We start from the raw sequence: 57671 nt of genomic DNA on the forward strand, positions 1-57671 counted from the left end.
AGGTCTTCCGCAGTGTGGCAATGGGTGACTCGATGGATGTCCTGCTCGATGATGGGGCCGGCATCCAGCTCCTCGGTCACGTAGTGACAGGTAGCGCCGATCAGCTTCACGCCGCGGCCGAAGGCCTGATGGTACGGCTTGGCACCGATGAAGGACGGCAGGAAGCTGTGGTGGATGTTGATTAGGCGGCCGGCATAGCGCTCGCAGAGGCTCGGCGGGATGATCTGCATGTAACGCGCCAGCACGATGCTGTCGGCCTCGGCCTCTTCCACCAGTCGTTCGACCTCGGCAAATGCCGGCGCCTTGTCATTCTTGTCCACCGGCACATGGTGGAACGGAATGCCGTGCCATTCGACCAGTGAGCGCATGTCTTCGTGATTGGAGATGACACAGGGGATATCGCATTCCAGATCCCCCGACTGCCAGCGGTGCAACAGGTCCACCAGGCAATGGGAATCCTTGGACACCATCAGCACGACACGCTTGCGAGCGGCCGTGTCATGCACCCGCCACTCCATCCCGAACTCTTCCCCGATCGGCGCGAAGCGCTTGCTGAGTTCAGCGGCGCTGAGGCCGATGGACTCGGGGTTGATCTCATAGCGCATGAAGAATCGACCCGCACCCAGATCGGAATGCTGATTGGCTTCGGTGATCCAACCGCCTTGCTCGGCGATGAAGGTAGAGACTCGGGCAACAATTCCCACCTGATCAGGGCAGGACACCACCAGGCGATAGGCGTGTGACATCGTATGTTCAACCATTGTGAAAGCGGGGAATGATATTCAGCCGGTAACGACTACCGACACGCTCGGGAGTCCGGCCATCGACGCCATGGCTCCCGGCAAAAGGTGCGCCATTGTAGCCGATCACACGCGACGAAGCAGCGCCCTTCAACGAGAGTGAATGAATTGTCAATTCGACCTCGGTTTCGCCCCTCGGGGTGGCCGGCGAGAAGTGCCGTCATTTGTGGCGCTTTGCGGGATTCCCGTATAGTTGAGTGACATTTTACTGATGGCATGACATCCATGTTGAAACCCCGCGTTCAAGTCCGTCAGAGACAACGTCCACCGCTGCATCTTCTGCCGCTGGGCGGCTGTGGCGAGATCGGCATGAATCTGACGCTATATGGTTACCAGGATCACTGGATCGCCGTGGATTGCGGCATGATGATTCGCCAGGATCTTCCTGAAGGCCCCTTGCAGGTACCCGACACCGAATCGCTGGCAAGCCTGGGCATCTGCCCGGAGATGCTGGTGATTACCCATGGTCACGAAGACCATATCGGCGCCGTTGCCTGGCTGTGGCCGAAATGGCGCTGTCCTATCATCGCCACACCACTGGCCGCGGGCCTGCTGCGGGCCAAGTTCGCGGAACGCGAACTCGAGACGTCCAGCCTGCAGATCATCGAGGTCGATGAAGGCTTCGAGTCCGGGCCCTTCGCCTTGCGCCTGCTGCCGTTGACCCACTCGATACCCGAGAGCTGCTCGCTGCTGATCGTCACGCCGGAATATCGCGTGATGCACACCGGTGACTGGAAGCTGGACCCGGAGCCGCTGATCGGTGAGCCCACTGACCCGGAGCGCTATCAGGCGTTGGCACCGGTCGATCTCGTGGTCGGCGACTCCACCAATGCCCCTCTGCCCGGCCACTCACGCAGTGAGGGCGAGGTGGCGCGTGCACTGGAGAAGACGCTGGCCGGCTGCCGTGGGCGGGTCGTGGTGACCTGCTTCGCGAGCAACCTGGCGCGCATCCTGGCACTGGGTCGTGCGGCGGCTCGCAATGGCCGTCGGGTCACGCTGCTGGGCCGCTCGATGGAACGCATGGTGCGGGTGGCGCGCGGACTGGGCTATCTGGAAGATTTCCCGCCGCTGGTGCCGGTAAAGGACCTGGGCTATCTGCCGCCGGAAGAGGTGATGGTGATCGCGACCGGCAGCCAGGGCGAGCCACGCGCGGCACTCTCACGCCTGGCCAACTCGCGCCACCCTGATTTCGAGCTGGCGGCGGGCGACACGGTCATCTTCTCCTCCAAGGCCATTCCCGGCAATGAACTGGCGATCGGCAAGCTGCACAATGCCCTGACTCGCCTGGGCGTCGGCATCATGGAAGAGAAGCAGTTCCCGGATCTGCATGCCTCAGGCCATCCCGCCCAAGAGGAGCTGCGCACCTTCTACGGCTGGCTGAAACCCACGCGGTTGCTGCCGGTGCACGGCGAATACCGTCACCAGCTGGCGCACACCCAGGTAGCACAGTCCCTGGGCATCGAGGCACCGCTGATTCCCGTCAATGGTGACGTGATTCGTCTCGATGCTCAGGGGCTGTCCGTGGAAAAGCGTCTGACGTTGCAGGAGCGGATCATCGAGCACGACAAGGTGCGGCCACTTGACTCGATGGACCGTCGTGCACGAGCGCGTCTCGGACGCCATGGCAGCGTATCGCTCGCCTTGCCCCTGACGCTGCAGGAAGCCGGTTGGGTGCGTATCGGCCGCCTGATGCTGGACGTCAGTGGTACGGCCAGACTGGATGAAGACAGCTTCGCCGAGTGGCTCGATGACACCCTGGCCGGACTCGAGACCACCGACATCGACACCGTGAAACAGCAATTGAACAGCAGAATCAATCGCTGGCTACGCAATCATCTGCGTCACGAGCCGGTGCTCTTTCTGCATGTGATGACCATGGGTGACAGCTGAAGACGCCATGACAGGCAAGCCTGTCAGGCTACTGCGATTCCCTCGGCCTTTCACCTGCCTTGAAGCATGAAAAAGCCCGATCGGAAAAATACCGATCGGGCTTTTTCATGCCTGAATGCACGCTGGAACATCCATCAGCAGAGATGTCCCACTCTACCGTCATGACCGCCAGTGCGATCCACCTCATCCACTGGGGCCCCGTGCCGGGCAACGCTTACTGTGCTGACTTGTTCTTCGGCGGACGACCGCGACGCTTCGGCTGGTCACTGACCAGATCATCGACGGAAAGACCCGCTTCGATCATCGCATCACGAATCTCGGCAAGCTTGCGCTCCTTGGCGATTTCTTCTTCGCGACGCTGTTCATCTTCCTCGGCTTTCTGCTCAATGACTTCATTGATGACTTCAGAAAGCTTGTGCAGTTGTTCCATGGACAACTGACGTGCCGCTGCACGTGCGACATTCTTGTTGCGAGCGATCTTTTCCAGGGATTCTGCGGTCATCTTGCTACCTCCACCATGCGGGCGAAACTGGAATCCAATGAGGGACACGATAGTTGATTGGATGTTGCAGCAAAGTATAAGCCTTAATTGAAAGCTGACAAGCCTTGTCAAAAGCAAGGCAGTGTTGCCACAGCACCGCCCAACAAGAACCCTGCTCGAAGGCAGGGTTCTGGTGAAGGTTCATCGTGTTGTCGAGTGGATATCCCAAGCCAGCCAAGAGATTCAGATGGCGATTTCGTCAGCCACCGGTCATGTTCATGAAGCGGACGATCTGGACATCACCATCGGTCGTGAAGTGGTGACGCTCCGGCTTGAGATGCATCGCCTCGATGATGGCCGCCTTGAGAGGTTCGATATTGCCGGGGTCGCGGCGCATGATGGCACGCAGATCCAGCGAGTGCTCATTGCCCAGACATAGCAGCAGACGCCCTTCTACCGTCACTCGAACACGATTGCAGGTCGAGCAGAAGTTGTGACTGTGCGGCGAGATGAAGCCTACGCGCGTTTCACTGTCTGCCATGCGGAAATACCGGGCCGGTCCCAGACTGTCTTCCAGCGTCGGTATGAGCGCGTGATGCTCCTCTATCCGCGCCTGCACTTCATCGCTGGAACAGAACGTCTCCTCACGTCCGTGATCGGACACCTGCCCAAGCGGCATTTCCTCGATGAAGCTGATATCCAGCCCTTCCTGGCGCGCGAAGTCGACCAGAGAAACGACCTCATGATCATTGCGCCCCTTGAGCACGACAGCATTGAGCTTGATGCGAAAGCCTTCTGCCCGTGCGGCCCGAATACCAGCGATCACCTTGTCGAGATCCCCCGTACGCGTCAGGGCCTTGAAGCGCTCAGAATCCAGAGAATCAAGACTGATGTTGAGGCGCTGCATGCCGGCGGCCTTGAGACGAGCGGCATGCTTGACCAGGCCCGCCCCATTGGTGGTCATGGAGAAATCCTTCAGCCCGTCAAGCGCGCCGATATCTTCCACCAGAGTACCGATATCGCGTCTGACCAATGGCTCACCACCGGTCAGGCGAATCTTTTCGACCCCAAGCTCCACGAAGGCGCGTGCCAGCAGGGCGATTTCCTCGAGACTCAATACCTCGTCCCGCGGTAGAAATGTCATCTCCTCGCTCATGCAATAGACACAGCGAAAGTCACAGCGATCCGTCACGGAGAGACGCACATAGCGAATGCGACGCCCGAAATCATCGACCAGGGTTTCCATCAACCATCTCCCAGGGTCTGAGGTGTCACAGGAGTCAGGGAATCCTGCTTGGCAGAGTGTGTCCGAGCGCCTTCTGCCGAAGAGTGCCAGCGCTCCAGAGCATCGCGGTCACTGGAGCGCTCCTGCACCCAGTAATCGCCAGAGGCGGTATGCTCCTTTTTCCAGAAAGGCGCACGCGACTTGAGGTTGTCCATCAGAAAGTCACAACCGGCAAAGGCGGCCTGACGATGCGCGCTCGCCACCAGCACCAGCACGATATTGTCCATGGGCGCCAGGCGCCCGATGCGATGGATGATACGCGCCCCTGTCAGCGCGAAACGTTCCTGCGCTTCCACCAGCAACGCCTGCAAGCTGCGTTCCGTCATGCCGGGATAATGCTCCAGTGTCAGTGCCTGGACATCGGGGCGTTCATTGAAATCACGCACCAGCCCGGTAAAGGTCACCACCGCACCGATATCCCCCCGAGCATGGGTCAGGGCCGCCTGCTCGGCGCGAATATCGAAATCCGCTGACTGGATGCTGACCGAAAAGGCCCGATCGGCAGTCGCAAGGGGTGTCGTCATCTCAGCCTCCCGTGACGGGCGGGAAGAAAGCGACTTCATCACCGGCCTTCAGAGGATGATCATCACGCACCATGTCCTGGTTCACGGCGCACAGCACGCGCGAATCATTGAGCGCTTCCAGCTGCGGATCACGCAGTGCCAGGGTGCGCTTGAGCCCACCGACCGTGGCATCGGCCAGGGTGGCAGGGTTGAGCGAGAGTGACTCAAGGTCGAGACGCTCACGCAGCTCGGCCAGAAACAGGATGCGCAGATTGCCGTTCACCGCCGTGACAGGCGACACGTCCTCGGATGCGACTGCCAGGGCAGCCGGCACTCCCGTCGGGGCTGGCGCCTCCTCCTGCATGGCCTCACGCTGCCAGTCACCGCTCTTGCCACCCGTCTTGGTTTCCAGCTGGATGTCGCCGATCACGATGCCCTTGTCCACCGCCTTGCACATGTCATACAGGGTCAGTGCTGCCACGGAGGCAGCCGTCAGCGCTTCCATCTCGACACCTGTGCGGCCGTTGAGGCGACAGAACACCTGTATCTCGACACAGCTGTTCACTTCATCCAGCGTGAAATCGACCGTGACCTTGGAGAGCATCAAGGCATGGCAGAGCGGGATCAGCTCATGGGTGCGCTTGGCTGCCTGGATGCCGGCGATACGCGCCGTGGCCAGCACATCTCCCTTGGGCAGGCCGCCCTCCGCCAACAAGGCCAGCGTGGCAGGCAGCATGCTGACCCGCGCACTGGCACGGGCCTCGCGCCGGGTTTCCTGCTTGTCCGCGACATCGACCATATGGGCTTCGCCGCGGGCGTTGAGATGGGTAAGGCTCATTAGCTGTCTCGTATCCGTATCAGGTCCGCCGGGGGTGGCGGTTACCTCTGTAAGCATGGGCGGTCGTCACGACAGCCCGGTAGATCCTGTTTCGTGGTCTGTCGGCGGCCCGAGGATGTCGGACGACGCGCCGAACTCCGCGTTCGATCGCTCGGCCTGGCAGGCCATCATGACAGGCCACGCGTCCCCAGCCATTGCACCATGACCGGGTCGCCGGCCTGAAGGGAGGCGCAGCCTGCCGGGATCTCGATCAGACACTGCGCGGCCAGCATCGAAGTCAGAATCCCCGATCCCTGACGGCCAGTGGTAGTCACGACCTGACGCCCCTGGTCATCGAGCGTCACCCGGCCGCGATGATAATCGACTCGTTCAGGGCGTGAGCGCAGCGTCTCGCCTGCCACCATCTGCAGACGCGGTGACTGCCAGCATGCCAGGGTCCCCGGATGGTCTGCCGGTGCCGGGCTCAGCGGCCCCAGCCCCCCCAGCATGCGCAACGCCGGCAGCACGAACTGCAGATAGGTCACCATGGTGGCGACCGGATTGCCGGGCAGACCGAAGAACGGCACCTGCCGGCCTTCCTCTGCCGCCAGTACGCCAAAGGCCAGAGGGCGCCCGGGACGCATGGCAATCCGCCACAGCGCCAGCTGGCCACAGGCCTCCAGCGCGCTGCGCACATGATCTGCCTCGCCGACCGACACGCCGCCGGAAGTGATCACCAGATCCGCCCGCGCCGCGGCATCTCGCAGGGCAATGCTCAACGCCTCGCGCTGGTCACGCAGAATGCCGAGATCCAGCACCTCGACTCCCTCGGCATGCAAGGCAGCCGTGAGGCTGAAACGGTTGGCATCATAGATGCCGCCGGCCGGCAAGGGCTCTCCCGGAGCCGTCACTTCATCACCGGTCGAGAAGATCGCCACACGCAGCGGACGATGAACGGTGAGTTCGGCCAGTCCCAGCGATGCAAGTACCCCGATGGCCGCCGGCGACAGCCATTGCCCCGCCGACATCACGTCACTGCCACGGGCGATATCCTCGCCTGCCTGACGCACATTCTGCCCTGCGCGAACGCTGCTGGCGCCGTCAATCACGACCTGCTCGGCAGTCTCGGCGCCACCCGCCTGGCTATCGGCATCAAGCATTGAATCAGGCGAGGCGTCGGGCGTGAAATAGTCGAGCTGCTCCTGCATGACCACACTGTCAGCCCCCGCCGGCAAGGCCGCACCGGTCGTGATGCGCAATGCCTCCCCCGGAGCCAGGGCGCGCCCTGCCCAGGGGTGCCCTGCCAGCGAGCTGCCGATGACTCGGAGCTGGCATCGATCCCCCTCATCCAGCGCGCCGGCAGCCAGCGACGCGTGGGCCAGCGCGATACCGTCCATCGCGGCATTTGTCTGGGCAGGCACATCCAATGGCGATATCACCGGCTCAGCCAGAACATGTCCGACGGCCTGGGCGAGTGGCACGCGCTGGGTGGGCCGTGTCGCCGCGAGCTTCGCCAGACTGCCTCCCAGCACCGCAAGCGCCTCGTCGACACTCAGCATCCGCTCACCGAATCTTGGGTCAAAGCACGACAGACTCAAGAGGCCACCTCCTGACGGGGCTGACCGCCATTCAATCGCCATTGCACCGGCCAGGCCGCCACCCAGGCCGCCAAGGCATCGATATCATCGAGGTCCAGCCGCGTCAGATCCGCGGGAAGCGCCACCGGGAATTCGCCATCTAGCTCATCATCTGGCTCATCCATTGAACCTGGCACGGCAAGTGCCCGTATCCAGGGATCATGCAAGGCCCGCAGCGGCTTGCCGACGGCCGCGCGATGCAGCTCAAGCTTGGGCAATGGCCACTGCTTGAACCCCTCGACGAGAATCAGATCCACCGCCAGCCCATCGAGCTGCGCGACAAGCTGCTCCAGATCCGCCTCCTCTTGATCAGGCGTCTCCATCATCAGCGCAAAGCGCCGGGCAGAGGCAACCAGCATGGGAGTTGCCCCCGCCGAGCGCAGGCGATGACTGTCCTTGCCCGGCGTATCCACATCAAAGGCATGATGAGCGTGCTTGATGACGGCGACTCGCAGACCACGCTCACGCAAGGCCGGCAGCAACTGTTCCAGCAAGGTGGTCTTGCCCGTGCCGCTCCAGGCGGCGATGCCCAACAGCGGACAGGCCGAGGCGGCAAGTCTCGCCGCCCAACCGGGTGACATCGCCCCGCCGCCGGTATCAGCGGAAGAGCAAGAATGAGAGACAGTGGACGCTTCGCGCCCCATGGCATCAGTGGGCAACTCGGGCATGACGATTCTCTTGAGGTTTCCGGCGTGCTCACGACGTGATGGCCGATACGATTCGATGATTCTGATGGCATCGACCCACATGTCGGGCCCTTTTCTCTCAGCGCCGCTCATGAGGAGCGCTGGCGACATGATGAAAAAAGGGTGGCCTGCCGCAACAGGCTTGCCTGTAAATCTGCAAGTCCAAGGCCAGGCATGCCTGCCGCGGCAGGACAATACGCCGCTGAATTCCAACATGTACGGCAGGTGAGCACTGACCGTGGATCATTATGACTCGCCTGGCCAGCGGAGTGGGGTCGGATGACACGCCTTGAATGTCCTGCGGCTCAGGCTCGGCAGCGGCCGCGCCGCAATGGCAATCGATGCGGGCAGTCTCAGCGGGGGCCGGATTCCATCGCTCTGCACTCATCCAGCGTATTGAGATTGGCGAAGTCTTCGGCCTTGCCCGCTTGCACCGTCAGCCAGACATGTTGCGCGAACCAGCGGTCGATCTTGCGCTCACCTGCCGCCAGAGCGGCTTCCAGTGATGGCAAAAGGCCACGGTGCAGGAGGCAGATGACGGGGTGATAGCGCTCGGCATCGGCGGCCACTGCCAGCAGCGCCGGCTCAGCCGAGGTGTCATCTCCCTGCACACGGTAGCCGGCCAGCCTGTCACCGTTGGCGTGATCTATCAGCGCCACGCTCAGGGTATCCACGAGGTCATTGGGCAGATGCGGCACGTCGCAGGCCACCACCATCACCCACTCGGTATGCGCGGCGGCCAGCGCACTGGCCATGCCCATCAGAGGGCCGTGATAGCCCGCCTCACGGTCTTCCACCAGCGGATGACCATAGGCGGCATATTCCTGATGCGAGCGATTGGCATTGATCAGCAGCTCACCGACCTGGGGCGTGAGGCGTGCCAGCACATGCGCGATCAAGGGCACCTCATTGAGCATGACCAGCCCCTTGTCGACACCGCCCATGCGCCGAGCCTGGCCGCCGGCCAGGATCACACCGGTGATGTTGGCCGGCGTCAGCGAGGCCACCAGCTGTTCACCACTGGCCGGCAGAGGTGTCACGCCAGGATTGGTTTGGCCATCGCGAGAGGGGCCGGAGTTGGCATCAGAGTGGGGTCTGGACATGCGAGAGGGTCTCGATGCAGGCGCGGCGGACGCGCGAGAAAATTCCTCTGATCACGCAAGACACGGGAACCGACGATAACTTTCCCGTGTCGGGCTCAACCAGGCATGCGCTCAGTGTGCAGGCTAGCTTCCGCCAACGTCCAGCGTGCCGTACAGCCATGACTCAGCGCGTTGTCCTGATGCGAGGACAGAATCACCGCGCAACCCGCCTGGGACATCTGCTCGAGACGGATGGCCAGCTGCTCCACGGCGGCCTGGTCGAGATTGGCCGCTGGCTCATCCAGCAGCAGGACGGGAGGACGCGACAGCCAGGCGCGCGCCAGTGCCAGACGTGCACGCTCGCCACCGGACAGCGAGCGTGCCGGCTGACGGGCATGCTCGCTCAGACCGCTCCACTCCAGCATGGCCTCGACCTGATCGCGCTGCTCGCCGGCAGAGCGCCGTTGCGGCTGCCAGCGCGCCGCCAGCACCAGGTTGCCGGCCACGCTGGTATCAAAGAGATAGGGTTGCTGGTGCAGATAGCGTATCTGGCCGGCGGCCCCCTTCTGCCAGCGAAGCTCTCCACCGCTGGCAGGCTGCATGCCGGCCAGCACTCTGAGCAAGGTGGTCTTGCCACTGCCATTGTCTCCGCTCAGATGTACCCAGCCGCGCCTCGGGTCTGGCGTCCACTCCAGAGAGGGTATCTGCCACAGCAAGCGGCCAGGGCTCGTGGGAGCGTCAGGCAGACGATACTGCAGGTCACGCACCCACAGCAGACTTTCCTCGGCGAGGGTTCGGGGCTCTGGCACAGACTCTGCCACGGGTTCTGGCATAGCGTCTGGCACGGGTTCTGACGACGAGGTCAGCATGGCCTCATGGGGAGATTCGCCCGGCGAGGAGGATGAGGGCGAAGAGTTGAGGGGGGACATCGAAACTCCAGACGACAATTCAGACTTGCGCGATGCGGTGATCCACGGCACGCCACTCAGACCTGTACGGCCAGCTGACCACGGCCACGCAGCAGCCCCAGCAGCAGATTGAGCACCAGGGCCAATACCAGCAGCACCATGCCCAGGGCGACCCCCTGAGCGTATTCTCCCTTGAGGGTCTCCAGGGCGATCGCGGTCGTGATGTTGCGGGTAAAGCCGGCAATGTTACCACCCACCATCATGGCGCAACCCACTTCCGCGATGATTCTACCAAACGCCGCCACCAACGCGGCCATCACCCCGAAGCGCGCCTCCATCACCAGCCGCCACAACGCCGCAGGCCGGGATGCCCCCAGTTGCAATGCGGTTTCCCAGGCACGTCTGTCCACGCCAGCCAGTGCCGCATGCAGCATCACCACCAATATCGGCAGCGCCAGCAGAATCTGGCCCAGAATCATCGCTGGCTGGGTGAACAGAAGATGCCAATCCCCCAGAGGGCCTGCCCGTGACAGCAGAATGAACAGCAGCAGCCCCACCACCACGGTGGGCACGGCCATCAGGGTATTCACCAGCGAGATCAACAGCCAGCGCCCCGGGAAGGCGCAACGCACCAGCACGAAGGCGATCAGCAGAGCCGGCGGTACAGCCACCAACATGGCCATCAGCGAGACCCGGAAAGAGACGCCGATGATTTCCCAGAGTGCGGCGTCCATGCTCAGCAGGAGGCCCATGGCCTCCTGCGTGGTATGCCAGAGCGTCACGAACGCGGCGCCGCCTGCTGGGTGGCAGTCTCACCGCCGGCTGCCTGACCTGCACCACTGCCATCCGCAGTCTTCTGGGCATCGAAACCGGTTTCACCGTGGCTGGCATGGAACAGCGCCTGCCCCTTGAGACGGAAGTCATCGATCGCCTGCTGACCCTCACGGGAAATCAGCCACTGAGCCAGCGCACGGGCGCCTTCGGTGTTCAGACCTTCATGATTGGCCGGGTTGACCAGAATCACCTGGTAGGGATTGAACAGGCGCGCATCTCCCTCCACCAGCACGGAAAGGTCGAGCTTGTCCTGCATGGCAAGCCAGGTGCCGCGGTCACTCAGGGTGTAATCCTGCAGCTCGCTGGCCATGCTCAGCACCTTGCCCATCCCCTGCCCCACGGCCTTGTATGCCGAGAAATCGGGGACGACATCGGCGCTCGCCCACAGCGACAGCTCCTTCTTGTGAGTCCCGGAGTCATCACCGCGTGACACGAAGCCGGCATTGCTCTCGGCAATTCTGGCCAGGGCCGCGTCCACGTCGGACATGCCCTCGACATTGGCCGGATCCGCCTTGGGCCCCAGCAGCACGAAGTCGTTGTACATCACGCCATGTGGCTCGATGCCATACCCGGCATCGACGAACTTGCGCTCCGCGCCCGGCGCATGCGTCATCACCAGATCCACATCGCCATCCTGCCCCATGCGCAATGCCTTGCCGGTCCCCACGGCGATCACCTGGACAGTGACATCGTTGGCCCGTTCGTATGCCGGCAACAGATTGTCCAGCAGGCCGGAATTGTAGGTACTGGTGGTGGTCGCGAGGCGGATGATGTCATCCGCGGCCTGAGCGGGTTGCAGGCTCAGCGCGCCGAGAGACAGACCGGCGATGGCACCCAGCAGATGGCGGGCGGAGAGGATGTGACGATGCGGCATGAGGTAGCTCCCTGGCGTGTCATTATCGGGGTGATTCACGAAGGAGATGTGCCTCCAGCGATGGCTGGCCATCTCCCCGCGGCAAGACATTGCAAGCAGCGTGCCCGCAAGGCCACGCTCTCGCCATTCACCTGGTTGCTTGTCCTGCACATGGCCCGCTGGCAATGCCTGGATGTCCGGGTGAGCGCCGGCGAGAATACTGACAGGATATCGCCGTCCTGCCACAAGCGGGTCATCTTGACCCACCCGTGAGCCTGCGCGGGACGACACGATACACTGTTCCTTCGCGCTGGCCACCCGCTCGCGGCCCTGACTCTCGCTGCCGCGATGGCGCCATGCGCGAGCCTCTGGACCTCGCTTCACCCGGCTCCGTGGTGACTGTGGCCGCGCCGGGCGGAAGCGAATGCCGAGAGAATGGCAAGATCGAGAGAATGGCTAGATAAAGTACCGTGCGCCGCGCGACAATGAGCGAACGAACGCCACCCTGACACGCCATACCCGAATGACCATCGCCCCGATGCACGCCACGCATGATAGAGGAACGCCATGACCGTCCACGCCACCTCTCCCGCACGGGAGGCGCGTCGCGCCACGCACGACCAGGCTTTGCCGACCGCATCGGTCCTGATCGTCGATGACGAGCCGGGCATGCGGCGTTACCTGGAAAAGGCGCTGGCATCCCGCTTCGCGATGATCGAAGCCGTCGAAAGCGTCGAGCAGGCCGAATCGCTGCGCTCGCGCCTGCATTTTGATCTCATCCTGCTCGACATCCGCCTGCCGGGACGTGATGGCCTTGAGTGGGAGGAAGCCCTGTCACCGTCATCGGTCAGCGACGTCATCTTCATGACGGCCTATGCCGATCTCGATACCGCCGTACGTGCCCTGCGCGCAGGTGCCAGTGATTTCATCATCAAGCCGTTCCGCCTCGAACAGCTGCACGCCGCGATAGACCGCTGCCTCGAACGCCGCCAGCTGGCACGCGAGAACTTCCTGCTGCGTCGCGACAATGCACGCCACCAGGGTGAGGAGGCCAGTCTGCAGGGCGAGACCCCCGGCATGCAGGAACTCGCGCAGATCATCGCGCGCGTCGCGCCGGCCCCCTCTCCCGTGCTGATACTCGGGGAATCCGGCACCGGCAAGGAGCTGGCGGCACGCGACCTGCACCGTCTCTCCGGACGGCGCGGTGCCTTCGTACCGGTCAACTGTGGCGCCATCAGTCCGGAACTTCTGGAGAGCGAGCTTTTCGGTCACCTCAAGGGGGCCTTCACCGGCGCCCACCGCGGACGTGATGGGCTGTTCAGCTTCGCCGATGGCGGCACCCTGTTCCTGGATGAAATCGGCGAGATGCCGCTGACCATGCAGTCCAGGCTGTTGCGGGTACTGGAAACCCGACGCGTGCGCCCAGTGGGCGGTGAGCAGGAGCAGGCCGTCGATGTGCGCATCGTGGCCGCCACCCATCGCACGCTCGAGACGGAGGTCGCGGCGGGTCGCTTCCGGGAAGACCTCTACTACCGCTTGAACGTGCTCAGCTTGCGGCTGCCGGCACTGCGGGATCGCCCCGCGGACATTCCTGCCCTGGCCCTGCATTTCTCTCGACAGCTGTCGCGCGAACTGGGACTGCCCGAGGTCCCCTGGGATCACACCGACCTTGCGCGCCTGTGTCGCTATGCCTGGCCCGGCAACGTGCGTGAATTGAAGAATGTCATCGAGCGCGCGCTGCTGCTGGGACGCCTGCCCGGCGATGCCCTCCCGGCCTCCGGCACCTCTCTCACGTCTGGCCATGCCGCGATGCCCGACGCCTCGGATGCACCAGGTAACGCTGCCGCCCCCCATGCGGGGGGGGAGGCCGACAGCGAGGCTTCACACGGCTATCCGCTGGAGTGGTCGCTGGATCGTGTGGAGCAAGCGCACCTGCGTGCAGTACTGGAGCATCACGCCAACAACAAGTCCGCTGCCGCGCGTCAGCTGGGCATCTCGCGCAAGACGCTGGATCGCAAGCTGACCCACTGGCGCGCCGAGGCCGAGAGCGCCATGCCTGACCGCGACTCGTCTCACCGCTCGGCTGATGACCCTGCATGATCCAGCGCCTGCGCCATTACCTTGCCGGCTCGCTGCGCCGCCGCTTGCTGGTGCTGACGCTGGCCCCGCTGCTGCTGTTGCTGCTGGCGCTGGTCGGCCTGACCGCCTATTGGACCACCGCCTACACCGACCGCCAGCTGTACATGAACGTGCGCAGCGATCTCGATGTGGCAAGCCGCACGCTGCAACGTCAGCACCAGCGACTTCGTGACGGCCTGGAAACCCTGCGCCGCAACCTGCGCCAGTCCACCACGCTGCCAGGCTCGTCCTCACCATCGACCGAGACACTGGCGCCTCGTCTGAAGGCGTTGCGTGAGACCCTCAACGCCGATTGGCTCCGCTGGCTGCCAGCGGAGCAGCTCGGACAGACGCCCGGTGTCGCCGCCCTGGTTCCGCGTCTGCGCCAGGGCGAGAGTCTGGATGGCCTCGACATGCTCAGCGGCGATTCGCTGGCATCTCTCGACCCCTTGCTGGCAGAGCGAGCCCGCCTGGCCCTGCGCCGGACCCCCCATGCACAACCCAGCGCGCGGCGTGAGGAAACGCGCGGCATGCTGCTGCGTGCACTGGTGCCGATCATGGATTCACGCGGGACGCTCGTGGGCGTGCTTGATGCCGGGCGGCTGCTCAATCGTGACCCGAACCTGGTGGATGAGATCCGCGATCTCCTCTACGGCCCGGGGACGCTGCCGCTGGATGGCACAGGCACCATCACCCTGTTTCTGGACGATGTCCGAATTGCCACCAACGTGACTGACAGCACCGGTGAACGCGCACTCGGCACGCAGGCCTCGCTCGAAGTGACCCGTCAGGTCATCGGTGAGGGGCAGCGCTACGTCAATCGCGCCTTCGTGGTACGCGACTGGTTCGTTGCCGCCTATGCGCCTCTGGATTCTCTGGACGGCCAGCGGATCGGCATGATCTACGCGGGCTACCCCCAGGCACCCTACGTGCGACTCTACCGGGAGACATTGGTCCACATCAGCCTGGTACTGCTGGCGGTCAGCCTGTTGGGAGTTCTACTGGTCTGGGGCGGGGTCGAGCGCCTGATGCGCCCCATTCGCCAGATACGCCATGTGGTGCATGCCGTTCGCGATGCACCCTCCAGTGATGGGCTGCGCATCGGGCCACTTGCCTCGCTTGGCCCCGAACAGCGTCGCGGTGATGAGCTGGATGAGCTGGCGCAGGAATTCGATACCATGCTGGCGCGGCTGGAGGCGCACCGCAGCGAGATTCAGGCGGCCGCCAATACCCTGGAAGCCCAGGTCGAGGACCGCACGCGTGACTTGAGCGCACAGACGAACACGCTGCGCGAGCGCAGCCAGGCACTGGAGGAGCATGTCCGCCTGTTGCGCGAAGCACGCGCGAAGCTGTTGACCCGCGAGAAGCTGGCAGCACTCGGCGAACTCACGGCAGGCATCGGGCATGAGATCAACAATCCCGCCGCCGTCATCCTCGGGCATGTCGAGTTGATCGAGGTCATTCTCGGCGACCAGGCAGACCCCGTACGCGAGGAAATCGCGACCATCATCCATCAGGTGGAACGGATTCGCGCGCTGGTCGACAACCTGCGCCAATATGCACGTGACCCACATCAGGCGAGCCACCACGGCGCACAGGCAGAGCTGCCTGACCTGCCGGGCGAGACGCTCCCCACCACGCTGAGCCCCCCGAACCTCAGCCAGATTCATCCAGATGAGGCCATCCATAGCGTCGAAGTACTGGTACGCCATGCGCTGGATCATCACGGACACAGATTGACGCATGAGCTCTCGGCGACACGTCAGATCGAGGCCGACCGCGCCCAGCTGACACAGGTGCTGGTCAACCTGCTCATCAATGCCATCGAGATGGCACCCGGACCGGATACGCTATGCATCACCAGCGCCGATCGCGACGCGACGCTCGCCTGTGTGGAGGAGGATCACTCGCCGGTGATGACAGGAGACCCCGGCGGTGAGGTCGTGGCCGGCATCGAGATCCGGATCATCGATCACGGCAATGGCGTCCCGGAACACCTCAGGGAGCGCATCTTCATCCCTTTCTTCACCACGCGCGCCAACGGCTCCGGTATCGGTCTGTCGGTCTCGTCCGGGTTGATCACGCAACTGGGCGGACGACTGTGGCTGGAAGAGACGCCCGGGGGCGGCGCGACCTTCTGCCTGTGGCTGCCTTGCATCGCGCGGCGTCACCACGAAGACAACCAGGGCCGACACCTGCTCGAGACCCTGAGCGCCGGTGGCAGCAGCCGTGCCAGTTGATCCCCCTGCCCTGCCATCCACTGACCGGAGCCTTTGCCATATGCCATCGGCCAATTCGACTCCCTCTCCAGCCCGCCAGACCTCGACGGCATCCACCGATGAGCCACAAGCCCGTCACGCGAACACCTCGCCGACGCTTGGCCAGCGCCTGCGCATCCTGCGCACCCGCCACGGCCTGTCTCAACGCGAACTCGCCAAGCGCGCCAACGTGACCAACTCGACCATTTCCCAGGTCGAGCAGGATGCCGTCAGCCCCTCTGTCAGCTCGCTCAACAAGATACTCGATGTCTTCCCCGTCTCGCTCAGTCACTTCTTCAGCGACGAGATCCCCGAGGCACCTGCGCGAGTGCTGCGCCGTGAGGAGCATGCGCCATGCGAGGAAAGCCCCGCTGACACGCGACTGCGCAAGATTCCCGACTGGCCTGATGCCTCAGGACAGCGTCGTCAGAAACCGCAGGTCACGCTGGGGAGGCTTGAAGACCAGGACAGCATCAGCCTGCAGGCAAGCCATGACAGCCTCTTGCTCGTCACCCGCGGGCGACTGCGCATCGAGCTGCCGGCGGAAGCGCTCGATATCCACCTCAGATCCGGAGATGCCGTGCGGCTGCAGGCCGGAGAGCGCTACCGACTCCACCATGCCCAGGCGCAAGATGCTGATGGGCCTGTACCACTGGACGAGGAAAGCCTGACAGCCTGTCACTGGTCATGCATCGCGAGCGCGGGATAAACCGAAGGAGCCCCCTTTCTTCCCAGCGAGCCACGCATCAATCAAGAATGCCCCTCTTTCCTGCCAGTACCGCGACACGAAAGAGGGGCATTCATCAGAACCGCGATTTACCTGGGCATCCGCTCACTCGACAGGCCGAGAGGGTTCACTCCCCCTCTTTCGCCGGGGGCAGCACCAGATTGAGCACGATCCCCAGAATGGCCGCCAGGCTGACGCCCTGCAGCGTGAACTGGCCACCACCAACCTGCATGCCGCCAATCCCGAAGACCAGAATCAAGGACGCGATCACCAGATTGCGCGGCGCGGTAAGCGAGTCACCGGCACGCACCAGGGTGTTCATCCCCACCACGGCGATCGACCCGAACAGCAGGCACATGATGCCACCCATGACAGGGGTGGGAATCGTCTGCAGTACCGCCCCCACCTTGCCGATGAAGGCAAGCGAGATGGCCACGCAGGCCGCGACGGTCATGACACGCGGATTGAAATTGCGCGTCAGCATGACGGCGCCCGTCACTTCCGAGTATGTCGTGTTGGGCGGTCCACCGAACAATGAGGCCGCGCTGGTGGCCAGGCCATCTCCCAGCAGTGTCCGATGCAGTCCCGGCTTTTTCAGATAGTTCTGACGCGTCACGGAGCCGATGGCCACCATGTCACCGATATGCTCCACGGCCGGCGCGATGGCGACCGGAATCATGAACAGGATGGCGGAGAACTCGAAGGTAGGAGCGGTGAAGCTTGGCAAGGCCAGCCACGCCGCCTCCGCCACAGGCGACAGGTCGATCACCCCCATGGCCAGTCCCAGCAGATAGCCGGTGATGATCCCGCCGAGAATCGGGATGAGGCGCCACAGTCCGCGACCGAAGATCGACAGTATCAGGGTGACGGCAAGACTCACCAGCGAGAGGGTCAGTGCCTGTCCATGAGAAATGGTGTCACTGAATTCCCCCGTGGCCATCTGGACGGCGGTCGGTGCCAGCGCCAGTCCGATCACCATGATGACAGGCCCCACCACCACGGCAGGCAACAGGCGATGCACGATACCGACGCCCTTGAGACGAATGCACTGCGCCAGCAGCACATAGACCAGTCCGGCAACGAACAATCCCCCCATGGTGGCGGGAATGCCGAAGTTGGCGACCGAACTCTGGATGGGAGCGATGAAGGCGAATGACGAGGCGAGAAAGACCGGCACGCTCGCCTTGGTGACGCTCTGGAAGACCAGCGTCCCGACCCCTGCCGTGAACAGCGCGACGTTGGGATCAAGGCCAGTCAGCAACGGCACCAGCACCAGCGCACCGAAGGCCACGAAGAGCATCTGTGCTCCCGTGATCAGCGTCGCCAGCGTGAAAGGCTCCTTCTCAGGAATCTGGTGAGCATCGTGAGAGGCAGAGGAAGCGGAGTCCGAGGCTTGAGAAGACGACATGGCGGAAGATTCTATTCAATGAACTGACGAAGGAAGACCTCATCCTGACTGCTCAGACAGGTAAGGCAGATACAAAAACGCCCCACGCAAGGCGTAGGGCGTCGAGAGCTCAGGCGAGGCGCTTAGCGCGTGCCGAAGATCTTGTCTCCGGCGTCACCAAGACCCGGAACGATGTAGCCATTCTCATCAAGACGATCATCGACGGAAGCCGTGAAGATCTCGATGTCAGGATAGGACTCCTGCACCTTGGCGATGCCTTCCGGTGCCGCGACCAGCACGATCACCTTGATCTGCTGGCAGCCCTTGGCCTTCAGCATGTCCAGCGTGGCGATCATGGAACCGCCGGTCGCCAGCATCGGGTCGATGACGATCGCCAGACGCTCATCGAGATCCGAGACGAACTTCTCGAAGTACGGTACCGGCTCGAGGGTTTCCTCATCACGGTACAGTCCCACCACGCTGATGCGCGCGCTGGGAATCAGGTCCGTCACCCCTTCCAGCATGCCGAGACCGGCACGCAGGATCGGCACGATGGTCACTTTCTTGCCCTTGATGCTCTGGACGTCCAGCTCGTTGCCGCTCCAGGCGTCAATGGTGGTAGTTTCCAGCTCAAGGTCCTGGGTTGCCTCATAGGTCAACAGCTTGGCGACCTCACTGGCCAGCTCACGGAAGCTCTTGGTGCTGATGCCTGCTGCACGCATCAGGCCGAGCTTGTGCTGGACCAGTGGATGATTGATGGCATGGACGCTCATGGAAATACCTCTTGGGACAGAAGATGGTGCTCATGATTGCGCAGCACTACCCCGCCAGCGAGGGACGATGGCAGGCAGAGAGGCTGGCAAATTGGGCGTATTCTAGCCGAGCAGGACTTTGATGTTAAGCGCACCCGACATCGTCACGGGCGAGGCGGTCAAGAAAATCGCCGACGGCTGAACAGTAATCAGGGTAATCGAAGCGCTCAGCCAGAATCTGACGCGCACGTCGGCCCATTTCACACCGAAGCTCAGGACTGGCGATCCATTTATCAAGCACTTCTGCTGCTGCCACTGGCGATATCACCCTGGCCGCAACGATGGCATCCTCGTCAGGCGAATAGACCCTGACCTCTGGCCCGACGAAAGCGAGATCATGCTCTGCAAGTTCACCTATGGATCTGATGGTGGGAAGCACGGCGCCATTCTCTCCCGCGATGACCTGCTCCGGCAGCCCATCGACATTGCCGACGATGGTCGGCACGCCATGCGCCAAGGCTTCCTGCACCACGTTACCGAATGGCTCACGCCAGGAAGGGCAGATGAAAGCATCCAGCGTGCAATAGAATTCCGACATCTCCTTGACCGCGCCATGAAACGTCACGACATCGGCCAGCCCCCACCTTGTCACCAGTGCTTGCAAGGGGGGTCGCAAAGGCCCGTCTCCCGCGATATGCAGCTCCACATTCGCATGGGTTTCCCGCAGCAATCTGATGGTCTCGAGCGCCACGACAGGCGCCTTGAGTGCCGTCAGTCGACCGGCAAACCCCAACCGGAAGACGTCGCCGTCATGGGTTGCCGTCACCTGCGGTAGCGACATGGCATTGCGTGCCACAAGCGCCGGGCACTCCTCTGATAGACCAAGCTTCAGCTGGAGCATGCGCAGTGATGCATGGGAATTGCAGATGACGCCGGACCAGCGTTCCACGTAGCGCTGGATATCGGGAGCCGGCTCGATGAACCAGGCGCTGCCTCTCTCGAAATGCACGATGGGTACGTCATTTGGGAGAGCAATGGGGAAGTTGCGATATTTATTCCAGATGACCAACTGCTCAAGCGTCAATGATTTCAGCAATTTCCGCTGATACGTAGAACGCAACCATGGAATCTGCCTGGGAAGATTGATGCCACGAGGTCCCTTGACGGAATGAATTCGCCAGAAATGATCACTCAATTCTTCTTGTACGATAGGGTGGATTCGATCGGTCATCGGAAGGACATGATAATCATTTCCGGCTTCCAGCATGGTAGTGAAGAAGCGTGAAAAGTGACGTTCCACTCCGCCCAGATTTCTCAGGCTGACGAGATGACCTATCTTCGGCTGACTTCCCATGGCGCTCCTTCTATGTGAATGCGTCCCTATCGGAAGCCAACATTATCACAACGGAAACATCAGCACCGCGCCATGCCTGACATCCCCGATGACTCACCTGCCCTCTCATGAGAGGATGAGTCCACACCCAACCTCCGACAATCATTGCTCAAGAAGGATACCCAAAATTGGCAAAGTCCTGTGCATATAGGATGGCCAACTTCTCTCGCGTGGCAGACGCCATACTTTCCTGAGCCACACGACAGCGGACATCCCCCTTGTTGCGATGAGCAATGGAGGAATCGATACCCAGCTTCTCAGCGACAATCTTGAAGTCCTGATCCAGCGTCTCGAAATGTCCCAGGAAATCCACCATCAACCTGTCATCTGCCGACATGATGAAAGAAGATTGAGAGTGGAATAACAGATGACTGCGAAAAGCACCTTGCCAGAGCCCGTTTTCCACAAAGTCATCAAAGCCACGATACTTTGCGAGTGAGGCTGCCACGCGACTGTCCTCAGGCCCCTGATTCCCACCCTTCAATATATAATGGTATGCGGAAAAAGCGCGATCATAGGGATTTCGCACAAAGGAGAACTTGAAGTAATTATTGAATTTCTTGCTATCTGCTTTTTTATAAGTTTGCCAGGAAACATGATCTCGGCCTTTTTCACTCTTCTTTCCCAATGCGGCTAGAACCGAGGTCCCGGCGGCCTTGGGAATATGTATGAAAATACATTTGTTGCGATCAAAGTGTTTACGATAAGGGAATTCGTGCTTCAACCACATGACAAGCCTCATACATAGATTGCGAATGATCCATCACCTTGCCGCAAGAGTAGGCAAACAATACGCATTTTTCGTGTACATACCGTCAAAAAAAGGAAGAAGTAGATCATGCGCCAGCGCAATGTTACAGTACATGGAAATAGACTTACGGTGTGACCATCAGCCATGCTCCATATTTTTATATCGTGCGATGAAAACTATGCGCCTCATCTAGCCACGACTATCATGTCCATACTTGATAACTGTCAAAAGCCAGAAGCGCTGAGCTTCATCATTGGTGATGGAGGACTGTCGTCCGACACCATTTCCAGATTGCACGCAATGATCGCGCCCTACCAGTCACAGATCACCTTTACTTACCTGCACGAGAGCAAGTTTGAAGGACTGGAGGTCAAACGTTACGGGCTTTCCATCTATTTCAGATTATATCTGAGTGAGGTCATCGACCCTTCCATTCAACATATCGTATGCATTGATTGCGATACTATCGTCGTGGACGATATCACGACGATCATGGATGACCTGCCGACCCAGGACTTCACGCTGGCCGCTGTGGAGAATATTGGCCGATCTCCTTATAAATCATTGGGCCTGGAGAAAGGCAAATACTTCAACTGCGGCTTGATGTTGATCAACATGCCTCGCTGGAAGGAATATAATATTGGCGAGAGGGCATTATATTTCTTGAGAAAACACCCCGAACTCTGTCTATACCCTGAACAATCCGCACTGAATAAAATTCTCGACGGCCAATGGACACAATTACCGTTGGTCTGGAATGCTCAACGTCCTGCTTACAAGATTCTTGAGAAAAGAATGGATGAACAGCATAGAGCAGAACATGAGTTCCTGGAGTCCATCAAGAAACCCAAGATGATTCACTACATGGGAAAAGGCAGCAAGCCTTGGGAATATGGCTCACTGCATCCATTGAAGGATGTTTACTTTTATTATAGAGCCAAGACGCCATGGGCCTCTGGCAATATCGTCAACAACAAGACACTCAAGAAATCCATTCTGTCTTATATTGAATTGCAGAAGTTATACAAGTACCACAAGAGAAGATCCATGAGTCAGGAGTTGCTTGACGCTCATCGATAACGATTTCCTTGAATGGCATCTCTCGGAGATGCCATTCAATTCATCATCATGGCCGCCTCTTGATTACCGCTTGTCCACTACCTCGGCAATGAAGTCACCAATCCCCTGGCAGTACCGTTGCTGACAGAAATCTCGTGCGATGATCTCGCGGGCGACCGTCCCCATCTCTCTCCGCTGCTCCGGGCTTTCCGCCCAACGCTGCAGGACATCGGCAATGGCGGCCGAGTCCAGGACATGCGCCTGCACGATGGCATCGCGCTCGGGTGAATAGACTCTGTCCGGCCCCTGGACGAAGTCTTCTCCATAACGGGCGAGCTCACCCTTCGGGCGTCCGGGTGTCAGCACCTCACCATTGAGGCCGGAGGTGATCTGCTCCGGCAATCCATCGACATTGCCGACGATCGCAGGCACTCCATGCGCCAAGGCTTCCTGCACCACATTGCCGAACGGCTCGCGCCAGGAAGGACAGATGAAGGCATCGAGGGAAGAATAGAATTCACTCATGTCACTGAGCAGGCCACAGAAGCGGACACTGTCTTCAAGCCCCCACTCGATGACCAATGACTTGAGAGCCGCCTCCAGCGTCCCCGTACCAGCGATCCAAAGCTCAGCATGGGGCACACTGACCTTGAGATCTCGCAGCGCCTCGATGGCAATCACTGGCGCCTTGAGGCCGGTCAGGCGTCCTGCAAAACCGATTCTGAATCGCGATGCCGGATGCGTGGAGGCCTTGTCGGGCAACACGATGGAATTGCGCACCACCTTGCAGGGCAAGGAGTCACGGATGCCGAGCGACAATTGCAACATGCGACTGGCGGCATGGGAGTTGCAGATGATGCCATCGAGCCTCGAGAGGTAATCCTCGACCTCAGGGGTAGGCTCCACGAACCAGGCAGCGCCATGCTCGTAATGGATGAGGCTGATGTGCTCAGGAAAATGCAGAGGATGGTGACGCAGCTTGTTCCACACCACGATTGCCTGCATCTCTTCATCATCGAGCAATCGCGCCTGGCAGTTATCCCGCAGCCAGGGGAGCTGACGCGGGATCTTGATACCGAGATAGCGCTTTATATCGTGCACGCGACCTGGAAAGTCCGCATAGACGGACTGCAGCATCGGATGAATCTCGGGGGTCTGCAACAGCACATGATGATCACGCTCATTGGCGGCCATGCGATAGAAATTGGTGAAGGTGCGCTCGGCCCCTCCCAGGTTCTTGAGACTGATCAGATGACCCGCGCGAGGTCCTTGCAATGTCGGATGCGTCAATGTGGTTTCTCGTCTTCACTCTCAGGTATCAAGCAGTGGCAGCTGCCAATCTATCGGCACATCGCCACGTGCCTCCAGCCAGGCATTGGCCTGTGAGAAGTGACGAGAACCGAAGAATCCGCGGTGCGCTGCGAGAGGCGACGGATGCGGAGCGTGGAGTACCAGATGCTTCTGGCGATCCACGGCCCCCGCCTTCTTCTGGGCATGACTGCCCCAGAGCAGGAAGACGACACCCTCGCAGTGCTGGTTGATCACGTCGATGGCGCGGTCGGTGAACTGCTCCCAACCTTGCTTCTGATGCGAGGCGGCCTTGCCCTGCTCGACCGTCAGCACGCTATTGAGCAGCAACACCCCTTGCTCCGCCCAGCTCTCGAGGAAGCCGTGATCCACGGGTTCGACCCCGACATCGACAGCCAGTTCCTTGTAGATGTTCTTCAGTGAGGGCGGCGGGCGCACGCCGGGGCGTACCGAGAAGCACAGACCATGTGCCTGGTCCGGCCCGTGATAGGGGTCCTGCCCCAGGATCACGACCTTGACGTTGCTCAGCGGGGTCAGCCAGAAGGCGCGAAACCAGTCCTGCGAGTGCGGGTAGATCACCTTGCCGGCATCTTTCTCGGCGCGCAGGAAGGCCTTGAGCCGCTGCATGTACTCGGCATGGAATTCCAGCCCGAGATGCGCCTGCCAGTCGGCAGGCAGCACCTGGGAGCTACCAGAGGTGGCAGTCTCCAACGGCATGTCAGCTGTCGCTCTCTTGCTTCTTGAGCTGCTCGGAGATCGGTTCGACGTAGGCGATTCCCATGTCCCACGGGAACTGGATCCAGCAGTTCTGCGGCACTTCGGTGATGAAGTCATCGACCAGCGGACGGCCTTCCGGCTTGGCATAGACGGTCACGAAATGGGCCTTGGGCAACATGTCGCGCACGGCACGTGCGGTATTGCCGGTGTCGACGAGGTCATCGACCAGCAGCCAGCCGTCACCGTCGTGATCGACGCCCTTGACCACTTCCAGCCCCCCCTGCTCCATGTGATCGTGGTAGCTCTTGATGCACACGGTGTCGATATGGCGGATGCCCAGCTCACGGGCGATCAGGCCAGCCGGGATCAACCCACCACGGGTGATGGCGATGATGCCCTTGTAGTCACGACCGATCAGGTCATGACAGAGCGCGCGCACGTCGCGGTGCAGCTGGTCCCAGGAGACGATGAAATGGTCGTGATAGCGTTCGGAAGACATGTGGGTCACTCGCAATGACGGAACAGGAACAAAGCATGGTGGCTGGCGTGCCACCCTACAAGGGACAGATCGCGCCGGTGTGAAACGACACTGCCGGCGACGACGATATCGGATGTTGTCTGCAACGACGATGGCCCTGCCAGAAGACAGGGCCATCGTCGTTGCGCAGGCTTACTCGGCTTCGGTAAAGCTGCAGGCGGCGAAGACGCTGTGGCCTTCCTCGCGGATCTTGGCGGAACCTCCCAGCTCCGGCAGGTCGATGATCGCGGCGGTCTCCACCACGATACCGCCGGTGCGCTCGATCAGCTTGCAGGCCGCCAGCATGGTGCCACCGGTGGCGATCAGGTCATCCATCACCAGGATGCGATCGCCTTCACGGAAGGCATCGGAATGCAGTTCGACGGTGGACTCACCGTATTCCAGCGTGTAGGTCTCGCTGATGGTCTTGAACGGCAGCTTGCCCTTCTTGCGCACCGGCACGAAGCTGCAGCCCAGCTCATAGGCCAGCGGTGCACCGATGATGAAGCCGCGTGCATCGATGGCGGCGATGGCGTCGATCTCCATCTCCTGATAGCGGTGCACGAAGGAGTCGATCAGCTTGCGGAACGCGGCGGAATTCTGCAGCACCGGCGTGATGTCACGGAAGTTGACACCCGGCTGGGGCCAATCCGGCACGGTGCGGATGACAGACTTGATGTAGTCGCTGTAGATGCTCATTAAAGGGCTCCGTCGAGGAACAGGTATTTGCAGGCAAACAGGACGGCGAGAATCACCAGCCCCGGGCTCAGATCACGATAGCGGCCAGAGAACAGCTTGATCACGGCGTAGCTGATGAAGCCCAGTGCGATCCCGTTGGCAATCGAGTAGGTCAGTGGCATCACCAGGGTGGCGATCACCACTGGCGCGGCTTCGGTAATGTCATTCCAGTCGATGCGCGCCAGGCCACCTGTCATCAGGCAGGCGACATAGAGCAGCGCACCCGCGGTGGCAAAGGCGGGGATGGAGGTGGCCAGCGGTGACAGGAACAGGCTGACGAGAAACAGTCCCGCCACGACCACCGCGGTCAGTCCTGTGCGTCCGCCTGCCGCCACACCGGTGGCAGATTCGATATAGCTGGTGACATTCGAGGTCCCCATCACCGAACCGGCCATGGTCGCGCTGGAGTCTGCCATCAGGGCACGACCGAGACGCGGCAGGTGGCCACGCTCGTTGGTGAGTCCCGCCTGCTGGGATACGGCGATCAACGTGCCCGAGGTATCGAACAGATCGACGAACAGGAACGCGAAGATGATCGACACCATGCCCAGGTTGAAGGCACCGGCGATGTCGAGCTGTGCGAATGTCGGCAGCATGCTCGGCGGCATCGAGGCAAGGCCATGGAAGTCATTGTTGCCGGTCAGGGTCGCCAGCAGCGTCACCACCAGGATGCCGATCATCACGGCGCCGATCACCTTGCGGTAGGACAGCGCGACGATCAGGAAGAATGACAGCAGCGCATACAGGGCTGCCGGCGAGGACAGATCACCCAACGTGACCAGGGTGCCCGGTGCATCAACGACGATGCCGCTGCCCTGCAGCGCGATGATCGCCATGAAAAGGCCGATGCCCGCGGCGATGCCCGTCTTCAGTGAGGCCGGAATGGCGTTGATGATCCACTCCCGGATCTTGAAGGCGGAGAGCAGGAAGAAACTCACCCCGGACAGGAAGACCGCGCCCAGCGCGATCTGCCAGGGAACGCCCATCTGCCAGGGAACGCCCATCTGCCCCGCCACCGTATAGGTGAAGAAGGCCGTCAGGCCCATGCCGGGTGCCAGCGCGATCGGGTAGTTGGCGTAGAGCCCCATGATCAGGCAGCCAAGGGCAGCTGCCAGACAGGTCGCCACGAAGACGGCGCCGTGATCCATGCCGGTGGAGGCCAGCATCGAGGGGGCAACGAAGATGATATAGGCCATCGCCAGGAAGGAAGTGAATCCGGCGATGACTTCGGTACGCACATTGGTACCGTGCTCCGAGAGCTTGAAGAGACGTTCCAGCATGAGGGAAACCCTTATCCTTGAGCAGTGCCTGTCCGGCAAGCCGCAGTGGTCGATGACGTTCGGGAACAGCGGATCAACACGAACTCACTCGGACAGGTATGCTGCACAGGGGGCAACCATGGCTTCCCCCTCGTTCAGCCTGCCTGAACCACGATGCCCTGCCGGTGGCAGGGCATCGAAAGGCGCAACATGGTACCCAAAGGTCTGCAGCGAATCGAGCATTGCAGGCATATTTCCTGACCGGTCAGACGGGTTCTGGCGTCCTGCCAGCGAATTGACCCCGCAGGAAGCCTGCAAGCCTCATGCCAGCCGTGAGGCCATGACGCGCTCCACCGTCTCGACGATGGCCTGGGTCTGGGGGTCCACCTCGAGATTGACCCGATCCCCCACCGCGCGCTCACCCATCAGGGTGCGCTCCAGAGTTTCCGGTATCAGATTGACGCAGAAACGCGTGCCCTGGACCTCCCCGATGGTCAGACTGACACCGTCAAGTCCCACATAGCCCTTGTCGAACAGGAAACGCATCAGCTCAGCGGGAGCCTGGAACCAGATCCGGCGATTGTCAGCCGTGGCTTCAATGGCATCGAGGGTGACCATCGCCATGACGTGACCGGACATGGAGTGGCCACCGATTTCATCCCCGAAGCGCGCTGCCCGCTCGATGTTGACCCGACTGCCCACCTTGAGCTCGCCGAGGTTGGTCAGTCGCAGTGTCTCACGCATCAGATCGAAACTGGCCAGCTGACCCTCGAGTGCCGTCACGGTCAGGCAGCAACCGTTGTGCGCCACTGACGCCCCGGTTTCCAGCCCCTGCTCCAACCCCTGCGGCAACCGGACCTGATGGGTACGAAACTCCGGACGCTCTTCAATGGCGACCACTTCCGCCATGCCTTGCACGATACCGGTGAACATGCGCTTCCTTATCCTTGCACTGCTTCCCGCAGAGCGGGAACCCATGAATATGATGACAGGCCATGACACCCGGGCACTGATGACACCACGAGATCCGACATGCCGATGGGAAATCCTAGCATGCCGGACTCGATGCCGGCAGCCATCACGCCTCCTTCACGCCATCGAGCGAAGCGAAGATGAGCAGGCCTGCTGTCAAGGGTTGGCCTTGCGCCACGGGGCTGGCAAGGCGCCCTGCGTGTAAGACATCTCTGACAGCGAGTATCGGCAAATTGCCATATCGAACGCCAGTTCGAATAAACCGTCAACGCCAGACCAAAGTCGTTGACACCCCGAGGGTGACTGATAGAATGCGCCTCAAATCTGTTTGGCGCCGATTTGTACCCGGATTGCGGGCGCCCACTTCGAGAGTCTGTCTCCCGGGGTGCAAGTTCTGCTAAAAGGGTGTGTCCAGCGTTGATGGCCACCCATCTTGGGTGGTCTTTTTTTCCTCTCTGGATCACTCTCCTCTTGCCAGGCGTGCCTTGCCCTTCTCGGCGCAGTGCACGACACACGCAGAACAGGCGGCTTGCCGCAGACCTTCGCCCGCATTCCGGTTGGTGCCTTAACCATTCGGACCCCCATGATCACACTCAAGAACGTCTCCAAGACTTACGGCAGTGGTGACAAGGCCGTGGTCGCGCTCAAGGATGCCTGTCTCACGGTTCCCCAGGGCGCCATTACCGGTGTCATCGGCCTGTCCGGTGCCGGAAAATCGACCCTGATTCGCTGCGTCAATCTGCTCGAACGCCCCACCGAGGGCAGTGTCGTGGTCGATGGTCAGGAGCTGACCGCACTCGACGACAGCGCCCTGCGTCGTGCTCGCCACCAGATCGGCATGATCTTCCAGCACTTCAACCTGCTGTCCTCGCGCACCGTCTTCGCCAACGTGGCCTTGCCGCTGGAACTGGCCGGAATCTCCAAGGCCGAGATCAGCCAGCGCGTCGAGCCACTGCTGGAACTGACCGGCCTGAGCGACAAGGCAAGCCAATATCCTGCCCAGCTGTCCGGCGGACAGAAGCAGCGCGTCGCCATCGCTCGCGCACTCGCCAGCCGCCCCAAGGTGCTGCTGTGCGATGAAGCCACCTCGGCGCTCGACCCCCAGACCACTGCCTCCATTCTCGAGCTGCTCAAGGACATCAATGCCAAGCTGGGCCTGACCATCCTGCTGATCACCCATGAAATGGAAGTGGTCAAGAGCATCTGTGATCAGGTCGCATTGATCAGCGGCGGCGAGCTGGTGGAAGTGGCAGCGGTCGGCGACTTCTTCACTGCCCCGCAGACCCGCCTGGGCCGCGAATTCCTCAATGAATTCCTGGAACTCGAACCACCGCGCGCACTGGTCGAGCGCCTGGAGGCGACTCCCGGCCCGCACACCCATCCAGTGGTCCGTCTGGCCTTCAGTGGCGACGCCGTCTCCACGCCGCTGATCTCGCGCCTTGCGCGTGAGTGTCAGGTGGACGTCAGCATCCTGCAGGCCAAGGTGGAATCCATTCAGGACCGCACTCTGGGCCTGATGATCGCCGAACTGATGGGCGACAGCGCCCAGACCCAGCAGGCGCTGGACTATCTCGAATCCCACGACCTGAAAGTGGAGGTGCTCGGCCATGTCACCCGCACTGCTTGAACTCGTCCTGTCTTCCACCCTCGAGACCCTCTACATGGTCGCGGTGGCAGGCCTGATCTCCGCGGCACTCGGCATTCCGCTGGGCGTGGCACTCTACACCTCGCGCCCGGGCCAGATTCTCGCGCGCCCGGTGCTCAACAGCGTGCTGAGCATCATCACCAACATCGGCCGCTCGGTGCCCTTCATCATTTTGATGGTGGCGATCATCCCGCTGACGCGCCTGATCGCCGGCAGCTCGATCGGCACCAACGCCGCCATCGTGCCGCTGACCATCGCCTCGATCCCCTTCGTCGCCCGTCTGATCGAAGGCGCCTTGAATGAAGTCGGCCCGGGGCTGGTCGAAGCCGCTCAGGCCATGGGTGCCACGCCGATGCAGATCATCACCAAGGTCCTGTTGCCGGAAGCACGCGGCGGCATCATCAATGGTCTGACCATCACCGTGGTCACCTTGATCAGCTATTCCGCCATGGCCGGTACCGTCGGTGGCGGCGGCCTGGGGGATCTCGGCATCCGCTACGGCTACAACCGCTTCGACCCGATGGTGATGCTGGTGACCGTGGTCATCCTCGTCGTCATGGTGCAGGGCTTCCAGAGCCTGGGCGACCATCTGGTGCGCAAGTCGAACCACAAGTAAGCCTCGCTTCATGAGCGGTGACTGATCCACCAGTGGCGATCGATCTACAAATCACATGGCTTTCGGTATCGTGACGGCTCATCACAATGAGCCGTCACTCATAACATCCCGCGGACCCCGCCGGTCACGTCGGATCACAAGGAGAACATCGATGCGCAACATGCTGACCACGCTTTCTTCCCCGCTGCGCCTTGCCGGTGCTGCCACCCTGCTCGGCGCCACCCTGCTGGCAGGCTGCGGCAACGACGCGTCCGACGAGAACACCCTCAAGATGGGTACCGTCGCAGGTCCGGAAACCGAGGTGATGAAGGTCGCAGCCGAGATCGCCAAGGAAAAGTACGACCTGAACGTCGAGATCACCGAGTTCACCGACTACGTGTCTCCCAACGCCGCTCTGGCCGATGGCTCGCTGGATGCCAACGCCTACCAGCACCAGCCGTACATGGAATCCATGGTGCGTGAGCGCGGCTACAAGTTCGCCAGCGCCGGCAAGACCTTCGTGTACCCGATCGGTGCCTATTCCGAGAAGTACGAAGACATCAGCGAACTGCCGGACGGCGCGACCATCGCACTGCCGAACGACCCGTCCAACGAAGGCCGCTCCCTGATCCTGATGCACGACCTGGGCATGATCGAGCTGACCGACAAGGACAACCTCGAAGCGACCCCGATCGACGTCGCCAAGAACCCGCATGACTACCAGTTCAAGGAAATCGAGGCTGCCCAGCTGCCGCGCATCCTGCCGGACGTCGACCTGGCCTTCATCAACAACACCTTCGCTCAGCCGGCTGGCCTGAAACCGGAAGACGCGCTGATCCGTGAAGGCGCCGAGTCCCCGTACGTCAACCTGATCGTCGTGCGCCAGGGCGATGAAGACAGCGAGAAGGTGCAGAAGCTGGTCAAGGCCTACCAGACACCGGAAGTCGAAGCCAAGGCCGAAGAGCTGTTCAAGGGCGCTGCGGTACCGGGCTGGAAATAAGCCTTCGAGCGCAAGCTGACAGCCGCATGACGCAAAGCGCCGACCCTGAGGTCGGCGCTTTTGCATCTGATTGATGAATCCCCCCATCACGTCCAGATGCCGACGCGGCGCAAGAGCGCGCGCGCAGGGCGTGCTTGAAACAGGCGACCCGCGACCGCATCCCTGCGTCACCGGCATCAACCCGCCATCCACTCAGGAGCCAACATGGCCACTCGTCCCGACTACTCACTGCTGGCCCGCCAGCTGGACGCCACGCTCGACACTCGCGACTGGCTGACCAACGCCTCCCAGACGGCTGCCTTCATCAACATGACGGTGGCGGACCTCAACTGGGCTGGCTTCTATGTGCAACGTCAGCCGCAGATCCTGCACCTGGGACCGTTCCAGGGTCAGCCGGCCTGCCACCCGATCCCCTTCACCAAGGGCGTGTGTGGCGCTGCCGCGACCCAGCGCACCACTCAGCGCATCGCGGATGTGCATGCCTTCCCGGGCCATATCGCCTGTGACGCCGCGTCGCGCAGCGAGCTGGTCATCCCCGTTCTCATCGAGCAGAACGGCCAGCAAGTGCTGTGGGGCGTGCTGGACCTGGATAGCCCCAGCCCCGAGCGCTTCGATGAAGAGGATCAAGCCGGCATCGAACGCCTGGTCGAGATCTTCATCGCCTCCAGCGATTTCGACAGCGTGCCCGCCTGATACGCCCATCAGGTGCTGACATCATGTCCTGCCGCCCGCCATGCCTCCTGCATGGCGGGCGGTCTGCGTTGCGGCGGGTCAGGCCTTTCTTGCATAGCCCTCGCACAGCCCCTTGCAAAGCCCCTTGCACAGCCCCTGGCGAGATGACACGTTAAGAGCTCTCTGACCCGACAGGAGCAGAACATGTCATCCCAGTCAACATCACATGACGCGTCTTCCTCAGCGCCTTCCTCATCTTCATCGACCGCTCATCCTGCCCCGCATGCCGAAGGCTCTCTCCAGAATCACGATGACGCCCACGCAGGGCTCGAGCAGGTCATCGCGCATCTCGAGCGCCTCAAGGCCTTCACGGCACGTACCGGCAATGACCTGGGCGCCAAGCGCACCCTGCTGGAAGGCTACTTCGCCGCCGATGCCAGCATTCTCGACACCGGCGTGACGCCACGCCTCGAGATGCTGCCGGGAGGAAACGGCGAGCGCCTCTGCGAGGTATTGCCCGCACCAGACGGCGCACCGACACCTGCACGTCGCCTGCTGTACGTGCATGGGGGTAGCTGGATCGCCGGCTCCCCCGCCGGCCATCGCCCGCTGGCCAGCCGTCTGGGCCGCACGGCGCGCGCCGAGACCTACACGCTGGATTATCGCCTCGCCCCTGAGGCGCCCTTCCCGGCAGGCCTGGAAGACGTACTGGCCGCATGGCACTGGCTGTGCCGCGAGTTTCCGGATGACCACCTGCTGCTGGCCGGAGACAGTGCGGGCGGCAACCTCACGCTCTCGGCCCTCAACGCGCTCAAGAGCGCAGGCGAGCGACTGCCGGACGCGGTGATCGCCTTCTCGCCCGCCACTGACCTCAGCTGGGGCAGCGCCTCGCTGTCGCGCAAGGCCGAGGTAGACCCGATCCTCGACCCCAATCTGCTGCCCTTCGTGAGCATGGCCTATGTGCAGGACGGTACCGACATGAGCGATCCACGCATCTCGCCGCTGGAGGGGAATCTGTTCGACCTGCCACCGACGCTGATCCAATGCGGCGAGGCGGAAATCCTGCTCGATGACAGTCGTCGCTACGCCGCGCAGGCACAGGATTGCGGCTCACCTGTCACGCTCAGCCTGTGGCCGGACATGCCGCATGTGTTCGTCGGCTTCGCACCGCTGCTCAGCGCTGCCAACGCCGCCCTCAAGGAAGCCGGTGACTTCCTCGACACCACGCTTGCCTGACAGCACGGCCAGCGCCAGCGCTTCTCGACAGGCGTGTCTGACGCGCACACGAAAACGCCCGACTCGATGAGCCGGGCGTTTTCTGGAATCTGGTAGGACCAGGCGGATTTGAACCGCCGACCTCCACGATGTCAACGTGGCGCTCTAACCAACTGAGCTATGGTCCTGGATGAGGCTGATGGATCACTGTCACTTGAAGTTTCTGCTTGGTAGGACCAGGCGGATTTGAACCGCCGACCTCCACGATGTCAACGTGGCGCTCTAACCAACTGAGCTATGGTCCTGTATCAAGTGGCGCGATGTTGCCATCGATGCCGATGCTGGTAGGACCAGGCGGATTTGAACCGCCGACCTCCACGATGTCAACGTGGCGCTCTAACCAACTGAGCTATGGTCCTGTGTCAGCAGCTGAATGAGGGAAGCGTTTGTGGTGCGAAGCGCTTTGCCCTGTCAGCGAGGACGTATTCTACTTATCTTCCGTTTTGATGCAACCCCCTGATGATAAAAAAATTTCTCGCCTGAGTAGCATCGCGATACTCGCCGTATGCGCCTTCTTTCAGGCGTCTCACCGGAGTCACCGATCCTCCCCCGAGAACGCGCGAGGCGGTGCCAGCCCATGCCGGCACCGCCTCACTTCTTTACGCCCTCAGCGCCGCGCAAGCGACATCACAAGGCAACGGGGCGTCAAAACAATACCCATCGCAGTCCCGCGGCCACAGCCGCCCCCAGCAAGGGGCCGGCGATCGGCACCCAGGCATACCCCCAGTCAGAACTGCCCTTGCCCGGAATCGGCAGAAGCCAATGCGCGACACGTGGCGCAAGATCGCGCGCCGGGTTCATCGCATTGCCGGTCGGGCCACCCAGTGACAGACCGATGGCCCATACCAGCGCCCCGATGAGATACGGCAATACCCGGTCAGTGATCAGCTCGCTGTTGACCATGCTGCCGATCGCGAAGACGAGAACCACCGTCGCGATCGCCTCACTGACGACATTCGCCAATCGGGAATCGACTGCCGGATCGGTACAGAAGACCGCACGCTTGCGCAGCGGGTCACGGGTCACCTTCCAGTGGGGGTAATACGCCGCCCACACCAGCACGGCCCCGGTGAAGCATCCCAGCATCTCCGCCAGCATCATCCTGGCCACCTCGAGCACGCTTGCATGCACGCCCAGCAGATACTTGGCGAGGGTGACCGCTGGATTGAGATCTCCGTAGGGAGAGCCTGTCGAGGTCGACACCAGCACCCCGACCATCACCGCAAAGCCCCAGCCGGCATTGATCATCAACCAGCTGGAACCGGTTCCCTTGGTCTTGCGCAGCATCGCATTGGCGACGACTCCGCCGCCCAGCAGGATCATGAGCGTGGTACCCAGAAATTCGCCCGTCATGACGTCAGTCCACATGCCAGATGACCTCCGTCACTTGTCCCCATCCACCACCCACTGTGTCTTCCAGCCCCGAGAGAGGTCGCGGCATCGCTCCCCCAGACAGGAATGTCGGCACACGGGCACAAAGACTTCGCCCCGTCGAGTGACGGGGCGAAGGAGGCGTTACATTGCCACAGCTGACGAGGTGGCTCCAGCCACTCGCGACAGAAGGGCTTACAGCAGTAGATTCCACATGCTGGCCGCGATCAATGCCCCCGCCAGCGGGCCGGCGATGGGCACCCAGGCATATCCCCACCCGGAGGCACCCTTGCCATGGATCGGCAGCAGCGAGTGCGCGATGCGAGGACCAAGATCACGCGCCGGATTGATGGCATAGCCCGTGGCGCCACCCAGCGACAGCCCGATGGCCCACACCAGCATGCCGACCAGATACGGCAGCAGGCCGGCACTGATCTTGCCGGAACCGACGATGGCGCCGATGCCGAAGATCAGCACCACGGTGCCGATCACCTCACTGAGCATGTTGCCCAACCGGCACTCGACCGCGGGGTCAGTACAGAACACCGCACGCTTGAGGCCAGCGTCGCCGGTACGCTTCCAATGCGGCAGATAGGCCAGCCACACCATCACCGCACCGGCGAAGCAGCCCAGCATCTGGGCGATGACATGACGCGCCACATCGATGAGGGTGGCATGCACCCCGAGCAGGTACTTGGCGAGGGTCACCGCCGGATTGAGGTCCGCCTGGGGCGAGCCGGTGGAAACGGCCACGAACACCCCGATCATCACCGCAAATCCCCAGCCGGTGGTGATCACGATCCACCCGGAGCCGTTGCCCTTGGTATCCGCGAGTACCACGTTGGCGACCACACCGCCGCCGAAGAGGATCAGGAACAGGCAACCGAGAAACTCGCCCGTCATGACGTCAGTCCACATGTCAGTGACCTCCGTCGCTCTTCACCCGTTCGACGGCTTCCAGCCAACCGGCATAGAGGCGCTCACGTTGCTCTTCCGCCATCTCCGGCGCGAAGGTGCGCTCGCAGTGCCACAGCTCGCTGATCTCCTCCAGACTTTCATACCAACCGATATGCAGGCCGGCCAGATACGCCACACCCAGCGCCGTGGTTTCCAGCACGCGCGGGCGATCCACCTTCACGCCCAGCATGTCGGAGAGGAACTGCATCACCCAGTTGTTGCTGACCATGCCGCCATCCACGCGCAGATTCGCGCAATTGATGGTGACGTCATCCAGCATGCACTCCTGCAGATCTCGGGTCTGATAGCACACCGATTGCAGGCCGGCCGCGACGATGTCGGTGATGCCGGTACCTCGGGTCAGCCCCAGGATCGCGCCGCGAGCCTGCGGGTCCCAGTGTGGCGCTCCCAGGCCGGTGAAGGCCGGCACCATGTAGACGCCGTGATCTGCGCTGGCCGCACGTGCCAGCGGCTCGGTCTCGGAGGCGTCGGAGAACAGCTTCAGGCCATCACGCAGCCACTGCACGGTGGCGCCGGCCACGAAGATGCTGCCTTCCATGGCGAAGGTCGGCTTGCCGTTGAGGCGATAACCGACGGTGGTGAGCAGACGGTTCCTGGACAGCTCCATCTTCTCGCCGGTGTTCATGATCATGAAGCAGCCCGTGCCATAGGTGCTCTTGCTCATGCCCGGCGTGAAACAGGCCTGCCCGACCAGCGCCGCCTGCTGATCGCCCGCCACGCCACGGATCGGCATTGCCGCCCCGAACAGCTGCGGATCGGTGGTGCCGAAATCATCACTGGAATCCAGCACTTCCGGCAGCAGGCATTCCGGGATGCCGAACAGCGCCAGCAGCTCGCTGTCCCAGCACTGATCAACGATGTTGAACAGGCAGGTGCGCGAGGCATTGGTGGCATCGGTCACGTGACGGGCCCCACCGGTCAGCTTCCAGATCAGATAGCTGTCGACGGTTCCGAAGGCCAGTTCGCCCTTCTCGGCGCGCGCACGCACGCCTTCGACGTTCTCGAGAATCCAGCGCAGCTTGGTCGCGGAGAAGTACGGGTCGATCAGCAGGCCGGTCTTGCGCTGAATCATCTCGCCATGGCCGGCATCGAAAAGCTCACGGCAGTACTCGTGGGTCCGGCGGTCCTGCCAGACGATGGCGTTGTAGACCGGTACGCCGGTCTTGCGGTCCCAGACGATCGTGGTCTCACGCTGGTTGGTGATCCCGATGGCCGCGACCTGCTCAGCGCCGATATTGGTATTGATCAGCGCCTGATGCACGGTGCGCTTCACCGATCCCCAGATATCATCGACGTGATGCTCGACCCAGCCGCTGTTCGGAAAGTGTTGCGCAAATTCTTCTTGTGCCAGTCCGGTCACCGCGCCTTCACGATCGAAGAGGATGGCGCGCGAGCTGGTGGTTCCCTGGTCAATGGACAGAATGTGGTTGGTCATCGTCAATATCTCCCGGTAGTCCGTTACAAGATGGCCCGCCCATGCCACGTTCAGCGGGCCATTTGAATGATCATGTTTCCGCTGGGAATCAGCTGGCGGTGCGTGCCGACATGCGAGCGCTCTCGAAGATCGTCAACGACAACAGGACGACCGCCATCACGCACGAGCCAATCAACAACATGAAACCACCATCCCATCCATAGGCATCTACCGTATAGCCTACCAAGGCACTGGCAGCGACAGAGCCGCCCAGGTAACCGAACAGGCCGGTGAAGCCAGCCGCGGTCCCTGCCGCCTTCTTGGGTACCAGCTCAAGCGCCTGCAGACCGATCAGCATGACCGGGCCATAGATCAGGAAGCCGATAGCGACCAGACACAGCATGTCGATTCCCGGATTACCGGCAGGATTCAACCAATAGACAGTGGTGAAGACGGCGACCAGCGCCATGAAGCACACCCCTGTCGCACCGCGGTTGCCCCGGAACAGCTTGTCGGACAACCAACCACACAGCAGCGTGCCGGGGATACCGGCCCACTCATACAGGAAATACGCCCAGGAGGACTTGTCGACGCTGAAGCTCTTGGCTTCCTGCAGGTAGGTCGGCGCCCAGTCGAGGACCCCGTAACGCAGCAGATACACGAAGACATTCGCCAGCGCGATGTACCAGAGCATGCGATTCTTGAACACGTACTTGACCAGGATCTCCCGCGTGGAGAATTCCTGTTCGTGGCTTTCATCGTATCCCGGCGGGTAGTCATTCTTGTGCTTCTCGATGGGAGGCAAGCCACAGCTCTGCGGCGTGTCTCGCATGGTCAGCAGGGCGAAGATCGCCACGAAGACGGCCAGCGCGGCAGGCACATAGAACGCGGACTGCCAGTCGTTGAACCAGGCCATGCCAAGAATGAACAGCGGACCGACAAGTCCGCCGCCGACGTTATGGGCCACGTTCCACACCGAGACGATCTGGCCACGCTCACTCTGTGACCACCAGTGCACCATGGTGCGACCGCAGGGCGGCCATCCCATGCCCTGCACCCACCCATTGAGGAACAGCAGCACGAACATGATGCCGATGCTGGAGGTTGCCCAGTCAGTGAAACCGAACAGGAACATGATGCCGGCAGACATCAGAAGACCGGCAGGAAGGAAGTAGCGCGGGTTGGAGCGGTCAGAGACAGCCCCCATCACGAACTTGGAGATGCCATAGGCGATCGACACGCCGGCAAAGGCCAGACCAAGATCACCACGGGAATAGCCCTGCTCCACCAGGGAAGGCATGGCCAGGGAGAAGTTCTTGCGTACCAGATAGTAGCCGGCATAGCCTAGAAAGATACCGAGAAAGATCTGCCATCTCAGTCGCTTATAGGTGTCGTCTACCTTGGCGTCGTGAAGCGGTGTGGCGTGCACCGCGGATTTGAATAAACCGTACATTCTGCTGCTCGCTCCTGATTTTACGACACCGACCTCTACACGGGCATAGCGACGCCTTGACAGACGCGCTTGGTGTTCGAATGCGAAAGTACAGGCTTCACATCGGTGTCACAATGCGAAAAGCACCGATATTCGCTAGACCTTTGTCTACACGAGCATGACAATCCTTGCTATTCAGTAAGTTATGCATGATTTCGTATAACTTCAACGGCTTGCACCCACCAGGTCAATCAGTGCTACCACTGGCGTCACCGCGAGCATGTATCAAAAAGAACATCAAACGAACATTCTGGATGGCACACCGCCCCGCCTCACCATCTACGGGGCACCTGGTCGAGCAGCAACCGCACGCAGGATCACGTTGCCTGCGCGACGGTTCAGAGCAGACGTCTTTTCACCGGACATGAGCAAGAGGACAGGATGATGCAGTCCAAGCGCCACCGCGCCATCGTCGAACTGATCACGCGTCAGGGCTATGCCTCCATCGAGCAGCTGGCGAGTCACTTCAAGGTCACGCCGCAGACCATTCGCCGTGATCTCAACCAGCTCTCGGAAGCCGGTGCCCTAAAGCGTGTCCATGGGGGGGCGGGACTTGAATCCAGCACGGTGAACACTGCCTACAGCACGCGCAAGACCCTGAACCTGGAAGCCAAGCGGCGCATCGCTCGCACCCTCGCCAACGAGATACCGGATCACGCCTCGCTGTTCATCAACATCGGCACCAGCAATGAGATGGTCGCCGAGGCGCTGTGTGATCATCACGGACTGGAAGTCATCACCAACAACCTCAACGTGGCAGCCATTCTCCAGCACAAGGAGGATTTCAATGTCATCGTCGCCGGTGGCATGGTGCGCTCCCGCGATGGCGGCATCATCGGCGAGGCCACCATCGACTTCATCAATCAGTTCAAGGTGGATTACGGCATCATCGGCATCAGCGGCATCGATGAAGATGGCTCGCTGCTGGAGTTCGACTATCAGGAAGTGCGTGTCGCCCAGGCGATCATCCACAACTCGCGCCAGGTATTCCTGATCGCGGATCACTCCAAGTTCCAGCGCAATGCCGTGGTGCGTCAGGGCAACCTGAGCCAGCTGGATGCGCTGTTCACGGATATCCAGCCTCCGGAAAACATTCTGAGACTGATGCACCAGCATGAAGTGGCCTTGCATGTTGCGGTATCCGACGAGGCCGGGAACGCCTGATCCACGGCGCAGAGCGCCCAGCCACGCGGAACGCCTGTCGTCTCGCCATCCCCTTCCTCATCGTTGAGTCATTTCCCACGTCAAGCCGTGCGTCATGCCGTGGCGTGGGTTGCCGCTCTTCTTCTCTTCTTCTCTTTTTCTCTTCTTCCTAGCCTGCTCCTCCTCGGCTCTCTTCTCATCCTCCTGCTCAGCAAGCTCCCCTTGCATCGGGCATCTCGCCTTGCGGTGCGCCGGCAGGCTGCAGAAAAGCCCGTCGGCCAGTGCCCCGAGCGCATGGGCGAAGAGGCAGATCTTCATCCGACTGTCATATCCCGCATCGACACTGTGAAAAATGTTCAGGCAGGACAACAGGTTGAACATGGTGCAATGCCGGGTCGCTTGTTCGAGCCCATTATGCGCACTTTCGAAAATCGAGATGCCACAAGAATCACCTTGATGTTCGACTTTCACTAAGCTATGTTCACTTTCGAAACTTATCACGCGCACCGAACCGGTGCCGCCCCATCTCGATCTCCCCGGTAGCGCCGGGCACGTGCAGGAGCAGCCCATGTCCCGCGACAACGACGCACTTATCGACCTCTTCATCATCGGCGGTGGCATCAATGGTGCCGGTATCGCCAATGACGCCAGCGGGCGCGGCCTGAGCGTGGCACTGTGCGAGCAGAATGATCTGGCCAGCGCCACCTCTTCCGCCAGCAGCAAGCTGATCCATGGCGGCCTGCGCTACCTGGAACACTACGAGTTCCGGCTGGTACGTGAAGCCCTGCAGGAGCGTGAAGTGCTGCTCAAGAAGGCACCGCACATCATCTGGCCCCTGCGCTTTATCCTGCCGCACCAGCCACATCTGCGTCCGGCCTGGATGATCCGCGCCGGCCTGTTCCTGTATGACCACATCGGCAAGCGAGAGACCCTGCCAGCCTCCAAGGGGCTCAAGTTCGGTGAGCAGAGCCCCTTGGTCAGCGAGATCACCCAGGGCTTCGAATATTCCGACTGCTGGGTGGATGATGCGCGCCTGGTCATCACCAACGCGCTTCAGGCTCAGGAGCAAGGCGCGGAGATCATGACGCGCACTCGCTGCGTCGGGGCACGCGACGTGAACGGGCATTGGGAGCTGACGCTGGAGAACATCGACAGCGGTGAGACCTTCACCCGCCACGCCCGCACATTGGTGAATGCCGCCGGACCGTGGGTGGAGTCCTTCATCAAGGGTGCCACCGAGCGCACGCCGCGCTACGGCATCCGCATGATCCAGGGCAGCCACCTGATCGTGCCGCGCCTCAATACCGATGATCGCGCCTTCATCCTGCAGAACAAGGACAAGCGCATCGTCTTCGTGCTGCCCTATCAGGAAGACTTCAGCCTGGTCGGCACCACGGACGTGCGCTACAAGGGCGACCCCTCCGAGGTGGCCTGCTCCAGCGATGAAACCGACTACATGCTCGAGGTGGTCAACCATCACTTCAAGCGCAAGCTGAGCCGCGATGACGTCATCTCCTCCTTCTCCGGCGTACGCCCGCTGTGCGATGACGAGTCAGCCGACCCGTCAGCGATGACCCGCGACTACACCTTGCACCTGGATGACAGCGGCGCGCCGATGCTGTCCATCTTCGGTGGCAAGATCACCACCTATCGCAAGCTGGCCGAATCCGCGCTGGAAGATCTGAAGCCGCTGCTGCCCAACATGGGTGAGCCGTGGACCCACGAGAAGGCCTTGCCGGGGGGAGACATCGAGAGCCGCGCGGCCTTCACTCGCCAGCTGGTCCGCGACTTCCCGTTCCTGGGAGAGGCTCGCGCCAGACGCCTGGCTTCCAGCTATGGCAGCCTGTGCCTGCACTTCCTCGACGGCAAGAAGAGCGAAGCCGAGCTTGGCGAAGACTTCGGTGCCGGCCTGAGCGCCGCCGAGATCGATTACCTGGTCGAGCGTGAGTGGGCACATGAGGTACAGGATGTGGTGTGGCGGCGTACCAAGCTGACCCTGCGCCTGAGCGATGAGCAGAAGGCCCGTATCGGCGAGTACCTCAAGGAACGCCTGATGGCGCACGCCGCCTGACGCATCGCTGATTCATCTGCTCGCGACATCAGAATGCCCGCCCTCCTGACTGGAGGGCGGGCTTTCTGTCGTTTACTCGCAGATTCTTGCCTGCTGACTCTTGCCTGCTGACGCTTGCTGTCGGCCTTGCGGGGGCACGCTTACTGGATGCCGCCCTCGGTCAGCTTGGCCGGGTCCAGCAGACGCTCCAGCGTCTCACGGTCGAGATCCGTCTCCTCCTCGGCCACCTCGAGGATCGGCCGGCCGGCCTGATAGGCCACCTTGGCGATACGTGCGGCCTCGTTGTAACCGATCACCGGATTGAGTGCCGTGACCAGAATCGGGTTCCTGGCCAGCGGCGCTTCGATGTTGTCCCGCCGCACCGTGAAGGTGGCAATGGCCTTGTCCGCCAGCAGGCGGCTGACATTGGCGCTCAGCGTGATCGAGGACAGCAGATTGTTGGCGATCAACGGCAGCATGACATTGAGCTGGAAGTTGCCGCTCTGACCGGCGATGCCGATGGTGGCATCGTTGCCCATCACCTGGGCAGCCACCTGGGCGGCGGCTTCCGGAATCACCGGATTGACCTTGCCCGGCATGATGGAGCTGCCCGGCTGCAAGGCCTCAAGCTCGATCTCGCCCAGCCCGGCCAACGGCCCGGAGTTCATCCAGCGCAGGTCATTGCTGATCTTCATCATCGCCACGGCGTAGGTCCGCAGGTGGCCGGAAAGCTCGACCGCGGAATCCTGACAAGACAGCGCCGCGAAGAAGCTGTCGGCCGGACGGAAGGCGTGCCCGGTCTGAAGCGAAAGGCGCTTGGCCATGCGTTCGGCAAACTCGGGATGCGCGTTGATGCCACTGCCGACGGCCGTGCCGCCCTGGGCGAGACGCTCGAGACGCGGCAGCGACTCCTCGATGCGCTCGATGGCCTGTGCCACCTGGGATTGCCATGCCCCCAGCTCCTGACTCAGACGAATCGGCATCGCGTCCATCAGGTGGGTGCGGCCGGTCTTGACGACATCATCGACCTCCGCCGCCTTGCTCGCGATCACGTCGTGCAGATGACGCAGTGCAGGCAGCAAGGTATCGGTGACGGCAATGACCGCCGACAGGTGAATCGCCGTCGGGATGACATCGTTGCTGGACTGCCCCATGTTGACGTGGTCATTGGCGCCGACCTTGAGGTCGCTGTTCTCGCTTTCCAGCTGGGCATTGGCCAGATGCGTCAGCACTTCATTGACGTTCATGTTGGTCGAGGTGCCGGAACCGGTCTGGAAGACATCGACCGGGAACTGATCCGCATGCTCGCCATCGATGATCTGGCGCGCCGCCTTGACGATGGCACCGGCACGCGCCTCATCCAGCAACTCGAGGTCGAGATTGACCTCTGCCGCGGCAAGCTTGATGCGCGCCACCGCCTGGATGAACGGTGCCGGCAAAGGCTGGCCGCTGACCGGGAAGTTGTCCACCGCACGCTGGGTCTGCGCCCCGTAGAGTGCACTGACCGGCACCTCGAGTTCGCCCATGCTGTCCTGTTCGCGACGGGTCTGGCTGCTCATGCAATGACTCCCTGTGATGACACCAGGCAGCGGCTCGTGTGACTGGCGCTGCCGGTAGGCGTGAATGGATTGCCCCCATGATCACGTGGGGCCTTGGGGGAATCCAATCAAGCCACTTGATGGTAGTGATTATCAATAACAATCATCAGATTTCCGCGTTGCCCTTCACGACCCGCCACTAACCTGCTGATGACAACGTGATTCTGGCATGCCAAGCGCTGTGACGAGCTCGTGGGGGTCGGTTACACTGTGCGGCGATTCGGTGGTCCGCCGCGCCCTGCCTGCGCCGGTGCGCGGCGGCATCGCTCACGACATCCTCTTCCATTCTCTGTCGACGGAATCTCCTGGCACCCGATGTCCACTTCTCTGCTGCTGATGCCCGCCATGTCTGCGACTCGCCTGCTCACTCCCGGTCTTGTCATTCGCGAGGGGGAATCGGCATGAACTGGCTATCGCACAATCCCTACTTCACCTATCTGCACCGCCAGCGCCTGCATATCCTGCGGGTCACCGTCGCCCTGACGCTCTGTTTCAGCATCATCGAGCTGTTCGATCTGCCGCACAGCTCCTGGGCACTGGTCAGCACCGTGATGGTGATGGGCAATCTGCCCCACGTCGGCGGCGTGCTCGACAAGGGCTCGCAGCGCCTGCTCGGCACGCTGCTGGGGGGACTCTGGGGGCTGATCCTGATACTGGTCGCGGACCCGCTGCCCGGCGTGGTGCCCATCTGGAGCATGGTCGGCATCGCGCTGGCGCTCAATGCCACCTTCAGCAATCGCTATGGCTACAGCTCGCTGCTGTTCTGCGTCACCCTGCTGATGGTGGTGGGCGATGGCAATCATGATCTCGGTATCGCCCTGTGGCGCGTCTTCAACGTGGTACTGGGCACCTTGATCAGTATCGTGGTCAGCCTGGTCCTGCTGCCCCAGAAGGCGACGGATGTCTTCCGCTTCCTGCTGGCCGACAACCTCGACAAGCTGGCGCGGCTCTACCACAACCACACCAATGCAGAGCGTTCCAGCATCGAGGAAACGCTCAATCTGGTGCGCGCCACCTCCGCCCAGCTGGTCAAGCAGCGTGGACTGGTAGATGCCGTGGTGCGTGAGGGCCGGATCCAGCGCGGTGATATCGAGGAGATCCTGTCGTTCGAGCGGCGCATGATCTCGACCATCGAGCTGCTGCAGGAAACCCACTGGAACACGCGAGAAGGTCATGAGTTCATCGAAGGACTCGAGGGCCTGCGCGATGCCCAGCACCGACTGGCTCGTGCCCTCGGCACGCTGGCCTTCCAGGTGCGTACCGGCCAGCACATCGAGCTGACGGTGACCCCGTTCGACCTGCAGCGCTACGCCGAGGTACGCAATGTCGAGAGCCGCAAAGGACGCGCCCTGTTCAGCCCGGCAGGCTATCTGTGGCTGAATCGTGAACTCGCGCGCCTGACGGAAGCCCTGGGGGAGCGGCTGTCCCTGCTGGAACGTCTGCCCAGCGAGCGCCTGCAACGGCGCCTGCCGGGCCATGGCCTGATCAGTGATGCCCGCCGGATCTTCCTGCCGGAGGACCCGACCCCGGGCGAGACAGCCGTCCCCAAGGACTCTGACAGCGACGGCACGCCCCCGACACCCGAGGCGAAGTCACCTGACACCCGGGATGACGCCCATTCCCGCTCGCCCGCCGCCGCACCCGGTGACACGCCAAGGAAAGACGCATGAGCACAGCGCATGACATCACTGCCACCAGTGACCACGATGTTCTGATCGTGGGCGGCGGTGCGGCCGGCCTGACCCTTGCGCTCAGCCTGGCCAACCAGCCGTCATCCGCGTCGCGCTCGCGCCGCGTGACGCTGCTGCGTCCGGCGCGGGAGGCCCAGGGCGCCAGCCGCTGGGCTCAGGGCGGCATCGCGGCGGTACTGGCCCCGGAGGATGACGTGGAATCGCATGTCGCCGATACGCTGATCGCGGGGGACGGCCTGTGCAACGAGCGAGCGGTGCGCTTTACCGTCGGACATTCCCGCGAGGCCATCGAGTGGTTGATCGGGCTTGGCGTCCCCTTCACGCCAGCCGAAGCCGATGCCAGCTATCCCTATCACCTCACCCGGGAAGGCGGCCACGGCCGGCGACGCATCATCCATGCGGCCGACGCCACGGGGCGGGCGCTGCTGGATACGCTCAGTCAGCATGTCGAGTCACATCCTGCCATCGAGGTGCTCGATGACCTGCTCGCCGTGGACATCGAGGTGAAGGGGGCTCAGGTCGCGGGACTGCGGGTCATCGATGGCACCGGCCAGCAACGCTTGCTGACGGTGCGCGATCTGGTATTGGCCACGGGAGGTGCCAGCGGCCTGTTTGCGCATGCCACCAGCCCCAGCGCCAGCGTCGGGGATGGCATGGCGATGGCCGTGCGTGCCGGTGCCAGCCTGATGAATCTGGAGTTCCAGCAGTTTCACCCCACCTGTCTGTACGACCCGGCCGGAACGCCGTTCCTGATCTCGGAAGCCGTGCGCGGCGAAGGTGGCCTGTTGAAGCGCCCCGATGGCCATCGCTTCATGCTGGATCACGACCCTCGCCTGGAGCTGGCACCACGCGACGTGGTGGCGCGCGCCATCCTCGCCGAGATGCGCGCTCACGGGCTGGATCACGTCCATCTCGATATCAGTGCGCTGGGATCCGCGGCCATCCATCATCACTTCCCGACCATCCTGGCGCATTGCCGGGAGCGTGGCATCGACATCACCCGAGCCCCGATTCCCGTGGTACCGGCAGCACATTACAGCTGCGGCGGAATCGCCACCGAATTGAATGGCGCGAGTGATCTGGCAGGACTGTGGGCCATCGGCGAAGTGGCCTGTACAGGGCTTCACGGGGCCAACCGCATGGCCAGCAACTCATTGCTGGAATGCCTGGTGCAGGCGCGCGCCTGCGGCGAGGCGCTCACCGAGCGCGAATCGGCGCCCGACACCTGGCCAGTGGCGCAGGCGCTCACAACGAGCATGCTGCCTGAACGAGGACAGCTGCCTCCCCGCCAGCAGGCACTATTGACCCGGCTGAAAGACAGGCATGCACTCTGGCAGCACGTGATGTGCCTGGAGAATCGCGAAGCGGATGAGCGGCTCACGGCGTTGCGGCGCCTGATGAGCCTGCAGGCGGGCATCGAGCGTAGCCAGCAGGGACTGGAAGCGGCACTGGATCAGATGGCGGCCTGGCTGGCCTGTGAGCCCCCTCATTCGTCAGAGCGCGCTCATTCCTCTGAACTCTCCCGGCAAGGCAGGCACTCAGGGGCCAGCGCAGGTGTCACTCACCTGGCCCTGTATCAGGCGCTGACTCTGGCGCCGCTGTTGTTGATCAGCGCTCACCAACGTCATGAATCACGTGGGCTCCACTTCGTGCGCGATTACCCCATGCCGGCACCGCGTGCACGTGACAGCGTGATTCACCTCAGATGATCATTGGCGGCGATCAGTCTCGATACGGGCCATCAGCGGCTCGATGGCAGGCGGCTGTCGTGGCATGTCGTGGGCGAGAGGTGGCCACAGCAGCCACAGTCGCAGCCGATGCAGCTGTGCTGGAGGTGCGCTGTCTGGCCATAGCCACAGAGTACGTGAGCGCTCACCGGGGCACGTGAGGCGCAGGCCCACCAGTCGCGGCGAACACCACAGGCGCGTGACGCCGACACGCTGCCAGCCACCGGAGTTCGCGTCCGCCCACCACCAGCAAAGGCGCATCTCGGGGTGCCGCCTGCGCGTCTCGTCGAGTGATGCCGGTGAGCGAGGACTTTCCTCTTCGGCTTCGTCGTGCGCCAGTTCGCCCTCCTCACCTCCCTCACCTGTCTCTGTCTCTGTTTCTGCCTCTGGCATGGCGGCCAGCCCCGAGCGCTCCGCCCCTTCCCCCACGGGCTCCGCCCCGAGCGCCAGCCACCATACCTCCCGATGCCGGTCACGGCGATGCCACCACCACCAGGCTTCCACCCCCTGCAAGACCCCGCCTGTGGCCAGCATGGCCATGACGGCCGAATGGATGTTCAAAGGCGGCATCATGCCCCAGAAAGCACAATGCTCCGCCTCGAAAGGCAGAGCATCATGGGTGCGGCAGGCCCACCAGGCATCCAGGCCGGAAGGTCCTGCCAGGCGAGCGAACAGCCACGTCATCAGCACGAGGCTGCACGCCAGGAGTATCAGGCGCAGAATCGCCTGAGCATGCAGGGCCTGCTCAGAGGCCCTTGAACTGATCGCGTTCGCCATGTTCTGCATTGGCGATCACCATATCGATCAGGCGCTGATAGTCCTCATTGCCACACGGATCCCGCTTCATCAGCCACACGAAGAGATCCTGATCCTCTTCCGCGAGCAGTTCCACGTAGAGGGCCTTGTCCTGCTCACTCAACGCATCGAAGCGCTGCTCGAGAAAAGGCAACAGCAGCAGATCGAGTTCCCACATGCCGCGGCGGGAGTGCCAGTGAAGGCGCTTGCGAATCATCTCATCCATTGCCCGAACCTCAGTCGTCACATCAATGCCGGCAGTATACCCGAGGGGGAGTCTGGCAGCATCCGTTGACCCTTTGCCACGACAGGAATTGGCAATCCATGTCGTGATGGGCAATGATGTTCGTAGTGCGTTGTTTTCTCAGGATTTGCCCATTATGCTGAGGAGATAACAATCACAAGGATGCGGGGGTCCGTCAGACGACAAGAGGTCATCTGACAGCCGCATCACGATCACCCTTCCCGCAAGGGTGCAGGCATGGAGAGATCCGATGACCAAGTCCGAGCTGATCGAACAGATAGCCATGCGACAGCCTGAGTTGTCGCTCAAGGATGTAGAAGCCGCCGTTCGCATCATCCTCGATGATGTCACTGATGCGCTGGCCCACGGGGGGCGCGTGGAGATTCGCGGGTTCGGCAGCTTCTCGCTGCACTACCGTGAGCCGCGTCTGGGACGCAACCCGAAGACCGGAGAGCCCGTCCAGCTGGACGGCAAGTTTGTCCCGCACTTCAAACCGGGCAAGGAACTGCGCGAACAGGTCGATGCCAGCCGCGCGCTCGGCTACTGAGCCCACAAGGCATCGGCCTGGCCTCAGGCCGCACGGCTGACGTCGAGACTCACGGCTTGCCCGGTGATACACTCGCCAGGCGATGATTCACGACTGCATTTCATGACAAGGAAACCGTTATGCGCTGGCTAAAAGGTCTCGTTCTGGCCGTGATCCTGCTGATCGTTCTGCTGGTCGGCATCCTGTTTGCCGTTCACAACCAGCAAACCGTGCCTCTCGACCTCATCTGGCTCGAGCTTCCGGCTGCCTCACTTTCCATGTGGCTACTGTTTTCACTGGCCATCGGCGTCGTGCTCGGCATGATCGCCATGACCGGCATGTATCTGCGCCTGCGCACGCTGTTGACCCGCGCGCAGCGCCGCAACCAGCAGCAACGCAAGGAACTGGACCAGCTGCGCATCCAGGAGATCAAGGAAGTGGCATAAATGCCTGACCTGATACTGCTGGGACTGCTGATGGCCGCCATTGCCATCGGGTTCTGGCTGGGGCGACGTGATCGTCGCCCCACTACGCAAACTCCCGCCCCTGCCACCTTGTCCCGCGACTATTTCGTTGGCCTCAATCATCTGCTCAACGAGCAGCCTGATCGCGCCATCGAAACCTTCGTACAGGCCTTGGAAGTCAACAGCGACACGGTCGATACCCACATCGCGCTGGGTAACCTGTACCGCAGTCGCGGGGAGGTCGACCGCGCCGTCAAGATCCACCAGAATCTGCTGGCACGCCCGGCCCTCGACAGCGAGCAGGGCGAACGCGTTCAGCTGGAACTGGCCCGCGACTTCATGCGCAGCGGTGTCTACGACCGCGCCGAGAAGCTGCTGGAAACCCTTCTCAAGCAGGCCCAGCACGATGACCATCGTCGCGCTGGCCGACGCCTCCTGATCGACCTGCTCGAGCGTGAGCGAGAATGGGAGGCTGCCCTCGAGGTCGCGCACCCCATCCTGCGTCAGGAAGGTGGCATCCGACGCGCCGCCGCCCACTGGCACTGCGAACTGGCGGCCCTCGATATCCTCGAAGGCAGTCAGGCGGTGGCGCGCAAGCGCCTCAAGCAGGCACTCTCCACGGATGAGAAGTGTGTGCGCGCCAACTGGATGCTGGCCGAGATCGAATACGAGCATGCCAACTACAAGCAGAGTATTCGCCTGCTGCAGCGCATTCCGCGTCAGGACACCGGCTTCACTCCCATCATTCTCGAACCGCTCGGCAAGGCATTCCACATGCTGGACGACGAAAGCGGACTGGTGCGCTATCTGCAGCAGGAAGTCGAGCGCGGCCCCTATACCACCACGGTGGTCAGTCTCGCCCAGTTGATCGAGCGCCGGGAAGGAGTCGAGGCCGCCGTCAGCTTCGCCAGCGAGCAATTGCATCGTCACCCCAGCCTGCGGGGTGTCGACTATCTGCTCGACCTGTACCTGCTGGATGCCGATGAGCGCGAGACCCAGCGCTTCAGCCTGCTCAAGCGCCATACCCAGCAGCTGATCGAGGCACGCCCTCGCCATCGCTGCCACCGCTGCGGATTCGAGGCCTCGATGCTGCTGTGGCAATGCCCGAAATGTCGCCACTGGGGTACCGTCAAGCCGATCACCGGACTGGAGGGCGAATGAGCCCCCGCGTTCCGTGACTCGCTCATCTGGACCAGCCCGTCAGTTCAAGCCCGTCAGACCAAGCACGTCAGACCAAGTGCGCCCGAGCAGAAGGCAAGACGCCCCCGCCGCTTTCGCGACGGGGGCGTCTCGTCATTCCAGGGCCTGAAAGCCCTCGACTCTCTGGCTTGTCAGGCGACGCGAGGCCCACGCAGACGCGGTGACAGCGTCTCTCCTGCCCCGCAGGCCAGCACGATGGCCCCCAGGAAATACGGCCAGTCCTCTAGACTCAGGGCCGCCACGCCAAGCGCATCGATGAAGATCGCCACGATGCAGATCGGGCTGACATAGCGAATCATGAACAGCCAGATACGGTAGCCTCCCTCACTCAGATCCAGCTCATCGCGCAACATGCTGCTCTTGAAGACGAAGCCGGCCAGCAGCGCCATGGCGATGCCACCGATCGGCATCATCCAGCGCGAGGTCAGGTAATCCAGCCAGTCGAAGAAGTGCTTGCCGGCCAGGGTCCAGTCCGCGCCCAGATTGAAGGACAGCATCGCGAACATCGCGACCAGCCACAACACGCTTCCGGCTAGCCACGATGCCTTGGTGCGACTCATGTTGCGGTTCTCGCACAGCCAGGCGACGGTGGCTTCGATCATCGAGATCGCGGACGTCAAGGCGGCAATGGAGAGCATGGCGAAGAACAGTACCCCGAACAGCTGACCGAAGGGCATCTGGTTGAAGGCCACCGGTAGGCTCATGAAGATCAGCCCCGGACCGGAGGACGGGTCCATGCCATTGGCGAAGATGATCGGGAAGATCGCGAGTCCCGCCATCAGCGCCACCAGCGTATCGGCGATCGCGACCGTGAAGGTGGTGCGAGCGATGGAGGTCCCTGACGGCAGATAGGAGCCATAGGTCAGGATGGCGCCGGAGGCCAGCGACAGGGTGAAGAAGGCATGCCCCAGCGCGGCCAGCACGCCCTCACTGCTCAATCGGGAGACATCGAAGTCGAACAGGAAGTGGAAGCCTGCCGAGAAGTTGCCGGAGGTCAGGGCGTAGCCGATCATGATCAACAGCATGATCACCATGCCCGGCATCATCCAGCGCACGCTCTTCTCGACCCCCTCCTGCACGCCACGCCCGACGATCAGCATCGTCACTACCGTCACCAGCGTCGCCCAGCCACCCAGTGCCCAGGGATTGGCGTTGCCAGCCTCGAAGATACCGCCCAGCTCAGCGACGCCATGTCCGGACAGCGACCCGCTGGCCATCTTCCACAGGTAGCTGAAGGACCACCCCGCGACCACGACATAGAACGACAGGATCATGAAGCCGGCCAGCATCGCCATCCAACCGAAGACCTTCCACAGCGGGCTGGCCCCCGCTTCCCGGGCCAGGTTGGCGATCGCCTCGATGGGGCTGCCGCGACCACGACGCCCGAAGGCGATCTCCGCCATCATCACGGGCACGCCCACGGCGAGAATGCAGGCCAGATACACCAGCACGAAGGCGCCTCCGCCATATTCACCGGTGATATAGGGAAACTTCCAGATATTGCCCAGCCCTACCGCGGAACCGGTAGCTGCAAGGATGAACCCCCAGCGACTGATCCAGAGATTCTTGGGTTGCTGTCTTGCCGTCATGGAATACCTTACGAGTTATTGTTGTGAGCCAGTGGTGATCGACGCAACGCCTTGCCGTCTCGGGTGCTCACGCAGACCATTTTACTGATAAGAAGGATGTTCGTCCGCGATTCCTGTGGAAAATCCCCACACGCACCTCGCAAAACGTCTGCGATAGCGCCATTACCAAGCGACGCCATTCACTCTACATCAGCCACTGCTAATTGGTAACATTTGAAACGACCATCAGAGCAGGCGCTTGGCAAGGGAAATCCCTGTCGGGCGAGGTTCGGTGCGGAAGCCGACATCGACGAGTCACTGGAGTAAGCTCATCCATGAGCGCACCTGAAAGCGCTAGCGGCAGAGCCTCGGAATTCGCTGAGCTGACAGGTCTCTCGCCCTCTCAAGCAGCGCAGACAAGGAGTCGTCATGCATCGTCAATTCGCGGTGATCGGACTGGGGTATTTCGGCAGTACCGTCGCGCGGGAGCTCAGGCGCCACGACCATGAAGTGCTCGGCGTGGATCTCGATGAGAAACGTCTCAATGCCATGGCGGACCTGCTCAATCAGGCCGTCATTGCCGACCCGACCGATGAGCATGCCCTGCGTGAGCTTGGCCTCGAACAGTTCGACGCCGTGTTGATCGATCTGGCCGACTCGATGGAGCAGAGCCTGATCTGCGCGCTGCTGGCCAAGGAACTCGGTGCCAGGGAACTGTGGGTCAAGGCGACCTCGGATGCGCATCACAAGCTGCTCAGCCGTCTGGGCGTGGATCACATCGTGCACCCGGAGTACGACCTGGGCGTGCGGGTGGCGGAAAGCCTCGCCTATCACGCCATGGTCGACTTCATCCACCTGGGCGATCACCAGTTCGTGGTCGAGCTGGAGGTCAGCGAGCGTCTGTGCGATGACTGCCAACAGCTCGATCAGCTCCCCATCGATGAGGACATCAGCGTGATCGCCTTGCGCAAGGGCGCGACACTCGATCGCAAGCCTTCCGGCAGTACGCAGTTGTCCGCTGGCGATCATCTGGTACTGATCGGCGAACTGAGCGCGCTGCGCAAGCTGGGGGCGCATCTGTGAGGCAGCGCTACCGACGCTATCTTCGCCCCCTGACCCGTGGCCCACGCGGACCCATCATCCACCTGTCGCCTCCGGAGATCCTGCTGGGCGGCTTTCTGGGACTCAGCATGCTGGGGGCCTGCCTGCTGAAACTGCCAGGCATGCATCAGGAGGGCCTCAGCTGGCTGTCGGCACTGTTTACCGCCACCTCGGCGGTGACCGTCACCGGGCTTTCCGTCACCCCGCTCAGCGAGTTCACCTTCGCCGGGCAGGCCGTCGTGCTGGTATTGATCCAGCTTGGCGGGCTCGGTTTCATGACCATCGCCGCCCTGTCACTAGTGATGCTGGGGCAACGACTGCCGATGCATCAGACCAGCCTGCTGCGTGAAGCGCTCAACCGCAGCAGCTCACGCGAGATCGGCCGACTGCTCAGGGTCATCACCGCCTTTGCGGTGACACTTGAACTGGGCGGCGCTCTGCTGCTGGCGCTCGAATGGGTGCCACGCCATGGTTGGGGACGCGGCATGTGGCTGAGCCTCTTCCACTCGGTCTCGGCCTTCAACAATGCCGGCTTCACCCTGTGGCCGGACAGCCTGTTGCGCGAATCCCGCAACCCGCTGGTCGCAAGCGTCATCAGCCTGCTCTTCATGACGGGTGGCATCGGCTTTGCCGTGATCGGCGAACTGCGCGAGCGCAGGCGTGAGCATGGGTGGCGCGTGCTGCTGCACCCCTCACGCTTCTCCGTACAGACACGCCTGGTGCTGGAAGCCACCATCGCACTCAACCTGTTGAGCCTGGTGGTGATACTGGCGCTTGAATGGGGCAACCCCGATACCCTGGCAGGCATGCGTGATCATGGCGAACGCTTCATCTCGGCAGCCTTCATGGCAGTGACGCCCCGTACCGCCGGCTTCAGCATGTTCGATACCTCCGCGATGACACAGGCCTCGACCCTCTGGACCATGGCGATGATGTTCATCGGTGGCGGGAGTGGCTCGACGGCCAGTGGCATCAAGATCACCACCTTCGTGGTGCTGCTGCTGACCACTCGCGCCTTCCTGCGCCAGAGACACTCACCGACCCTGCATGGCCGCCGTATCGGAGACGAGACTGTCTTCAAGGCCATCGCCGTGGCCTTGGCCGGCATGCTGTTGATCTTCAGCATGCTGTTCGGGCTGACCATCACCGACCCCGACCACGACTTCCGGTCGTTGGCCTTCGAGACGGTCTCGGCGTTCGGCACCGTGGGACTGAGCCTGGGGGTGACGCCGGAGCTTTCCGCTCCCGGACAGTGGTTGATCATCATCACCATGCTGCTGGGACGCACCGGCCCGCTGGCACTGGGTTACCTGCTGGCGACCCGCAGCCGTCCCGGCGTCAGCTATGCACGCACCGAACTCTCCATCGGCTAGGCAGCACGACTTGTCTGACGCACTTTCTCTCCCCCTGAACGACGAAAGCCCCGATGCAGGGCATCGGGGCTTTTCACTCGAACGACAGGAGCGGCGAAGCTGTCAATGGCTCAACGGCAACGGCTTCGACCAGCGACCTCAGTGATCATCGTCATCATGATGATCATCGTGGTCGTCATGCTCCTCAAGGCGCTGATGGGTATGGCCTTCGCCATCGTACTCATCCACCCGAGCCTTGAGTTTCTGGCCAGGACGGAAGGTCACCACGCGACGCGCGGAGATCGGAATCTCCTCGCCTGTCTTGGGATTGCGCCCCGGACGCTCGCGTTTGTCACGCAGATCGAAGTTGCCGAAACCGGACAGCTTCACCTGTTCGTTCTCACGCAGGCAGCCACGAATCTCATCGAAGAAGACTTCGACCATCGACTTGGCTTCGCGCTTGGACATGCCAAGCTCTGCATGGAGATGCTCGGCGAGTTCCGCCTTGGTCAACGCTCCCATGTCCGCTCCCTCGTTCAAGTGGCGACTCATGCTCTCAGCGCCGCCCCGAAACGTGTGTGGCCATCGGCGACGATCGCATCGACTAACTGATTGATTTCCTCATCATTCAGCGTGCGCGAAGGATGCTGCCAGGTCAAGCCCAGAGCGAGCGACTTGTGACCATCGGCTACCCCCTGGCCCTGATAGACGTCAAACAGGCGCAGATCCGTCAGCCATTCCCCGGCTTGCGAGCGGATGGCGTCGAGCAGCGACTGCACGTGCACGCCCTCTTCGACCACGAAGGCCAGGTCACGACGCACTTCCGGATACCTGGAGAGCGGTGCAAAGCGCGGCAGACGGCCCGCACAAGCAGCGGCCAGCGTGATCTCGAACACGAACACCTCGACCTTCAGGCCGAGTTCGGCACGCGCCGCCGGGTGCAAAGCCCCCATCCAGCCTGCCGGCTCGCCGTTGTAGAACAGCTGAGCGGACTGACCCGGATGAAGCGCCGGATGCTCGGCAGCCTCGAAACGCCAGGCATCCAGGTTGCCGCCCAGTGCCAGCAGTGCCTCGACATCGCCCTTGAGATCGAAGAAGTCGACCTTGTCACGACCGCCATTCCAGCCTTCCGGCAGACGTGCCCCGGTGATCAGGCCACCGATCATCGGTGTCTGCTCGAGGGAGTCCAGCTCACCACGGAACACAAGCCCGGTCTCGAACAGGCGCACGCGCGACTGCTGACGATTGAGGTTGTGACTCAGTGCCTTGACCAGCCCCGGCAGCAGCGAGCTGCGCATCACGGCCATGTCGCTGGAAATCGGGTTGGCCAGTGCCGGCGCCACCCCGTGCGGGTCCAGCGTCTTCTGCAGCTCAGGGGCGACGAAGCTGTAGCTGATCGCTTCCTGATAGCCCCGCGCCACCAGCTGACGACGCAGACTGGTCAGCGGCTGGGTGGTCTCATTGGCCACGGCCGGTGCCAGGCGCGCGTTCGGGCGGCTGACCGGCAGATTGTTGTAGCCGTGGATGCGCGCCAGCTCCTCGATCAGGTCAGCCTCGATGCTGACATCGAAACGCCAGCTCGGCACCGTCACCTGCCACTGGCTCTCGCCATCGGCCACGACCTGCATGCCCAGACGCTCGAGGATCTCGACGATCTCGGCATCCGGCAATGCCATGCCCAGCGTGCGCTCGACACTGGCGCCGCTCAGGCTGACGACGGCGGCCTTGGGCAGCGCTGCGTCGCTTGCGACCTCGATGATCGGGCCCGGCTTGCCGCCGGTGATCTCGAGCAGCAGAGCCGTCGCCCGCTCGATGGCATCACGCTGCAGCTGCGCGTCCACACCCCGCTCGAAACGATGCGAGCTGTCGGTGTGCAGGCCATAGCTGCGCGCCTTGCCAGCCACGCTCAACGGCGCGAAGAAGGCCGACTCGAAGAAGATGTCGTGCGTCTCGCCGTTCACGCCACTGCCTTCGCCGCCCATCACGCCAGCGATGGCCAGCGGGCCCTTCTCGTCGGCGATGACCAGGGTGTCGTCACGTAGCGCGACTTCCTGACCGTCGAGCAGCGTCAGCGGCTCTTCAGCGGCCGCCATGCGCACCTCGATGCCACCGTTCAGGCGCGCCAGATCGAAGGCGTGCATCGGCTGACCGAGCTCCAGCAGCACGTAGTTGGTGACGTCGACGACGGGGTCGATGCTGCGGATACCACTGCGACGCAGACGCTCCTCCAGCCACAGCGGGGTGGTCGCGGCGACATTGACGTCGCGCACCACACGCCCCAGATAGCGCGGGCAGGCCTGCGGCGCACTGACGGTGACTGGGAAGGTGTCGTCGATCTGGGCCGCGACCGGCTCGATGCTCGGTGCCGTGACGGCAAGACGATTGAGCACACCGACTTCGCGTGCCAGGCCTTTGACGCTCAGGCAGTCACCGCGGTTCGGGGTCAGATCGACCTCGATGGCGTTGTCGTCGAGGTTCAGGAAGTCACGGGCATCACGGCCCACCGGCGCATCCGCGGCCAGCACCATGATGCCGTCGGAGGCTTCCGCCTCCAGACCCAGCTCGGAGGCACCGCAGATCATGCCGCGGGATTCGACACCGCGCAGCTTGGCCTTGCGAATCTTGAAGTCACCCGGAAGCTTCGCGCCGACCTGGGCGAAGAGCACCTTCTGACCGGCGGCGACATTCGGCGCGCCACACACGACCTGCACCAGCTCACCACTGCCATCATCCACCTGACAGACGTTGAGGCGATCAGCCTCCGGATGCGGTTGCTTGTCCTTGACCTCGGCCACGACAACACCGGTGAACTCACCGGCGACGGGCTCGATACCATCGACTTCCAGGCCGGCCATGGTGACCTGATCGGCCAGCTGCTGGGTGTTCAGTTCCGGCGACACCCACTCACGCAGCCACTGTTCGGAAAATTTCATCTTGCTGTCCTGTTCCGTAAGTTCACGCCCTCACGGCGCGATACGTGAATGAGTGCCTAGCTGAACTGGCGAAGGAAACGCAGGTCGTTCTCGAAGAACAACCGCAGGTCATTGACGCCATAACGCAGCATCGCCAGACGCTCCGCGCCCATGCCGAAGGCGAAGCCGCGGAAGCGTTCGCTATCGATACCGGAGTGACGGAAGACTTCCGGATGCACCATGCCGCAGCCCATCACCTCGAGCCAGCCGGTGTGGGAGCAGACACGACAGCCGTCACCGGCACACATCACGCACTGGATGTCGACTTCGGCAGACGGCTCGGTGAACGGGAAGTAGGACGGACGGAAACGGACTTCCAGATCATCGCGCTCGAAGAAGGCATGCAGGAACTCTTCGACGGTGCCCTTGAGGTCAGCGAAGCTGACGTTCTCATCTACCAGCAGACCCTCGACCTGATGGAACATAGGGGTATGGGTCAGGTCAGAGTCGCAGCGATAGACACGCCCCGGGCAGACGATGCGCAGCGGCGGTTCACTGGCCTTCATGCTGCGCACCTGCACCGGCGAGGTATGCGTACGCAGCAGACGCGTGGCGTCGAAGTAGAACGTATCGTGCATCGCACGCGCCGGGTGATGCGACGGGATGTTCAGCGCTTCGAAGTTGTGGTGGTCATCTTCGATCTCCGGGCCTTCGGCAACCCCGTAGCCGATGTGCGCGAAGAAGCTCTCGATGCGCTCAAGCGTGCGCGTCACCGGGTGCAGGCCACCCACTGGCTCGCCGCGTCCCGGCAGGGTCACATCGACGCGTTCAGCAGCCAGTCGTGCATTGAGCGCTGCCGTTTCCAGCGCGGTACGACGCGCTTCCAGCTCGCCGTTCAGCAGCTGCTTGGCTTCGTTGATGGTCTCACCGGCCTTGGGACGCTCTTCGGGGGACAGTTTGCCCAACCCCTTGAGCAGCGCGGTGATCTCGCCCTTCTTGCCCAGAAAGCGTACCCGCACCTCATCGAGGGTCTGGACGTCTCCGGCCGCCTGGATCGCGGTGCGTGCTTCGTCCACCAGGGTGGAAAGATGTTCCATCCGTTCAGCTCCGATCGCTTGAGTCATCG

At 62.1% G+C, this 57671-nt stretch carries 52 protein-coding genes and 3 tRNA genes (1 of these 55 running past the window's edge); 19 read left to right on the forward strand and 36 right to left on the reverse strand.

Going from position 1 to position 57671, the window contains the following annotated elements:
* On the reverse strand, nt 1–746 hold the 5' portion of the coding sequence (gene purU, locus HXS65_RS05100) for a formyltetrahydrofolate deformylase (protein WP_077374535.1). It extends 109 nt beyond the left edge of the window; 746 of the gene's 855 nt are visible here — the first part of the coding sequence; its start codon is at nt 744–746; the stop codon falls past the left edge of the window.
* Between the two features lie 363 nt (nt 747–1109).
* Here purU and HXS65_RS05105 point away from each other — a divergent pair, with 363 nt between their 5' ends.
* Nucleotides 1110–2690: a ribonuclease J gene (locus tag HXS65_RS05105; protein WP_084209644.1), complete on the forward strand. Its 1581-nt coding sequence runs from the start codon at nt 1110–1112 to the stop codon at nt 2688–2690.
* A gap of 214 nt (nt 2691–2904) precedes the next feature.
* Here HXS65_RS05105 and HXS65_RS05110 read toward each other — a convergent pair whose 3' ends face one another.
* The 10 genes from HXS65_RS05110 to HXS65_RS05155 form a co-directional block, all read right to left on the reverse strand.
* A complete protein-coding gene (locus HXS65_RS05110; RefSeq protein ID WP_077374537.1) occupies nt 2905–3192 on the reverse strand; it encodes a hypothetical protein in 288 nt (95 codons plus the stop codon).
* Between the two features lie 238 nt (nt 3193–3430).
* Entirely contained in the window at nt 3431–4417 is a 987-nt protein-coding gene (gene moaA / locus HXS65_RS05115; RefSeq protein ID WP_176493384.1) for a GTP 3',8-cyclase MoaA, read from the reverse strand.
* Entirely contained in the window at nt 4417–4980 is a 564-nt protein-coding gene (locus HXS65_RS05120; protein WP_077374541.1) for a molybdenum cofactor biosynthesis protein MoaE, read from the reverse strand. Before HXS65_RS05120 ends, moaA begins: the two co-directional genes overlap by 1 nt.
* A gap of 1 nt (nt 4981) precedes the next feature.
* Nucleotides 4982–5797: a cyclic pyranopterin monophosphate synthase MoaC gene (gene moaC / locus HXS65_RS05125; protein ID WP_077374543.1), complete on the reverse strand. Its 816-nt coding sequence runs from the start codon at nt 5795–5797 to the stop codon at nt 4982–4984.
* 167 nt (nt 5798–5964) lie between these two features.
* Nucleotides 5965–7335, reverse strand: coding sequence for a gephyrin-like molybdotransferase Glp (glp, locus tag HXS65_RS05130; protein ID WP_255304429.1), 1371 nt, complete (start codon nt 7333–7335; stop codon nt 5965–5967).
* Nucleotides 7336–7370: 35 nt separating this feature from the next.
* Complete coding sequence (mobB, locus tag HXS65_RS05135) at nt 7371–7994, reverse strand: molybdopterin-guanine dinucleotide biosynthesis protein B (protein ID WP_176493574.1); 624 nt, start codon at nt 7992–7994, stop codon at nt 7371–7373.
* A 458-nt stretch (nt 7995–8452) separates the two neighbouring features.
* Complete coding sequence (mobA, locus tag HXS65_RS05140) at nt 8453–9202, reverse strand: molybdenum cofactor guanylyltransferase MobA (protein WP_176493386.1); 750 nt, start codon at nt 9200–9202, stop codon at nt 8453–8455.
* Between the two features lie 95 nt (nt 9203–9297).
* A complete protein-coding gene (locus HXS65_RS05145; RefSeq protein ID WP_176493387.1) occupies nt 9298–9990 on the reverse strand; it encodes an ATP-binding cassette domain-containing protein in 693 nt (230 codons plus the stop codon).
* A 176-nt stretch (nt 9991–10166) separates the two neighbouring features.
* Nucleotides 10167–10841 (reverse strand): ABC transporter permease, encoded by a 675-nt coding sequence (locus HXS65_RS05150; RefSeq protein ID WP_205632739.1) that lies wholly within the window; start codon nt 10839–10841, stop codon nt 10167–10169.
* 26 nt (nt 10842–10867) lie between these two features.
* Nucleotides 10868–11797, reverse strand: a complete 930-nt coding sequence (locus tag HXS65_RS05155) for a substrate-binding domain-containing protein (protein ID WP_176493388.1) — start codon at nt 11795–11797, stop codon at nt 10868–10870.
* 546 nt (nt 11798–12343) lie between these two features.
* Between HXS65_RS05155 and HXS65_RS05160 the strand changes: the two genes are divergently transcribed.
* The 3 genes from HXS65_RS05160 to HXS65_RS05170 are packed head-to-tail and all read left to right on the forward strand — an operon-like array spanning nt 12344 to nt 16861.
* Nucleotides 12344–13876: a sigma-54 dependent transcriptional regulator gene (locus tag HXS65_RS05160; protein WP_176493389.1), complete on the forward strand. Its 1533-nt coding sequence runs from the start codon at nt 12344–12346 to the stop codon at nt 13874–13876.
* On the forward strand, nt 13873–16134 hold the full coding sequence (locus tag HXS65_RS05165) for a cache domain-containing protein (protein ID WP_176493390.1): 2262 nt from the start codon (nt 13873–13875) through the stop codon (nt 16132–16134). Before HXS65_RS05160 ends, HXS65_RS05165 begins: the two co-directional genes overlap by 4 nt.
* Nucleotides 16135–16174: 40 nt before the next feature.
* Nucleotides 16175–16861, forward strand: a complete 687-nt coding sequence (locus HXS65_RS05170; RefSeq protein ID WP_176493391.1) for a helix-turn-helix domain-containing protein — start codon at nt 16175–16177, stop codon at nt 16859–16861.
* A gap of 145 nt (nt 16862–17006) precedes the next feature.
* Here HXS65_RS05170 and HXS65_RS05175 read toward each other — a convergent pair whose 3' ends face one another.
* The 4 genes from HXS65_RS05175 to HXS65_RS05190 form a co-directional block, all read right to left on the reverse strand.
* Entirely contained in the window at nt 17007–18287 is a 1281-nt protein-coding gene (locus HXS65_RS05175; RefSeq protein ID WP_176493392.1) for a uracil-xanthine permease family protein, read from the reverse strand.
* Nucleotides 18288–18409: 122 nt separating this feature from the next.
* On the reverse strand, nt 18410–19039 hold the full coding sequence (gene upp / locus HXS65_RS05180) for a uracil phosphoribosyltransferase (protein ID WP_077374565.1): 630 nt from the start codon (nt 19037–19039) through the stop codon (nt 18410–18412).
* 124 nt (nt 19040–19163) lie between these two features.
* Complete coding sequence (locus HXS65_RS05185; protein ID WP_176493393.1) at nt 19164–20372, reverse strand: glycosyltransferase family 4 protein; 1209 nt, start codon at nt 20370–20372, stop codon at nt 19164–19166.
* Between the two features lie 148 nt (nt 20373–20520).
* Nucleotides 20521–21141 carry a sulfotransferase family 2 domain-containing protein gene (locus HXS65_RS05190; protein ID WP_167592976.1) on the reverse strand — a complete coding sequence of 207 codons (621 nt, stop codon included), beginning with the start codon at nt 21139–21141 and terminating at the stop codon, nt 20521–20523.
* Between the two features lie 165 nt (nt 21142–21306).
* On the opposite strand from HXS65_RS05190, the gene HXS65_RS05195 reads away from it, so the two are divergent.
* Entirely contained in the window at nt 21307–22242 is a 936-nt protein-coding gene (locus HXS65_RS05195) for a glycosyltransferase family 8 protein (protein WP_176493394.1), read from the forward strand.
* 63 nt (nt 22243–22305) lie between these two features.
* Here HXS65_RS05195 and HXS65_RS05200 read toward each other — a convergent pair whose 3' ends face one another.
* The 6 genes from HXS65_RS05200 to HXS65_RS05225 all read right to left on the reverse strand — a co-directional run bounded on the left by HXS65_RS05200 (nt 22306) and on the right by HXS65_RS05225 (nt 27693).
* Nucleotides 22306–23496: a glycosyltransferase family 4 protein gene (locus HXS65_RS05200; RefSeq protein WP_176493395.1), complete on the reverse strand. Its 1191-nt coding sequence runs from the start codon at nt 23494–23496 to the stop codon at nt 22306–22308.
* A gap of 36 nt (nt 23497–23532) precedes the next feature.
* Nucleotides 23533–24246, reverse strand: coding sequence for a uracil-DNA glycosylase (gene ung / locus HXS65_RS05205; RefSeq protein ID WP_218015056.1), 714 nt, complete (start codon nt 24244–24246; stop codon nt 23533–23535).
* Nucleotide 24247: 1 nt separating this feature from the next.
* Nucleotides 24248–24745: a xanthine phosphoribosyltransferase gene (gene gpt, locus HXS65_RS05210; protein WP_077374580.1), complete on the reverse strand. Its 498-nt coding sequence runs from the start codon at nt 24743–24745 to the stop codon at nt 24248–24250.
* Nucleotides 24746–24916: 171 nt separating this feature from the next.
* Nucleotides 24917–25462: an adenine phosphoribosyltransferase gene (locus HXS65_RS05215; RefSeq protein ID WP_077374582.1), complete on the reverse strand. Its 546-nt coding sequence runs from the start codon at nt 25460–25462 to the stop codon at nt 24917–24919.
* Nucleotides 25462–26781 carry an NCS2 family permease gene (locus HXS65_RS05220; RefSeq protein ID WP_176493397.1) on the reverse strand — a complete coding sequence of 440 codons (1320 nt, stop codon included), beginning with the start codon at nt 26779–26781 and terminating at the stop codon, nt 25462–25464. Before HXS65_RS05220 ends, HXS65_RS05215 begins: the two co-directional genes overlap by 1 nt.
* A gap of 300 nt (nt 26782–27081) precedes the next feature.
* Nucleotides 27082–27693, reverse strand: coding sequence for a riboflavin synthase subunit alpha (locus tag HXS65_RS05225; RefSeq protein ID WP_136938677.1), 612 nt, complete (start codon nt 27691–27693; stop codon nt 27082–27084).
* Nucleotides 27694–28315: 622 nt separating this feature from the next.
* Between HXS65_RS05225 and HXS65_RS05230 the strand changes: the two genes are divergently transcribed.
* The 5 genes from HXS65_RS05230 (at nt 28316) to HXS65_RS05250 (ending at nt 32880) form a co-directional block, all read left to right on the forward strand.
* Nucleotides 28316–29359: a methionine ABC transporter ATP-binding protein gene (locus tag HXS65_RS05230; protein WP_176493398.1), complete on the forward strand. Its 1044-nt coding sequence runs from the start codon at nt 28316–28318 to the stop codon at nt 29357–29359.
* A complete protein-coding gene (locus tag HXS65_RS05235; protein WP_077374591.1) occupies nt 29340–29993 on the forward strand; it encodes a methionine ABC transporter permease in 654 nt (217 codons plus the stop codon). The genes HXS65_RS05230 and HXS65_RS05235 overlap by 20 nt, the downstream gene beginning before the upstream one ends.
* Nucleotides 29994–30153: 160 nt before the next feature.
* Nucleotides 30154–30972, forward strand: coding sequence for a MetQ/NlpA family ABC transporter substrate-binding protein (locus tag HXS65_RS05240; RefSeq protein ID WP_077375588.1), 819 nt, complete (start codon nt 30154–30156; stop codon nt 30970–30972).
* A gap of 204 nt (nt 30973–31176) precedes the next feature.
* Nucleotides 31177–31665, forward strand: coding sequence for a GAF domain-containing protein (locus HXS65_RS05245; RefSeq protein ID WP_077374593.1), 489 nt, complete (start codon nt 31177–31179; stop codon nt 31663–31665).
* 183 nt (nt 31666–31848) lie between these two features.
* Nucleotides 31849–32880 carry an alpha/beta hydrolase gene (locus HXS65_RS05250; protein WP_176493399.1) on the forward strand — a complete coding sequence of 344 codons (1032 nt, stop codon included), beginning with the start codon at nt 31849–31851 and terminating at the stop codon, nt 32878–32880.
* A gap of 90 nt (nt 32881–32970) precedes the next feature.
* On the opposite strand, the gene HXS65_RS05255 is transcribed toward HXS65_RS05250, so the two are convergent.
* From HXS65_RS05255 to glpT, 7 genes are all read right to left on the reverse strand, one after another.
* A tRNA-Val gene (locus HXS65_RS05255) sits at nt 32971–33047 on the reverse strand.
* Between the two features lie 40 nt (nt 33048–33087).
* Nucleotides 33088–33164 (reverse strand) — tRNA-Val (locus HXS65_RS05260).
* A 37-nt stretch (nt 33165–33201) separates the two neighbouring features.
* A tRNA-Val gene (locus HXS65_RS05265) sits at nt 33202–33278 on the reverse strand.
* Between the two features lie 286 nt (nt 33279–33564).
* The gene (locus tag HXS65_RS05270; RefSeq protein ID WP_176493400.1) at nt 33565–34287 is read right to left on the reverse strand and encodes an MIP/aquaporin family protein; all 723 of its coding nucleotides are present in this window, start codon (nt 34285–34287) and stop codon (nt 33565–33567) included.
* Between the two features lie 198 nt (nt 34288–34485).
* Entirely contained in the window at nt 34486–35208 is a 723-nt protein-coding gene (locus HXS65_RS05275; RefSeq protein WP_077374599.1) for an MIP/aquaporin family protein, read from the reverse strand.
* Between the two features lies 1 nt (nt 35209).
* Nucleotides 35210–36703, reverse strand: a complete 1494-nt coding sequence (gene glpK, locus HXS65_RS05280) for a glycerol kinase GlpK (protein ID WP_176493401.1) — start codon at nt 36701–36703, stop codon at nt 35210–35212.
* Nucleotides 36704–36791: 88 nt separating this feature from the next.
* A complete protein-coding gene (gene glpT / locus HXS65_RS05285; protein ID WP_077374603.1) occupies nt 36792–38135 on the reverse strand; it encodes a glycerol-3-phosphate transporter in 1344 nt (447 codons plus the stop codon).
* A gap of 420 nt (nt 38136–38555) precedes the next feature.
* Here glpT and HXS65_RS05290 point away from each other — a divergent pair, with 420 nt between their 5' ends.
* The gene (locus HXS65_RS05290) at nt 38556–39338 is read left to right on the forward strand and encodes a DeoR/GlpR family transcriptional regulator (protein ID WP_084208138.1); all 783 of its coding nucleotides are present in this window, start codon (nt 38556–38558) and stop codon (nt 39336–39338) included.
* Between the two features lie 57 nt (nt 39339–39395).
* Here HXS65_RS05290 and HXS65_RS05295 read toward each other — a convergent pair whose 3' ends face one another.
* On the reverse strand, nt 39396–39788 hold the full coding sequence (locus HXS65_RS05295; RefSeq protein ID WP_176493402.1) for a hypothetical protein: 393 nt from the start codon (nt 39786–39788) through the stop codon (nt 39396–39398).
* 97 nt (nt 39789–39885) lie between these two features.
* Between HXS65_RS05295 and glpD the strand changes: the two genes are divergently transcribed.
* Nucleotides 39886–41388, forward strand: a complete 1503-nt coding sequence (glpD, locus tag HXS65_RS05300) for a glycerol-3-phosphate dehydrogenase (RefSeq protein WP_084208136.1) — start codon at nt 39886–39888, stop codon at nt 41386–41388.
* Nucleotides 41389–41528: 140 nt separating this feature from the next.
* Here glpD and HXS65_RS05305 read toward each other — a convergent pair whose 3' ends face one another.
* Nucleotides 41529–42926, reverse strand: a complete 1398-nt coding sequence (locus HXS65_RS05305; RefSeq protein WP_077374611.1) for an aspartate ammonia-lyase — start codon at nt 42924–42926, stop codon at nt 41529–41531.
* Between the two features lie 440 nt (nt 42927–43366).
* Between HXS65_RS05305 and HXS65_RS05310 the strand changes: the two genes are divergently transcribed.
* The gene (locus HXS65_RS05310) at nt 43367–44635 is read left to right on the forward strand and encodes an FUSC family protein (protein WP_136938683.1); all 1269 of its coding nucleotides are present in this window, start codon (nt 43367–43369) and stop codon (nt 44633–44635) included.
* A complete protein-coding gene (gene nadB / locus HXS65_RS05315) occupies nt 44632–46365 on the forward strand; it encodes an L-aspartate oxidase (RefSeq protein ID WP_176493403.1) in 1734 nt (577 codons plus the stop codon). The genes HXS65_RS05310 and nadB overlap by 4 nt, the downstream gene beginning before the upstream one ends.
* On the opposite strand, the gene HXS65_RS05320 is transcribed toward nadB, so the two are convergent.
* Both HXS65_RS05320 and HXS65_RS05325 read right to left on the reverse strand, forming a co-directional pair.
* The gene (locus tag HXS65_RS05320; RefSeq protein WP_176493404.1) at nt 46366–47073 is read right to left on the reverse strand and encodes a hypothetical protein; all 708 of its coding nucleotides are present in this window, start codon (nt 47071–47073) and stop codon (nt 46366–46368) included.
* A 55-nt stretch (nt 47074–47128) separates the two neighbouring features.
* On the reverse strand, nt 47129–47404 hold the full coding sequence (locus tag HXS65_RS05325) for a succinate dehydrogenase assembly factor 2 (RefSeq protein ID WP_077374619.1): 276 nt from the start codon (nt 47402–47404) through the stop codon (nt 47129–47131).
* Nucleotides 47405–47672: 268 nt separating this feature from the next.
* On the opposite strand from HXS65_RS05325, the gene HXS65_RS05330 reads away from it, so the two are divergent.
* From HXS65_RS05330 to lapB, 3 genes are all read left to right on the forward strand, one after another.
* Complete coding sequence (locus HXS65_RS05330) at nt 47673–47969, forward strand: integration host factor subunit beta (RefSeq protein WP_077374621.1); 297 nt, start codon at nt 47673–47675, stop codon at nt 47967–47969.
* Between the two features lie 119 nt (nt 47970–48088).
* Nucleotides 48089–48394: a lipopolysaccharide assembly protein LapA domain-containing protein gene (locus HXS65_RS05335; RefSeq protein ID WP_077374623.1), complete on the forward strand. Its 306-nt coding sequence runs from the start codon at nt 48089–48091 to the stop codon at nt 48392–48394.
* The gene (gene lapB, locus HXS65_RS05340) at nt 48395–49573 is read left to right on the forward strand and encodes a lipopolysaccharide assembly protein LapB (RefSeq protein ID WP_084208132.1); all 1179 of its coding nucleotides are present in this window, start codon (nt 48395–48397) and stop codon (nt 49571–49573) included.
* A gap of 170 nt (nt 49574–49743) precedes the next feature.
* On the opposite strand, the gene HXS65_RS05345 is transcribed toward lapB, so the two are convergent.
* Nucleotides 49744–51201 carry a sodium-dependent transporter gene (locus HXS65_RS05345; protein WP_176493405.1) on the reverse strand — a complete coding sequence of 486 codons (1458 nt, stop codon included), beginning with the start codon at nt 51199–51201 and terminating at the stop codon, nt 49744–49746.
* A gap of 408 nt (nt 51202–51609) precedes the next feature.
* On the opposite strand from HXS65_RS05345, the gene HXS65_RS05350 reads away from it, so the two are divergent.
* Both HXS65_RS05350 and HXS65_RS05355 read left to right on the forward strand, forming a co-directional pair.
* Nucleotides 51610–52263: a TrkA family potassium uptake protein gene (locus HXS65_RS05350; protein WP_077374629.1), complete on the forward strand. Its 654-nt coding sequence runs from the start codon at nt 51610–51612 to the stop codon at nt 52261–52263.
* Complete coding sequence (locus HXS65_RS05355) at nt 52260–53654, forward strand: TrkH family potassium uptake protein (protein WP_240704230.1); 1395 nt, start codon at nt 52260–52262, stop codon at nt 53652–53654. The genes HXS65_RS05350 and HXS65_RS05355 overlap by 4 nt, the downstream gene beginning before the upstream one ends.
* A 138-nt stretch (nt 53655–53792) precedes the next feature.
* Here HXS65_RS05355 and ihfA read toward each other — a convergent pair whose 3' ends face one another.
* From ihfA to pheS, 3 genes are read right to left on the reverse strand one after another with little or no spacing between them, the layout of a single operon-like run.
* Nucleotides 53793–54155 (reverse strand): integration host factor subunit alpha, encoded by a 363-nt coding sequence (gene ihfA, locus HXS65_RS05360; RefSeq protein ID WP_103751403.1) that lies wholly within the window; start codon nt 54153–54155, stop codon nt 53793–53795.
* A gap of 26 nt (nt 54156–54181) precedes the next feature.
* Nucleotides 54182–56566 (reverse strand): phenylalanine--tRNA ligase subunit beta, encoded by a 2385-nt coding sequence (gene pheT, locus HXS65_RS05365; RefSeq protein ID WP_176493406.1) that lies wholly within the window; start codon nt 56564–56566, stop codon nt 54182–54184.
* Nucleotides 56567–56622: 56 nt separating this feature from the next.
* Nucleotides 56623–57642 carry a phenylalanine--tRNA ligase subunit alpha gene (pheS, locus tag HXS65_RS05370; RefSeq protein ID WP_176493407.1) on the reverse strand — a complete coding sequence of 340 codons (1020 nt, stop codon included), beginning with the start codon at nt 57640–57642 and terminating at the stop codon, nt 56623–56625.
* Nucleotides 57643–57671: the final 29 nt, after the last annotated feature.

Origin of the sequence: Cobetia sp. 5-25-4-2, assembly GCF_013374075.1 — a bacterium.
Lineage (GTDB): Bacteria > Pseudomonadota > Gammaproteobacteria > Pseudomonadales > Halomonadaceae > Cobetia > Cobetia marina.

Bases quoted from the DNA above. Each gene is read 5' to 3' on its own strand.
- HXS65_RS05105 (WP_084209644.1), top strand. From the start codon at position 1,110: ATGAATCTGACGCTATATGGTTACCAGGATCACTGGATCGCCGTGGAT.
- HXS65_RS05110 (WP_077374537.1), bottom strand. From the start codon at position 3,192: ATGACCGCAGAATCCCTGGAAAAGATCGCTCGCAACAAGAATGTCGCA.
- moaA (WP_176493384.1), bottom strand. From the start codon at position 4,417: ATGGAAACCCTGGTCGATGATTTCGGGCGTCGCATTCGCTATGTGCGT.
- HXS65_RS05120 (WP_077374541.1), bottom strand. From the start codon at position 4,980: ATGACGACACCCCTTGCGACTGCCGATCGGGCCTTTTCGGTCAGCATC.
- moaC (WP_077374543.1), bottom strand. From the start codon at position 5,797: ATGAGCCTTACCCATCTCAACGCCCGCGGCGAAGCCCATATGGTCGAT.
- glp (WP_255304429.1), bottom strand. From the start codon at position 7,335: ATGCTGAGTGTCGACGAGGCGCTTGCGGTGCTGGGAGGCAGTCTGGCG.
- mobB (WP_176493574.1), bottom strand. From the start codon at position 7,994: ATGTCACCCGGTTGGGCGGCGAGACTTGCCGCCTCGGCCTGTCCGCTG.
- mobA (WP_176493386.1), bottom strand. From the start codon at position 9,202: ATGTCCAGACCCCACTCTGATGCCAACTCCGGCCCCTCTCGCGATGGC.
- HXS65_RS05150 (WP_205632739.1), bottom strand. From the start codon at position 10,841: ATGGGCCTCCTGCTGAGCATGGACGCCGCACTCTGGGAAATCATCGGC.
- HXS65_RS05155 (WP_176493388.1), bottom strand. From the start codon at position 11,797: ATGCCGCATCGTCACATCCTCTCCGCCCGCCATCTGCTGGGTGCCATC.
- HXS65_RS05160 (WP_176493389.1), top strand. From the start codon at position 12,344: ATGACCGTCCACGCCACCTCTCCCGCACGGGAGGCGCGTCGCGCCACG.
- HXS65_RS05165 (WP_176493390.1), top strand. From the start codon at position 13,873: ATGATCCAGCGCCTGCGCCATTACCTTGCCGGCTCGCTGCGCCGCCGC.
- HXS65_RS05170 (WP_176493391.1), top strand. From the start codon at position 16,175: ATGCCATCGGCCAATTCGACTCCCTCTCCAGCCCGCCAGACCTCGACG.
- HXS65_RS05175 (WP_176493392.1), bottom strand. From the start codon at position 18,287: ATGTCGTCTTCTCAAGCCTCGGACTCCGCTTCCTCTGCCTCTCACGAT.
- upp (WP_077374565.1), bottom strand. From the start codon at position 19,039: ATGAGCGTCCATGCCATCAATCATCCACTGGTCCAGCACAAGCTCGGC.
- HXS65_RS05185 (WP_176493393.1), bottom strand. From the start codon at position 20,372: ATGGGAAGTCAGCCGAAGATAGGTCATCTCGTCAGCCTGAGAAATCTG.
- HXS65_RS05190 (WP_167592976.1), bottom strand. From the start codon at position 21,141: ATGTGGTTGAAGCACGAATTCCCTTATCGTAAACACTTTGATCGCAAC.
- HXS65_RS05195 (WP_176493394.1), top strand. From the start codon at position 21,307: ATGCTCCATATTTTTATATCGTGCGATGAAAACTATGCGCCTCATCTA.
- ung (WP_218015056.1), bottom strand. From the start codon at position 24,246: ATGCCGTTGGAGACTGCCACCTCTGGTAGCTCCCAGGTGCTGCCTGCC.
- gpt (WP_077374580.1), bottom strand. From the start codon at position 24,745: ATGTCTTCCGAACGCTATCACGACCATTTCATCGTCTCCTGGGACCAG.
- HXS65_RS05215 (WP_077374582.1), bottom strand. From the start codon at position 25,462: ATGAGCATCTACAGCGACTACATCAAGTCTGTCATCCGCACCGTGCCG.
- HXS65_RS05220 (WP_176493397.1), bottom strand. From the start codon at position 26,781: ATGCTGGAACGTCTCTTCAAGCTCTCGGAGCACGGTACCAATGTGCGT.
- HXS65_RS05225 (WP_136938677.1), bottom strand. From the start codon at position 27,693: ATGTTCACCGGTATCGTGCAAGGCATGGCGGAAGTGGTCGCCATTGAA.
- HXS65_RS05230 (WP_176493398.1), top strand. From the start codon at position 28,316: ATGATCACACTCAAGAACGTCTCCAAGACTTACGGCAGTGGTGACAAG.
- HXS65_RS05235 (WP_077374591.1), top strand. From the start codon at position 29,340: ATGTCACCCGCACTGCTTGAACTCGTCCTGTCTTCCACCCTCGAGACC.
- HXS65_RS05240 (WP_077375588.1), top strand. From the start codon at position 30,154: ATGCTGACCACGCTTTCTTCCCCGCTGCGCCTTGCCGGTGCTGCCACC.
- HXS65_RS05245 (WP_077374593.1), top strand. From the start codon at position 31,177: ATGGCCACTCGTCCCGACTACTCACTGCTGGCCCGCCAGCTGGACGCC.
- HXS65_RS05250 (WP_176493399.1), top strand. From the start codon at position 31,849: ATGTCATCCCAGTCAACATCACATGACGCGTCTTCCTCAGCGCCTTCC.
- HXS65_RS05270 (WP_176493400.1), bottom strand. From the start codon at position 34,287: ATGTGGACTGACGTCATGACGGGCGAATTTCTGGGTACCACGCTCATG.
- HXS65_RS05275 (WP_077374599.1), bottom strand. From the start codon at position 35,208: ATGTGGACTGACGTCATGACGGGCGAGTTTCTCGGTTGCCTGTTCCTG.
- glpK (WP_176493401.1), bottom strand. From the start codon at position 36,703: ATGACCAACCACATTCTGTCCATTGACCAGGGAACCACCAGCTCGCGC.
- glpT (WP_077374603.1), bottom strand. From the start codon at position 38,135: ATGTACGGTTTATTCAAATCCGCGGTGCACGCCACACCGCTTCACGAC.
- HXS65_RS05290 (WP_084208138.1), top strand. From the start codon at position 38,556: ATGATGCAGTCCAAGCGCCACCGCGCCATCGTCGAACTGATCACGCGT.
- glpD (WP_084208136.1), top strand. From the start codon at position 39,886: ATGTCCCGCGACAACGACGCACTTATCGACCTCTTCATCATCGGCGGT.
- HXS65_RS05305 (WP_077374611.1), bottom strand. From the start codon at position 42,926: ATGAGCAGCCAGACCCGTCGCGAACAGGACAGCATGGGCGAACTCGAG.
- HXS65_RS05310 (WP_136938683.1), top strand. From the start codon at position 43,367: ATGAACTGGCTATCGCACAATCCCTACTTCACCTATCTGCACCGCCAG.
- nadB (WP_176493403.1), top strand. From the start codon at position 44,632: ATGAGCACAGCGCATGACATCACTGCCACCAGTGACCACGATGTTCTG.
- HXS65_RS05325 (WP_077374619.1), bottom strand. From the start codon at position 47,404: ATGGATGAGATGATTCGCAAGCGCCTTCACTGGCACTCCCGCCGCGGC.
- HXS65_RS05330 (WP_077374621.1), top strand. From the start codon at position 47,673: ATGACCAAGTCCGAGCTGATCGAACAGATAGCCATGCGACAGCCTGAG.
- HXS65_RS05335 (WP_077374623.1), top strand. From the start codon at position 48,089: ATGCGCTGGCTAAAAGGTCTCGTTCTGGCCGTGATCCTGCTGATCGTT.
- lapB (WP_084208132.1), top strand. From the start codon at position 48,395: ATGCCTGACCTGATACTGCTGGGACTGCTGATGGCCGCCATTGCCATC.
- HXS65_RS05345 (WP_176493405.1), bottom strand. From the start codon at position 51,201: ATGACGGCAAGACAGCAACCCAAGAATCTCTGGATCAGTCGCTGGGGG.
- HXS65_RS05350 (WP_077374629.1), top strand. From the start codon at position 51,610: ATGCATCGTCAATTCGCGGTGATCGGACTGGGGTATTTCGGCAGTACC.
- ihfA (WP_103751403.1), bottom strand. From the start codon at position 54,155: ATGGGAGCGTTGACCAAGGCGGAACTCGCCGAGCATCTCCATGCAGAG.
- pheT (WP_176493406.1), bottom strand. From the start codon at position 56,566: ATGAAATTTTCCGAACAGTGGCTGCGTGAGTGGGTGTCGCCGGAACTG.
- pheS (WP_176493407.1), bottom strand. From the start codon at position 57,642: ATGGAACATCTTTCCACCCTGGTGGACGAAGCACGCACCGCGATCCAG.